Below are 57,671 nucleotides of genomic sequence, written 5' to 3' on the forward strand. Positions count from 1 at the left end.
TTTCAAACAATACATGCAGCATAGCTAGCAGTAACAGCGCGTCACTGCCTGGACGAATAAAGTGATGTTCACAGCTGATATCGGCAGTTTCGCTGCGTTTAGGGTCGATAACGACGACCTTCCCTCCACGTTTTTGAATGCCCTTTAAACGCTTTTTCACGTTTGGCACGGTCATAATGCTGCCATTAGAGGCCAGCGGATTCCCGCCGATGATCATAAAGTGCTGCGTGTGATCAATGTCAGGAATGGGAATTTGGGAGATATGACCAAACAGTCGTCGACTAACAATATGATGGGGCAACTGGTCAACGGAGGTAGCGGAATAGCGGTTGTGCGACTTGAGGGCACGATAGAAATACGGTCCGAATAATATTGAGCCCATATTGTGCGCATTGGGATTTCCTAAATACACACCTACCGCATTATTGCCGTGTGCCTGCTGGATGTGGTGTAAATTGTTTGCGACCAAATCAAAGGCTTCATCCCACGAAATCTCTTCCCAGGTGCAGTCTTCCAATGCACTGTCTTCCGATGCACTCGCCTCGCCGTCAATTCGTACCCTTTTTACCGGGCGCTTCAAGCGGTCAGGATCGTCGTACAAGTCTTTTAACGCACTCGCTTTCGGGCAGATATGACCTTGGCTAAATGGGTTTTCTTTATCCCCTTTTATTGACAGTATTTGACGGCCTTTCGTCGCTACCTCAATACCACACATTGCTTCACAAAGCGTACAAGTAGAATAATGCAATTGTTGTTCAGCGTTGCTCACGGTAATTCCTACACAATTCATTGTTAATGAGTTGTTACGAAATTAGCGATTATTGCTGTAATAGACAAGCATCACTGAAAGTGATGGTAGAGAGAAGGCACCTCGCCACAATTAGACGAGGTGCTATTGGTTAGAAAGAGTAAGTCACACCAAGGGTTGCTGTGGTGCCTAATCCTTTAATATTGTAGCCACCGTAGGTGTATGACTGAGCGCGCGCAGGATAGTAGTCGCTGTTAAACAGGTTTTCGACACCCATAAACGCGTTCCAGTTTTCAGCGAACTGGTACTGTCCACTTAGGTTAACAATATTATAGCTCGATATAGGTCCTTGATCGCCCACATAGTCGCCGTCAGCATTTGGCGAGAAGCGTTTACGATCACCCACATACAGATAGCTAACTGTTAACGATAAAGTGTCTGATGGCTTCCAGTTTACGTTTGCCGTTGCTTTGGGTGGACTAATTTGGCGAGAGCCAAGGTACACATCAGCTTCGGTATTTTTCCCTTCAACGTAACTATATGTGGCTATCACATTGAGCGTTTCAGAGATTCGATAGTCTACTAAGCCTTCATAACCCCAAATTTCCTGTGGTGCGCGTACAGGCTCATACACACCTGTCACTTCGTTGAAACTATTGGTCGTACCAAGTTCAGATGTACTTCTGTAAGCCGCAACTTCAAGGCGTACCTGGTCGAAAAGAGAAGTGAAACCCACTTCGTAGTTATCGATGATAGAAGCTTCCGTTTGAATAAGACCAATATCATCTACCGTTGCAGCGCGCAGTAGGCGGCCAATGTCAGCGATATCTGAACCTTGCGAGTAATTGAAAAACGGGCTAAAGCTGTCGCTCCAGTTATACTTAATTGCAATGTTATAAGTGGTTGCGTCGTAATCTATAGTGTCCCCCTTAACTTGAAGAGGAACAGAGCATTGAGTTTCAGAGCGACACAGCTTCAGTGTTTCGTAGTCATCAACCGATAAATCGATACTCTCCCTTCTCACACCTGCCTTTACAATAACGTCGTCGTGAATTACCCATTTTGTTTGTAAAAAGCCAGCTAAGCTGTCCATTTCCATTTCAGGAACCCACACGCGCCCATCAACCAGCGGTTGTGAGGTAGTGTCTTTCAGTGCGTCGATACCATAGATAAACGTGGCTTCTACGCCATCGAAATCAATGGCAGTATTAAACGTCGCGCGAGCGCCGCGCTTTTCAGAGCGAATAATAGACTGGCCGCCGTCGTAGCCTTCATCGGGGTTAGCTAAGTTAGGCGAAAAGAAGAATACGTTCTCAATATCTTGCGAGTACACATCAAGCGTCATTTCACTGTTTGCAAAGATATTGCTGTCTGTGTATTTCAAGGTGATGTTCTCATTTCCGTCAGGCCCCTGAGGTTTACCGCGTTTTTGCAGAGCTTCAGGTACGTGAATAGCGTAGGTTTTCACGCCTTCGTTGATGTCTCCGGGAACATCTCCCAAATCAGTTTTTTGTTGAGAGCTAAAGTAGTTGTAGCTAAATTGAAGGCGTTTCTCTTGATCGAAATCGTAACCAAATTTGGTAAAGTAGTTCTGTGTTTCAGCGTCTGACAGGCCGTACTGCAAACCTAAGATGTCGCCTTCTGCATCGCGCTGAACGCCGTTTTCCTCGTAACTGGCGGTAACAAGGTAATCGAAATTCTCCACCTTGCCGTTAATCGCAGCTGAAATACGCGCACCGGCTGACTCTTCAAGCTTCACTGCGCTAAAACGTGAAGACAAACTCACTTGGCCCTCATGCGTGTCTTGCGCTGTTGCTTGTTTGGTAATGTAGTTGATAATACCGCCTGACGCTCCATTGCCATAAACAGACGTAGCGCCCTTAATTACCTCAATTCTAGCAAGCGCGCTAGGGTCAATCGTTTTCACACCTAACGAGCCATTTCTAAGCGGCGTGGACTGAGGCACACCGTCAATCATCACAAGCGGAGCTCGTCCGCGCAAAGACTGGCCAGTATTGCTCGAACTACCTGTATCTGGAGCTAAGCCCGGCACCATCTGCGCTAACAAGCTCTGTAACTCGGGATTTACCTTTAGGTGATCTTCAATCTGCTTTCTTGAAATAACGGTGATTGACGCTGGTACTTCATCAATACTTTCAATAACACGACTTCCAGAAACGATAATACGTTCCATATCCTTTTGGGCATCATTAGCAAAAGAAGGCGCACTAACGGCTAAGGCAATGAGCGTAAGCGATGGTCTAAACATGAAAACTCTTTTAAGAAAATAAGGTTACGAAAGGCGCGTTATACTAAAGGTGTAGAAGAACAATGTAAAGATAATGAAAATTATTCTCATTATCTAAAGTGGCGTTTATACCAAAAGTAAAACCCTGTTATCGTAAAAAACGCAGGGAGTAATGCGATTAATAACCAGATAAATTCAAGCAATGGGCCCGCGAAATCACCAATGTGAAACTTGTATTTGAAGTTCCAAACCTGCGTCGCTACATTCGCTTTTGATGCATCGTAATAACCCGTTATTTCTCCATTTTGAGGGTTTGTCCAAACCCAGCTGTAGGCGTGAGACTCGCCGGGGTTTTGCATTCTGAAACCTATGTGTTCGCCTGAATTTTTTGGGAAGTAAATGCGAAATAGTGACGCATTGGGAAACACCGCTATGGCGTTTTGATAAGATGTATCGATAGCCACTGAAGCACTACTAGCATCGTGGGATAACGGTTCAGGTACTGGCCTTTTCTCAACTTTTGAAAAAGTAACGGTTTCCACCACCTGCTGCGTAGCGCTTTTCCAATTAAACGCCATGCCACTAAAAGCGATGAGTATTAGTGGTATAGCCAAATAAACGCCCAGCACTGTATGAAGTTGATACATGAGAATTCGAAACTTGGCGCGGCGTTTAATCGCAAGGCGTTTTATTCTATTTTTTGGCTTTACCCAAAGGTAAAAACCCACAATTACTTCAAGAAGTAGAACTAAGGCACTAACAGACACCCAATTTCTAAGTGGCCTTTCGTTGTCACCATCTTGATACAACAGCCATCGATGGATAGCCATGGTGAACCCATAAAACGTGCTGTAATAATCGTATCTATGAAGTATTTCGGTAGAGTTGGGGTTTACGCTTACGTATTCGCCATTGTTGAGCTTCCCTTGCCAAGCGAGTTCAGGGTCTGACTCGGGCATTAAAAGCTCGACTTTCTGACCCGTCTCGTCTTCCAGCGCATTCACTATGTAAGAAAGGGGTAAGGGCGATTCGTGAGATTCTATGGTCCACTTCTCTGGTTGGACAAAGGTTTGGATATCTTTTGCATAAATTAGCAATGCACCGGTGATGCTAAGGCAAATAATAAATAACCCACATACCAGCGCTAATAGAAGGTGCAGTCGTCGTACCCAAAGTTTCAAAACAGCGCTCACAAATTGCGAAATAAACGCGAATAGTAACGATTCTCGAAAATTGGTCAATGAAAGTTAAACGCTAAAATCGTGCTTACAATCGCATAAGCTAAATGAATCTATCCTACTTTGCAGTAAGATTAACCTTAGTTTTACAATTCAAGAGTACGTATCTTCATGTTAAGTCATGTACTCTGATGTAGACAGAAAATAAATAACAAGCGGTTGGAAACACAATTATGATAACGACAAAGAAAAGTTTACTGGCCATCACGCTAGTAAGCGCCCTGGGCTTGGGCGTCGCACCTACTTTATACGCCCAAAACGACAGTGAAGAAAAAACAGAATCCGAGCTTGAAACGTGGGAAGTCAGCAACCCACCTTATGCATTAAACGAAGTCACTATCAAAACAAACGAAACCACGTGGTCTAGCTTAGACGTTGCACCAAACGGCGAGTGTATGGTTTTTGACATGCTGGGTGACTTGTACAAAGTGAGCATGAGTGGTGGCGATGCGACCCCGCTGACCCAAGACTTCGCATGGAATATTCACCCTTCAATTTCTCCAGACGGTAAACAGATCGCATTTATCTCGGATAAAGATGGGTTAAGTAACGTATGGGTTATGGACATTGACGGTAGTAATCTTCGTCAGGTAACCAAAGAGAAAAGCAATCTTATCCACTCTCCTAAATGGAGCCCAGACGGCGAATACCTAGTGGTAACCAAAGGCATCATGTCTAGCCGTAGTATTCCTGCGGGCGAGATTTGGATGTACCACAAATCAGGTGGTGACGGCCTACAAATTAAAGCTCGTAACAGCGGAAAGCGCGACCAACAAAACATTGCTGACCCTGTATTCTCTCATGACGGCAAGTATATTTACTTTACCGAAAATACGGTTCCGGGCGCCCGCTTTGAATATAACCGCGACCCGTTAGAAGGCATTTTTGCTATCACTCGCTACGACCGCGAAACCGGCGAAGAGAGCCGCTATATTAGCGGTACGGGCGGCGCTGTGGTTCCTACGCCTTCACCTGACGGTAAATACATCGCTTTTGTGCGTCGCGTTAAAGATAGAACCGCGCTTTTCATTAAAGACATCAAGACAGGTGTAGAAACACCACTGACGTTAGAACTAGAGCGAGATATGCAGGAAGGCTTTGGTTCGGAAGGTTACTTTGCCTACTTCGACTGGATGCCAGACAGCAGCGAAATCGTATATTGGACAGGCGGTAAGTTCCACACTATCAACGTGAAAGATAAATCCACCAGCACCATGGACGTGACCGTTGAAGGCACGGTGAAATTTGCCGATGCGTTACGCTTTGACGTAGATGTCGCGCCTGATGAATTTGACGTTCGCATGATCCGCTGGTCTCAAATGTCGCCCAACGGTAAATCCGTACTCTTCCAAGCGTTAGGTAAACTTTATGTGCGCGACGTTAAATCTGGCAAAATTAAGCGTTTAACGAAACAAAACGACCATGACGAATACTATCCGCGCTTTTCTAACGACGGAAAGTCGATTGTTTATACGACATGGAATGACCAAGACCTAGGCACCGTTCGCGTGGTTTCTGCTCGTGGCGGGAAAGGAAAGGTTATTACCCAGCAGCCAGGTCACTACATTGAGCCGTCGTTCTCTGCCGATGGCGAGAAAGTCGTCTTCCGCAAGTTTACGGGCGGCTACTTATTAGACCCCAAATACTCGGTTGAGCCAGGAATTTACGTAGCAGATCTTGAAGAAGACACCGTAGAAAAAGTCTCTGATGGCGGCTACAACGCGCATTTCGCGGGTAACGACGACCGAGTGTATTTCACCGAATCAGCGGGCGGCGAAGCTTACTACGAAACCCAGCTTTCAAGCGTTAACCTTAAGGGTAACGACAAGCGAACTCACCTTTACGGTGCAGATAAAGTAAGTGAGTACAAACTTTCACACGATAAGAAATGGGTTGCGTTTGTTTACCAATTCAAAACATACGTGGCGCCGTTTGTCGAAAATGGCAAGCGCATCACCATAGGCCCGAACATGACCTCACTGCCGGTAACGCAGCTCTCAAGCCGTGCAGGTGAATACTTAACGTGGTCGCCTGACAATAGAACCCTTAGCTGGTTTAACGGCCCTACGCTATTTAGCCGTTCACTCGATGAAGCCTTTGCCTTTGTTGATGGCGCAGCGGAAACGCTGCCTGAGCCGGTAGCTGAAGGTATGGATTTGTCGTTTACCACTAAAGCTGACAAGCCATCTGGTTACAAAGCTTTGGTTGGCGGTAAAGTGGTAACCATGCGCGATGCCGACAACACCCAAGAGGTGATTGAAGATGGCGTTGTGCTGATTAAAGACAACCGCATTGAAGCAGTGGGTAAACGTGGCGATGTGACCATTCCTGATGATGCAATGAAAATAGACACAACGGGTAAAACCATTATCCCAGGGCTTGTTGATGCGCACGCTCACGGCTCGCAGGGCCGCAATGAGATTATTCCTCAGCAAAACTGGAGTCAGTACTCGAATGTGTCGTTCGGCGTAACAACCATTCATGATCCTTCAAACGACACGACAGAAATTTTTGCTGCGGCAGAATTACAGCGTAAAGGCGATATTGTTGCGCCACGTATCTACTCCACCGGCACGATTTTATACGGTGCAGAAGGACTAGGTTACAAAGCGATTATCAACAATTATGAAGATGCCTATTTCCACGTAGAGCGCTTGAAAGAAGCCGGTGCTATTTCAGTGAAAAGCTACAATCAGCCGCGTCGTGACCAGCGTCAGCAAGTGCTGTGGGCAGCAAAAAATCAAGAGATGATGGTAGTGCCTGAAGGAGGCGGTAAGCTTCAGCAGAATCTGACTATGTTGGTAGATGGCCATACGGGTCTTGAGCACAGCATTCCTGTGGAAAAAGGCTACAGCGACGTCACTCAACTATGGAAAGCCACGGAGTTCGGCTATACGCCAACCTTTGTTGTATCGTACGGCGGCATGATGGGTGAAGAGTACTGGTACGACAAAACTGAAGTGTGGAAGAACCCGCGTCTTCTTCGCTATACCCCGTCGACGATTCTAGACAGCCGTGCGATCCGCAGACCTACTGCGCCAGAAAATCAGTACAACCACCAAAACGTAGCAAGCTACGCCAAAGAGCTCCGAGATAATGGGGTCAGTGTACATATTGGTGCTCACGGACAGCGTGAAGGCTTAGCTGCTCACTGGGAGCTGTGGATCATGGAACAAGGCGGCTTCACGCCTTGGGAAGCGCTACGCGGCGGTACTATTGATGGCGCGAAACACCTAGGTATGGGCAAAGATCTTGGCAGTATCGAAAAAGGTAAACTTGCTGACCTAGTGGTGATTGATGGCGACGTATTAAGCGACATTAGAAAGAGTGAATTCGTAGAATACACTGTACTAAATGGACGCGTATACGAGTCGGCCACCATGAACGAAGTGGGCAGTAAGAAAAAACGCAAACCGTTCTTCTTTGAACAAGACAATGCCACCTTTATGCCGCAACAAACAACAGATGATGTGGAAGCGAAAGCGCACCACTATCATTGGGAGCATTAATTCTGCGTCCAAAGGCCTGTAGTAATAAATAGCATAAACTAGTAGGCCTTAATTAACCCAACGCTAAAGCCGACGAAAGCTTCCTGTTTCGTCGGCTTTTTATTTTCTGAATATGAAAACTTACCTGTGCATGTTTAAAACTGAGTTTAGTCTTAAGTAAAAGAGTGGTATAACTGCTTTAAGGATGGAGGGTAATATATGAACCACCCCAAATCAGATTAAAAGGACTTATTCGCCATGCAGTTTTATTTGCCACTAGCATTACTGCTTAACGCACTCATTTTTGCTTCAGCTGGCGCTCAAACGAGCGAAGCCCCTACCTATTATCAAGATTGCGCCGTTCTCGATTTTGGCGAACAAGATCTATCTACGATGACAGAAGCGGAGAAAATACAAGCGTTAGACGACTCCTTATTTGGCGCGCTAAACCAAAGCGAAGAATGCATGAACGCAGCGGCGCAATCGAGCGCACAAAGCGTAGCTAGCGCGGCGGGTCAAGGTACAGGGCAAGGCGCTGGTGCGGGTAATACCTCGAGCACATCATCTTCGGGGGCAGGCGCTGGGCAGTCTAGCTCACAAAGCAGCACTGCGTCTCAAGAATCATCGACGAATACACAAACAACCACTTCAAGTTCTGATCCTTCAAAACAGTCTGTTGGAGGACAAGCGAAAGGTGGAAGTTCAGCGGTATGTGACGCCGTAATTGCCGGCTTGCAAGGAGCAACAACTGAGTCTGAAAAGGCGCATTTCCAAGCATTAAAAGAGCAATACGGTTGTAAATAAAAAATCAGAGGAAGGAAAGGATATGTCTTCATTTAAACCCAAGGCCCTGTTTACCGTGGTCGCAACAGCATCGTTTATACTCTTGAGCGGATGTGGCTCAACGCAGACTAATGTCACCAGTGTAGGACCATCTATGGTAGGCCCAGGGGGCGGTCAGGCGTTAGGCGCGCAAAAAAATACCTACAACTACAACTCCGAAATTTATATGGATGTTGCCATACCTGTGTTTGACCCGGGCTTTCCTACAGAACGTGATGGCACTATCGATTACGATGAAATAGAAGAGGAAGGGATTTGGCCTCAAGTGCGTCGCTTAGAAGCTAACCGCTTTGCGATAGCAACCAAAGAAGCCCTAGGTGAAACCAAATCTTTCGGCAGCATTAACGTAACGCCAGATGCTTCTGCACTTGCCGATGTTTACGTGCTGGGCAAAATTAATTACTCAGATACTGAAACTGTAGAAATTGGCGTGAAAGTGATGGACGCTAAAAACACAGTATGGGGTGAAGAAGAATTTGAATACCGCGTAAGTGAAGGCTGGTATCGCGATGCCATGTCTCGCGGCGAAAACCCTAACGGCCCAGTTTTCGAGCAAATTGCAAAATTCGTTTATGATTTGCTTATAAAGAAATCCGATGCCTACAAGCAAGAAGTGCAAATGGTGTCAGACCTGCGCTACGCACAAATGTATAGCCCTGAGTCGTTTAGCCAATACCTTACTCAAGGCAGAAGAGGTGAGATTGAGCTAGTAAGTGCGCCTTCAGATAGCGATCCAATGCTTCGTCGCGTGCGCGCCATACAGGCAAAAGATGAACAATTTATAGATAGCCTTCAAGAAACCTATGATTCTTTTTGGGTAACCACTGAAGAGCCATACCGTAAGTACCAGAAAGAGACACTTCCTGAAGCCAAGAAAATCAGAGAACTTGAAGCAGAGCGCACCACACAACAAGTCACGGCAGGGTTATTCGCAGTCGCGTCAGTGCTTTTAGGCTCTAACTCTAGCTCAACGGCTGGTCAAGTAGCCGCTGCAGGTGCTGGTATTGCCGCAATTGGTACACTGAGCGAAGCAATCAAAACTAACAAAGAGCTTCACGCCCAACGGGATCTATTCGATGAAATGGGTCAAAACCTTGATATTCAGGTAGCCGATCAAATTGTTGAAATAGACAATCAACGAATTGAGCTTCAAGGCACAGCAAGCGAACAATACTACCAGCTTCGCGCTCGCCTTAAAGATATCTATGACATGGAATCCACACCAATGACTGCGCTATAAGCCCAGTCGTTGGTGTTATCAAAACCATTAAATAAGATATCTATTCTATTGTTAAGTTAGAGAGTAAAGGGTTACGCATGCCAAGCGTTGAGCAACAAATAGAGCAAAGCAGAGCAAAGAAAAAGGCACTCATAAAAAAGTCACTGCTCGGTTTTTCACTGGTCATGTTGATAGGCGTCGCAGGCGTGCTCCTTATCTCATATATGCCTACTGTCACATCGAACGTTACGGACGCCACGGATGACACGACGGCAGTACCCCAAACCGCAAAAGCTACACCCGCTGTGGAAGTTAATGCAGAAGAACGAAAAGCCCTTCAAATGGCGCTTAGCGAGTCAAAACAAAGTGTAAACGACTTGGTTAGTCGCGTTTCACACTCCCAGATGTTCTTAGAAAAAGCGAGTGAAGTTGAGCGCAAGTTGAATACTGCGTTTAATGAATATGGCGCGTCCAACTACAGCGCAGTTATAAATGCACTGGATGATATAAAGAGCTCAGTTGACACAATAAATACTGACTACGAAAACGCCTATACTCAACCTTATGAAGACGCCCTCCTTGCCTTCAATAACGGGAATGTTTCAAGCGCGTTTAACCTAAACAAAACGTCGTTAACGATAAACCCTGATTTCGAAAAAGCTAACATTTTGCAGCAACGCATTGATGTATTTGACGAGGTGCAAGACGCCTACGAGCAGGCACGCATTGGTAAGGTCGAGAACAACATCAGCAAACAGCGCGAAGCGTACGCAAAAATAGTACAGTTAGATCCTGCCCGTAAAGACGCACAGCAAGCACTTGATGCTATTAACCGGCAATTGCAAGACAGCCGATTTGATACGCTGCTAGCTCAGGCAAATCGAGCTATCGAGCAAGGTGACTACCCTGCTGCCGCAGAATTCCTCAATGACGCCAAAAGTCTAAAAGCTTCAAGCAGTGAGCTTGCCACCATTAGTAAAAAGCTCGCGTCTTTAATTGCTTCACAAGAGCAGCAGAAAATTGAAAATCAAGTCGCCTTGTTTGTCAGCGCAGATGAATGGCAAACCGTAAAGCTGCTAGCTAATAAAGGCCTCGCTAGCTTTCCAGCCAGCCCTGCTTTACTTGAGGCAAAACAAAATGCCGAAGCCATACTCGATGCAGAAAAAAGCTTGAGCGCTTACCAAAGGCGGCCAGAACGTTTATCGGATAACAACGTCAGAAATCTAGCCCTGCAAGACATTGCGCGAGCAGGTTCACATGCAGAAAAGAGCGCAAAACTGCGTGCCCAAATATCTTCACTTGAGCAAGTGATCGACAATATCAATCAGCCCCGTTCCGTAACAATAACGTCGGATAACGATACCTATATTAAGGTACTTGGAGTAGGCCTCGTGGGGGAAGTAAAAACAAAAACCATTCAGCTGAAACCTGGTACATATCGCATTGAAGGGAGCCGCGAAGGTTATCGCTCAACCATTCAAGAGATTGTTGTTTCACCGTCAGACACCAACCTATCAGTACATGTTGTATGTACTGAAAAAGTATAAGGACCTATCTAGTGAGCAGTATTGATGACGCCATTGCCAAAGGAAAGAAGCGAAGAAAGGGCGTTGCTATAGCTTCATTAATAGGACTGGCCGCCGTTCTCGTTGTTTATTTTGGCTGGCTGTTTCTAACCAAAGGTTATGCCTTTGCGGTTTCTCCAGAACGTGCAGCACAAAATCCGCAATTTGCTGTTTTAAGTGGTAGTGCGATGTTCATCAGTGACAAGCTTTACGTGTTTGGTAGCCATGCCAAAGTCCAGGTTTCGGCCCCAAAATATCAAGACGCCACGGTTGTTATTAACAACAACTCGCCAAGCACTATTAATGTTACGCTCGTTCCTTTACCGGCAAAAGTCACCCTATCAACCTCCCCTTCGTTGAGTGAAATAACCTGGCATTTAAACGCTGAAAAAGTAGCGGTATCGAGAACCTACGTAACGGAATTAAAAAAGGGCAGCTACAGAGCGAGCGCCAGTCATCCGCATTATGAAACGGGTGAGATCCAATTTGATGCAGATATCGCGCAGGAAATTGAACAAGTTATTTCACTTTCTCCAGTTAAGGGCGCAATTAGCATAAACTCAAGCCCTTCTGGTGCCAATGTTTCCCTTGACGGTAAAGATATGGGTGTCACGCCACTTTCTATTAATATGAATGGCGGTAAGTACGAAATTGTCGTGACGAAGTCAGGGCTAGAGCCATTGGAAGACACCATTGTAGTCACTAGCCAACGCCCTAACCCGACAAGAAACTATAACCTTCAACCCCTTCAAGCACAGATAACAGTTTCGACAGACCCTCAAGGCGGCGTACTTACAGTAAATAATAAACCGACTGATACAAAATCTCGTGTGGATGCGAATACGCCACATATCGTCAAGTATGAAAAAACCGGATTCATTTCACAAAGCCAGCGGATCACGCTAGCTCCCGGCGAGAACAAAGCGCTTACCTTCAACCTTCAAGAAGAGCGAGGACAAGTGAATATAAGCGCGTCGTTAAGTGCAAAAGTTTTCATCGACGGTTCACCTAAAGGTCAAACGCCGCTTAATTTAACGCTTCAAGCTTTACCGCACACAGTAACATTCGAACGTGAAGGATATCGCAGTGTTACCAAGACTATTACACCTAGCGCAAACAAGCCGGTGAAAGTGCACGCTGATATGCTTACAGAGTTTGAAGCAAGACGGCGTGAAGGTAAGCCGCTTTTTGCAAATACACTGGGTATTCAACTTTCGCTTGTTACACCCAAAGCCTTCACTATGGGCTCTCCTGCAAACGAAAAGGATCGCCAGCGCAATGAAACGCAAAGAGACGTATCTTTTTCGCGTAAATTCTGGATGTCTAATCACGAGGTTACTCAGGCGCAGTTCGCCGCGTTCGCAGGGAAAGGGCCTAGCAGCAAGCTACCGATCACGAATGTTTCGTGGAGTGATGCGGTTGCGTTTACAAATTGGCTAAGCGAGAAGGAAGGACTAACACCGTTTTATGTTGTTCAAAATGGCAGAGTAACGGGTATTGATAAAACCTCGAAAGGCTATCGTTTACCTACGGAAGCCGAGTGGGAATTCGTTGCAAAAATGAATCGCCGAGCATCACCAACAATCTTTGTTTGGGGTAATCAGTTTAGGCTTCGCGATAAACAAGGTAACTTCGCTGATGCATCGCTAAGTGGGAAACAGACCTTCATTTTAAAAGACTACGATGACGGATTTGTCGACAAAGCCCCTGTTGGTTCGTTCAAAGCTGAACGCGGTGGATTCTACGATTTAGATGGCAATGTGCGTGAGTGGGTCCACGATGTTTACCAGAATTCACCATCAAACCAGTCTGGTACTTTTGACGACTACCTAGGCCCTGTTGGACAAGGTAAACACGTAGTAAAAGGCGCGTCGTTTCAAACGGGTCGGCTTAAAAATATTCGCGCAAGCGCGCGCAGCGGTGAGACTGAACCTGCTGACGATATAGGCTTTCGCATAGCGAGATACGAGAATTAATATGAAAAAGAAACTGATCATTGCTGCAGTATTGTTGGCCATTGCGGGCACCGCAAGTGCGTACTTTGTATCGTTAGATTCGCCGCAAGACTTTCCAACTAACATTTAACTATCAAGGAATGATGATGAATAAAGAGAATACGTTGTCAATGAACCCCAGCTTTCTTGTAAGTGGCGGGGTCTTTCTATTTATATTTGCCTTGGTACATTTCCTATTTGCCGGTGTCATTCGCCCCGCGGCCGAAAAAGTCATGGCAACGGCTGGCACAGCGTCCCTATCCTCTTTCTGGGTTATTCTTAAAGATATCGAGCAACAGGTTTGTATCTCGCTGATGCTGTTTTGCATTTTCCTAATGGTTTACAAACTTTGGAAGCTGCTGGATGAAGAAGAGATTTACTCACGAGACTTACTGCCTGAGCACAACAAAGATACGCCACTAAATGTAGATAAAGCGTTAGATGAGCTTTCGTCTTCATCTTATAGCGACACCCCCGCATACAGCACGTGGATAAACTGCATTAGACGCTTTAAAAACACACAGAACGTGCAGCATGCTGCCGATGCAATCCACGCTTCGGTAGAAAATATTGCTGCCCAGCTTGAAAGTGGTAATAACGTGATTCGCTACATAATCTGGGCTATTCCTTCGATTGGTTTCGTTGGCACTGTTCGCGGTATTGGCGCAGCCCTTGCGCAAGCAGACGCAGCCCTAGATGGTGATATCGCGGGAATGACGGCTTCGCTGGGCGTTGCGTTCAACTCTACGCTCGTCGCGCTTTTTATATCGCTTATATTAATGTTGTTAATGCACCTGTTAAATGGTCGCCAAGACACTATGGTAATTCGCACACAAGAGTCTTGTGAACACCACCTTCTGTCACACCTTCACAACTAATTAGGCGAGACAGTAATGCCTAAAGTGCGTAAAGCCGAAGACGGATTTAACCTGGCGTTTTTAGACGTTATGGCCTGTGGCCTTGGCGCGGTTATTCTTATTTTCATTCTGGTCGACTTTAAAGCGTTTACACCTACACCAACTGAAGAGAAAGAAAAATTAGAGCAGGAACTCGCCGCCGCAGAGCAAGAACAACAAAAACTCAAAAAGTCGATTGACGAATTAAACGATAAAATTGCCCTTGAGTCAGCGAAGCAAGACGATGCTCAGCAAGCGCAAGCAGATACAACGCAAGACCAGTCAAAACTACTGCAAGATATCTCTACAGAAATGGCAGTAGTGGCTGATCTTGAAAACCAGCTAGCCGCATTGTCTAAAGAAGTAGAAAAGTCAGCCAACATTCAAATGCAAGGTACCGGCGAACAGAACTACATCACTGGCATGAAAATAGAGGGCCCGGAAATAGGTCTGCTAATTGACAAAAGTGCGTCAATGATGGGCGACAACTTGGTGGATATTTTAGGCAAGTTAGCGTTGAGTGATAGCCAGAAGGTCTCTACGCCGAAGTGGATACGCACCAAACGGGTAGCCCAATGGATGCTCGCGCGAGTCCCTTTAGAATCAAGAGTCACCGTAGTGACTTTTTCAGACACCGCTACCACACTAGGCCTTCGTGATGTAAATAGTGCCAAAGTCAGCGGTTCGATGAACGCAATAGTTAAAGACCTCGGTGCTGTCGTCCCCAATGGAGGAACAAATCTTCAAGAAGGTTTAAGCATTTTATTTAAAGCTAACCCAAACATCACCGATGTGTATATTGTCACCGATGGCCTTCCTACCTTGGGTGACGGACTACCTATGAGCTGCAAAAGCTTCATTAGTAGTAAAAAGTCAATTTCATCAGATTGCCGTAAGACCTTATTTGTTGAAACCGTTAAGCGCGCTAAGAAAGGCGTGCATTACAATGTGATTTTGCTGCCCATTGAGGGCGATCCTTTTGCTTCACCTATGTACTGGGAATGGACCCGCGCAACAAGCGGCACTTTCCTATCACCTGCTCCGGAGTGGCCTTAATGCGCAAAATTCAACGAGCCCCCGTTGAGGTATTCAACATTGCCTTTCTCGACATAATTTCCTGTGCTTTCGGCGCCGTAGTTATGCTGGTGCTTCTGGCCAAAAACGGTACTGAAGACACCGAGCGCGGCCCTAGTAACGTAAGCGTTCTTATTGACCAGGTATTACAGGCTCAAGTTGATGTGGAAACGCTCAAAGGCGCACTGTCAGATAAGCAACAAGAACTGAAAGCAGCACAAAGCAAAACGGCTTCCGTCACGGAACAGAAAGACAATTTAGACTCATCGATACCACGCGCACAACAAACCATTAATCAACTGAAAGACAAAGCTTCGTCGCTGCGTAACGAAATACGCCAAGCAACCGCTATGTTAAATACGCCGAATCCGACAGATACCCCTGACGATGATGTTGGTGGAATTCCCACCGATGCTGAGTACGTTATTTTTGCTATCGATAACTCGGGTTCCATGTCCTCTGGCAGTGGTTGGAATCGCGTGATCACCATCGTAAACGACATTTTAAAAAACCATCCTAAAATGAAAGGTTTTCAGATTATGTCTGCTGACGGAAGCTTTATGTTTTCCAGTAGAGCTGGGCAATGGCTAGATGACAGACAAACAATGAGAGATACCGCAATGAGCCAAATGAAGAGCTTTAAAGGAGGGGCGAGTCAGCCTGAAGCGGGGATCCTTAAAGCCATCAAGCTGTATAAAAACACCAAGGGGCGCGTGAGTCTTTACGTGTTTGGTGATGATTATCAAAGGCCGAATTTAGATCAGATTGTAAGTCAGATTACCCAAGCTAACCAAGGTGCCAATGGACAGCCTGTTATTCGTATACACGGCGTAGGCTTTAGCCGAAGTAATGGAAACGCACAGCGCTTTAGTGCATTTATGCAGGCGGTAGCGAAGCGAAACCGAGGCGCTTTCATCGGCCAATATTTTTAGTCTCTGTTGGCCGATGAATCGCCTCGTTGGCCAAGGTTTTATCTGTTTCGGCCATACTGTTCGTGTGACGACACCCAGTCTGACGAACTAATGGCTGATGCTAGTGATATCTCTCCAGCCAACACCACGGACGCCACAATTTCTGCAAATTTATACACGCGATCTCGCCCGTAGCAATCCAGCAACTCTAAGCACTCGCGCTGTGTACCTATTCCTGTACCACCGCCATACGTCGCTACGATGAGCGATGGAATGGTAATAGACACGTACAGGTCACCGTCGCCTGTTAATTCTGAATACATCATTGCCGCCGACGATTCAGATACGTTTGCAACATCCTGCCCTGTGGCGATAAACATAGCAGTAATACCGTTTGGTGAATGCAGACCCGTGTTATTCACACCAGATAAGAAAGATCCTACGCCAGCTACACGGCCGTGATAATCTATCTGTTTGGGGTCTACGCGCATTACTTCTAATAAATGTTCGCGTTTAATAGTGGCTTCAGCTGTCACCCGTTTACCACGGGTACGCATAATATTTATTTGAGAGGCCTTTTTGTCTGTAGCAAAGTTAGACTCAAGGTAGAAATTCTCTATCCCCTCATAATGATCAAGTATCCACCCGCATGCTGCGAAGGTAGCACGGCCAACCATGTTTTGACCCGCTGCGTCACCGGTCTTAAAGTTAAAACGCAAAAACGCAAATTTGTTCGATAGGAAATGGTCGATATACGTCAGCTTAGCAATACTTGAGGTCGCTTCTGCTTCTTCCTTAATCTTTTCAAAGTTTGCTTTAATCCATTTAACGAAATCTCTGGCACCTCGTGCATTTTCAAAAATAAATACAGGGGCTCGCTGCATAGCATCGTCGACGACCGTTGCCGTTACGCCACCGCTCATGTTAAGCAGCTTCATGCCTCGGTTGTACGATGCCACCAGCGTACCTTCGGTAGTCGCTAACGGCACGACAAACTCCCCTTGTGCATGCTCTCCGTTTATCTTCAACGGCCCTGCAATACCAATAGGAACCTGCGCCACGCCAATAAAATGCTCAATATTCCCCTTAAGCGCTTGTGGGTCGATTGAGTACTTACCTACGTGATCAATTTTCTTTCCGGTGGCGCTTTCGAAATATTCTTGGCGTGTTTTTATAATACTTTCGCCGTAGTCATCCATGTCGTCACGAGGAATAAAAGCGCTGCGTTGTCCTGGCGCAGTAATATTGTCTTCCACTTCAAATTTAAGCTTTCCAAAAGGCGAAGCAGAAAAGCAAATACCCAGTTTTCGCTTTTCTGGGCACGGCGCTTCATCAATATCTAAATGCACGGTAATGGTTTGACGCAAGCCAAAGGGCTCTCCGTCTGATTTATTTAATGCTTCTATGGAAATACTGGAGTCGGGAGTTAACTGGAGTGAAATTTTATGCTCTGGAATTTTTTCGCCATCAAGAGATATCCACTTTACTTCTTTAATGGTTGCGTCTTTCAATCTGTTTTTCAGAGAAAAAGATAAGCCTTTATCTGTCTTCGTAAGACTTGCGCGTGTATAGAGTTGCTTTAAAAGTATGCTGGGCACAAACATGAGGCTTCCTTCTGTGTGTTTTTACCGTGTTATTTTCATATTCCTTTGTTTTTTATAGCACATTCTTTATACAGCTCTATGACTTCTTTGTATTTTACTGGCAATTATTTGTGTCTGAATCACTTCTAAATTTGAGCCAGCCGCTTTCAAAAATGCGCCAACACCAGTGAAACCGTGTGCTACTGAAATATAGACCTTAGCAGTAATTCATCAAGTTCCCAACCCACCTAAAGTGAACACCGTCACCGCAGTAATGTTGACCACAAGGTATCTGGTAGTAACAAAACGGAGGCGTCAAGGACTGTGATGCCAAGGAGAAAAAGCCTAAACGGAAGTGGCGGCCAGATACCTTTAACGTGACCCAAACAAAGTTAGATAAGCACTGCAACGCAAATGCATAAACAAAAAAGGAATGGAGATGAGAACAGGACTGTTTAGAAAGGAAGTCATTGATGAGCAATCAAATGCTGTTGATGGACGTTTTTTAATGACCCCAAAACCTGTTTATTCTGCAATAGCTGGCCTGCTTGTGGTCTGGATTTTGGCAGTGATTATTTATCTAAATACGGGAAGCTACGCACGAAAGGCATCAGTGAGTGGATGGCTGGAACCCAGTCATGGCGTTTTTAAGCTCTATGCGGATGCAAGGCGCGGCAAAGTGCTTGATGTATTGGTCAGTGAAGGTCAATTAGTGAGTAAGGGCGCGCCGCTAATTAAGATCAACTACAGTAGCGATGATGCATCAGGTAATAAAGTTAGCACGCAGTTGCTCGCTGAGCTTGAAGCAAAGCAGCATCGAACACGTCAAAGTATTCAACGTCTTGATGTGTTGCATAGAGCGCAGCGACAAGGCTTAGAAGAACAACTAAGCCAAGCCAAACGGGCATTAACGGCTTTAGACGCCATCGTTGAATTGTCGCAAACCCAGTGGGCACTAGCACTAAAGCAGTGGGAGAAAGCGCAAACCTTACTTAATCAAGGGCACATTAGCCAAGCAGACTATGAAAACCATACGCTACAAAGATTGACCGCCGAACAACAGCTTACGTTGGCCCAAAAAGACCAAAATGACGAAAAGGCGAATATCGCTGCTCTCCACCATGAACTTGCCACTTTGCCTCAACAGCAGGCCAATGAAATGGCAAACGTGGAGAACACCTTGAGCGATCTCACGCAGCAAATAGTAAGTCACAAGAGTAACGCAGAAGAAACGATTTATGCGCCTCACAATGGCGTGATATCCGGCCTTCAAGTAAAGGCGGGATATACCATCGATAGCTCTCGCCCGCTTCTTACCTTACTGCCTAAAAATGCTGACATTCAAGCGCGTATTGCAGTTCCCGTGCGGTCTGCTGGATTTTTACGCAAAGGCCAAGCCCTGCATATTCGATACGACGCATTTCCTTATCAAAAATTTGGTGTGCAGTCAGGCGAGATAGTGAACATTTCACCTTCGTTGGTGCTACCTGGTGAGCTTACCGACATCCCTATTTCTATTAGTGAACCCGCTTATCTTGTTACTGCAACGCTAAATACAAAAGAAATATTGGCTTATGGAAACAATATTTCACTGAAAGCTGGGATGACATTTTCTGCAGACGTAGATTTAAGTCAACGTACGTTGATGGAGTGGTTAATGGAACCACTGTATAGCATTACTGGGAAGCTGTAATCATGATGAACATTACACACCCACTTTCAACGCAAATCCTTTATACAAAAAAGCGTGTGCCCGTTGTACTGCAAAGCGAAGCAGCTGAGTGTGGACTTGCTTGTATGACTATGATTGCGCAGTACTATTCTGATAAACGTGATCTAAATGCTCTACGTCAGACTGTGTCTGTGTCGCTACGAGGCACTACGTTAAAAGACGTAATGCGCATTGCAAGTGATTTGGGTTTCCAAACCCGCGCCATCAAGATAGAAATGGAGCACTTAGCGCAATTATCTTGCCCTGCAATTCTACATTGGAACATGAATCACTTTGTTGTGTTAACTAAAGTGAAAGGAAAAACCCTTACCATTCACGACCCCGCGCTTGGAGAAAGAAAACTCACTTATTCTGAGGCGTCGAAGTACATTACCGGTATTGCACTTGAAGTCACGCCTAGCGACACATTTAGTCCCAAGAAGTCCGCGCCACGTTTGGGTCTTAGTCAATTCTTCACTCGAACAACAGGGTTTAAGCGCAATCTTCTAACCCTTTTTGCGTTATCGATTGTGTTGCAGTTATTTGCACTTGCTTCACCCTATTACATGCAAACAGTCGTAGATGATGTATTGATTTACAACAACGATGCATTACTGAAAGCGCTGGCAATAGGGTTTGCCCTGCTACTAATAATAGAAACTTTTACTAGCGGGATAAGAAAGTTCGTTATTCTGTCGGTGTCGTCTCGCCTTCAGCTTCAAATGTCGGCGTCGGTATTTAAGCACTTATTATCGCTTCCCTTGGACTACTTCGACAAGCGACATATTGGCGATGTGGTATCCCGCTTTGGCTCACTGGCGAGTATTCGTGAGTTCCTAACCACCGGCCTGGTTACTGCGCTGTTAGACGGGCTCATGGCAGTGATCACACTAGCAGTAATGATTTTATATTCGCCCAAACTCACTCTGGTTGTAGTGGCGATCATGCTTGCCTACCTCGCCGTTCGTCTTGGACTGCTGCCGTTTATTAAACGTCTTACAACTGAACGCATTGCGCTTGCAGCATTAGAACAAAGTCACTTTATGGAAAGCGTACGCGCTATCCTACCTATTCGCGTATACAGCCAAGAAGTACAGCGCCACGGGCAGTGGCAAAACAAGCTTGTCGCCACGCTAAACAAAGACATCACTCTTGGAAAAATCAACATAGGCAGCGCACTGACCAATCAGCTATTGTTTGGCGCTGAAAATTTGGTCGTTGTGTATATTGGTGCCAGCCTGGTTATGGAAGGAACCCTTTCGATAGGGATGCTGCTGGCATTTATGGCGTACAAAGCTCGCTTTGTCAGCGCATTAGATGGCGTAGTTAACAAGCTGATTGAGCTTAGTATGTTAGGTGTTCACTTCAACCGCTTAAGCGACATTTTACTTACACCATCACAGCAGAAGCCTCTGTCGTTAAAAACTAAGGACGATACATTTGAAAAACAAAACGTTCATTTTAGCAATGCAGACGTCCCCAACTCATCCACGTCCAACTCACTTGCACCTAACGTTTTAACACCTGATGGCGCAAGTACGCCCTCGCTTCTTGATGCCAAAACTCGCCCTGTAGCGCTTAAAGCGACGGCGCTCAGTTATCGCTACAGTGAAACCAATGCGTGGGTGTTTAAAAATCTAATGTTCTCGGTACATAGCGGAGAGATCGTCGCAATCACAGGCGATAGCGGCTGTGGAAAAAGCACAATGCTTAAGTGCCTGATGGGACTGTACCCTGTTTCAGAAGGCAATATCGAACACCCAAGCTCTACAAACCCAGTCATCGCGTCAGTGCTTCAGGAGGATACCTGTTTAAGCGGCACCATCGCGCAAAATATCTGTTGTTTTGAAGAAGCTCCCGATCTCAAGAAAATGGTTTACGTCGCTCAGCTTGCCTGTATCCATGAAGAAATCATGCAAATGCCTATGCAATACCACTCCTTGGTCGGTGATATGGGTAGCAGCTTAAGTGGTGGTCAAAAACAGCGCCTGCTTCTAGCAAGAGCGCTTTACCAAGAGCCAGACATTTTATTTTTAGACGAAGCAAGCAGTCACCTAGATATGGAAAACGAGGCTCAGATAAATCATCACCTTAAGTCTCTAAATATGACGCGAATTATTGTGGCACATCGGCCTCAATCAATTGCCATGGCAGACAAGGTTTATCGTCTGGAAAACGGCAACTTACATCTATGCCCTCCCACTGAAGTAACAGGAAGCGCAACATCAGGTAAACACGGAGAAACACTATGAAAACACATGAAATCAGAGAACCCGCAGTATTGATGACAGCAGCTGAACGCATGCAAATAGATGCGAACGGCATTACCGCCCGGAACAGCGTTATCCCCATTGACTGTTTATCAAAACGCGAACTACAAGTTGCACACAAAATAATGGAAGGACGCTCAAATAAGGTTATTGCCTCAGAGCTATTCATCAGTGAAAGGACCGTCAAATTTCACTGCGCCAACATTTACAAAAAGCTCAACATTAGCAACCGTTCTGTGCTTATTGCCTGCTGTTTTAGAACCCTTTACCAAGAAGTGGCTTCGCTGTAAGCGTGTCCACTTCATTACTCACCACGCCACTACAAGGAGCGTACATTATGAAAAACCATCCATTAACTCAGAACCAACCAGCGAATACTAAGCTTGCTACCGTTGCTGAATCTCAGCTATTTGAGGTATCCGGCGGCCTACGAGCTCGCCTAAGTGAAAGTGTGCCGGTAGTCGCTCCAACACCTAAAGAGCCCGTTTACATAACCCTGGCTATTGGTGAAGGCGGCGGCAAACTACCTGATATTTTGTCGTAACCTACCGCCTATCAAAGTCAACACATGGATACGGTTTAGGCAGTATCCCATGTGTTGATTTAAGGGCTACTAGATTCTTTGAACACTTACAACGCTAGCAAGGAATGCAAATGCACGTCGCACTACTAGGCAGTGAACAAGACCCACAGATCCAACATATAGCCAAAGCACTTCACCAAAATAACACGCCCTTTTATTTTGCCAATACACAACATTTTGGTTCTACGTGGAAGATCAGCTACGACCCTGACTTCGATGACGGGCTAATTCATTTCAATTCGCCTTCACTTTGCGACCAACCTAGAGTCACGTTCTCGAATACCCAGGCCGCTTATTGGCATGAGTACCTACCTGGCATACCGCTAAAAGCCCCTAGTGATAATGCTAAAAACGATGCCAGTGCAGATGCTCAAACACAAGGTGATAGACCTCATGATAGTGAATCTACTTTGCTAGAAAACGCAGGGTGGGTTGAGCAAGAGCGAGCAAGTACGCTACTTTGCTGGTTCAGCTATAGCGATATTAAATGGGTGAACTCTATCGACGCTGTTCGAAGCCACCAGTGTAAACCTTATCAATCGCGTATTGCTGGTAAACTAGGAGCACATATTCCCTACACCTTTGTTGGCAATGCACCCGAGGTTGCTTCGCAGTTTTGTAACAATATGCGAGACGTTATTTACAAGCCCGTACGCGGCGGTCGAACTGCGCAGTTTGTGAATAAACAACCAAACATGCGCCCGTTACTCAATGCGCTTTTAGGTGAACGCCCTGTTACCTTTCAAAAATATATTGCAGGCGTGAATGTACGAAGCTATGTGCTTGGCAATGACGTACTCAGCGTACAAATCGACTCAAGTGAATTAGATTACAGGAATGACGACAATGCGAGCGTATCGGTAACCCTAGTCCCCAGCGACGTTAAGCAGTTAGCTATCAAAATATGCAAAGCATTAGGTATGCACTGGTGTGCTATCGACTGGCGTAAAAGTGCGAAGGGAAAATACTTTTTTTTAGAGGCCAACCCCAGCCCTAATTTTTTGAAAATAGAAAACGATACCGGTCTAGATATAACAGAAAAATTGGTAGCACTGCTGGTAAAGACTTCGTAGTAGCAAGCAGGACGTTTAGAGGCTAATTGGGTTTCCAAAACAAATTTGCGATTGTTTAGAAGCCTTTACGCAATCATTGACAATACCCCAACAACCTATCAATATGATAGGATGAATTTCAAAAGGCATTCATGGTTAATCACAATCCCCAAGGAATTAATGAATTCCCTCTTACAGAGGAAACTGCCAGAAAAATAATGAATGACCTCGCAGAAAACTATACTCACCGGATTCGGTGGACTAAACATGTTAAACAGCGCATGCATGAGCGAGGAATCACTACAGGTCAGGTAATCACTTTATTAAAAAGTAAGCACTCAGTATTTAGAGAGGGGCCATATCTTGATATTTCTGGAGACTGGAAATTTAATTTGAAAGGTTTAGCTGCGGGCAAAGTTATCGAACTCACTGTTGCACTTAAAAATCATCATGATAGTCCAATGTCATTTCTAATTACTGTATGGATAAGTTGAGAGGGTAAAATGTACCATTACACTGAAAGCGGGTTATCAAATGTATACCTGAAAAACGGTGTTACCGTTGAAGTTGTAGACGGTGAAGAATATACAAGCATTGACGATATGAACGGTCTTCATAGTGCGATAGCACAGACAATTGTTAATACCAACAAGCCTCTTGCTCATGATGAGTTTAAATTCTTACGTGTAGAACTAAATGTTTCTCAAAAAATGCTGGCGAATCGTTTTGGTGTTGATGAACAGACCATTGCGCGTTATGAGAAAGGTCAAACAAAAATTCCACGGACAACAGATGCTGCCTTAAGAGCCTTATACATGGAAAGCCAAGAGAAGAATAATCCCGTAAGTTACTTTCTTGATTTACTAGCAAATACCCAAGCGGAAGAAGCTGCAAAAATAATTCGTCTTGAAGAAGTCGAAGACCATTGGGAAAAAGTAGAATGGTAAAAAAGCCGACTTAACGTCGGCTTTTTAATTCTTGTTCATGTAGAAGGGTTAGTTGAACATATCAACTAACGGGGAAACTTCTACTTAGCGCTAAATTACAAGATAAAGCGCGACAGATCTTCGTTATCTACCAAGGTTTCTAGGTGGCTGTTAACGTAATCAGCATCAATCACGAATGACTCACCGCTCTTTTCAGAGGCGTCAAACGAGATGTCTTCCATAAGGCGCTCTAGCACGGTGTGCAAACGGCGGGCACCAATGTTTTCAGTGCGCTCATTCACCTGCCATGCCGCTTCGGCTATACGCTGAATACCAGAATCGTCGAAACTAATATCCACGCCTTCTGTCTTCATTAGCGCAATGTACTGGTGCGTTAATGACGCATTCGGCTCGGTAAGAATGCGCTTGAAGTCACCGACTTTAAGGGCAGATAGCTCAACGCGAATTGGAAGACGACCCTGAAGCTCTGGAATAAGGTCAGACGGCTTGCTCATTTGGAATGCGCCCGAAGCGATAAACAAGATATGGTCAGTTTTAATCATGCCGTGTTTTGTCGATACCGTTGAACCTTCCACAAGTGGAAGCAAGTCACGCTGAACACCTTCGCGAGACACATCGGCCGACGAGTTGCCCTCACGCTTACAGATTTTGTCAATTTCGTCGATAAACACAATACCGTGCTGCTCTACCGACTCAATGGCTTTTTCTTTCAAATCTTCTTGATTCACAAGGCGTGCAGCCTCTTCTTCAATAAGTAGTTTGAACGCTTCTTTAATTTTCAGCTTCTTCTTTTTCTTTTGCGAACCCGACAAATTCTGGAACATGCCCTGAAGCTGATTGGTCATTTCTTCCATACCTGGAGGCGCCATAATTTCTACGCCCACCTGCGGAAGTGCCACATCAATTTCAATTTCTTTGTCGTCTAAGTCGCCCTGACGAAGCTTTTTACGAAATGCTTGGCGCGTACCGCGATCTTCAACATTTTCCTTATTACCCCATGCATCTTCTGGTGGAGGCAGCAAAACGTCTAAAATGCGCTCTTCCGCAGCTTCTTCTGCGCGGAATTTCACCTTTTTCATTTCATTTTCTTTCGTCATCTTCACCGCAATATCAGCAAGATCACGAATGATGGTCTCAACTTCTTTACCTACATAGCCCACTTCAGTGAACTTAGTCGCTTCAACTTTAATGAACGGCGCGTTAGCAAGTTTTGCTAAACGGCGGGCTATTTCAGTTTTACCCACACCCGTAGGGCCAATCATCAAAATATTTTTTGGCGTAACTTCTTGGCGCAGCTCAGGTTCAAGCTGCATACGACGCCAGCGATTTCGAAGTGCAATAGATACAGCGCGCTTGGCATCTTGTTGACCAATAATATGTCGGTCTAACTCGTGAACAATTTCTCTTGGTGTCATTTCAGACATGAATAAACCCTTTTCTAACAGCGCTTGCTGTACTCAAATTCATACGAGCGACAGCAAGCCGATAACAGCACTCAGCTATTACTTAGTAATCTAGTACATCAACCGTTTGGCTATGGTTAGTGAATACGCAAATATCACCCGCTATGGTCAGTGCTTTTTCAGCAATTTCTTTCGCGCTTAGCTCTGTATTTTCAAGTAGTGCAGTAGCTGCAGCTTGCGCGTAGTTACCACCAGAGCCAATCGCAATAAGATCTTGTTCTGGCTGCACCACATCACCGTTACCGGTAATGATAAACGATGCGGTTTCGTCTGCTACGGCAAGCAATGCCTCTAGTTTGCGAAGCGCCCTGTCAGTCCGCCAGTCTTTGGCAAGCTCTACCGCCGCTTTGGTCAAATGGCCTTGGTGGGCTTCAAGCTTTGCTTCAAAGCGCTCAAACAGCGTAAATGCGTCGGCCGTGCCACCAGCAAAGCCCGCTAAAATCTTGTCGTGGTATAAACGGCGCACTTTGCGCGCATTACCTTTCATTACGGTATTGCCCAGTGATACCTGTCCGTCACCGGCCATTACCACTTGATTCCCACGTCGTACAGATACAATCGTTGTCACGTTAATTCCCCGTTTGGCTGGGCGCTGCTGCGTTTTTCGTCTAGCAAAGGCAGCAGCGTTCAAATTCAATAACAAATAAGTGGGGGAAGGCTTTTTAATTTCAAGGGTAAGACAAAAGAATGTGCGCTCAGAGCTGCCTACTATATGGGCTTAGCGCATACGGTGCTTATTGAATACATCATTTATTGAGTGCATACTCTCGCCAACACACTCTATGGCCAAGTGAAATAATGCCTAGGTGATAGAGCACAGATAAAGTAGCAACAATGAAGACGCTACATAATGGTTTTAAAGGAGTGGTAGTGAAGTATCAGGGAAGAATTCAACAGTGGGACGATGCTAAAGGTTATGGTTTTGTAGAGCCTAACGGTGGAGGCACGCGCGCGTTTACTCATATCGAAGCGTTTAAACAACGCTCTAGGCGCCCGGTTAATGGCGACATTATTGTTTATGAAGTTGAGCAGGATAGAAATGGTAATCACCGCGCCTGCAACATCAGCTTACTCAAGGATCACAAAGCAAAACGTTTACGCGCCAATAAGCCAACCTCGCGAAGAAAACGTAATGTTATCGTACTGAGTATTTTCTCCGGTGCACTTGCGTTATTTACATTGTCAGGTCGGCTACCGTTTATAGTACCTATCGTTTATGGCGCGGTAAGTTTGCTTACCATACTGTTTTACGGCATAGACAAATCGGCTGCAAAAAAGGAAAAACGGCGAGTTTCAGAAGCAAAACTGCATATATTAAGCCTATTGGGAGGTTGGCCTGGTGCATTGCTAGCCCAACAGATGTCAATACCAATCCGCATAGATAATTGCCCACTCAGAAGGCGCTGGCAAGTTTCCTAGCAAAGCGTGGGAATGCAGGAATGGCTGTTCCCTTTCAAATTCCCAGAATGAAGCTAGGAAGCTTGCCAGACCTTCCCGAAGGGACTGGTATGAGCATAAGCGTAGTAAATCGGCATTCATGAGGGTTTATTGGGTAACGGTTTTGGTTAATCTCATTTTGCTTGGGCTAATTGCATTTGAAGTGATTAATACGCAGGCATTCATGGTTGAAATTTAGCGAAATCGATACCCTTCAATGTCAAAACCAAAACCACTTTCGTAGCCCTTAACATACACCCATCCTTTATTCGGTAGGCGTTTGTGCTCACTTTCCCTTAAGCATAAGCGCCCATCAGACAGGGGACCGTTCTCTTTTAGCAAAAGTGGATGTCGACAGTGCTTAGAGCCGCTTCCTTTTTCATAAGCAAATTTTCTTTCTGTTTCTTGTTTATCGGACGCTAAGTGAAGCGTGTAGGGCAATGCCGTATCAACAAAACTAAACCACAAGAAAAAGGCTAATAGCGGCATGCCAAATAACGTCATTTTTCCACGCAAATCTTTAGTTACATACTGCGCGTATCGTTTATCAACAAAAATAGTGAGGTAATAAAAGGCGCTATAAACAACAGTGAGAAGTACGATGGCCCAATTCGAATTGTCTAGCCAAGAATTGATCACAATAAAATCGGTTAAAACAATTACGAACATTGCGCCAATGAGTACTAAAAAAGCGCCGTTACTGATACGTGTTATTGGATGAAGCTCAGACCACTTAGGTCGAGTAAAATGCTCATCTTGATGGGCGCTATCCGTATCATTCTCAGGTGGCAGCGTTGCCCGCTTAGCAGCGAGCTCATTTTTTGCTGCCTGATAGCGTTCTGGAAAGGCCTGCTTATCAATATTTTCCAGAACGTCCTCAAGCTCTTCTATGCTATAAGCGGCGTAATTTGGTTGTTCGGTGATGGCAATACATTGATACTTCCTTGTAAACGCATCCTTTCTCTACGCGCTATTTCAGCGCCGTATGCACCGCATTAAGTGTTACCTACAATAATCTGCTACAAATTCCAGTACCAAATTTGGCATGTCGCAATGTTCACTTTACGCAGACTGTGCTTGGCTTTTTCTGCATCACGCTTAGACTCGTAAGGGCCCAGAATAACGCGGAACCAATCGCCGTTGCTGCCAGTGCTGTGTCTGATAAGCGCCTCTAAACCTTGGAATGCAATTTTGGCTTTCATCTCTTCAGCCTGCGCGCGGGTTCTAAACGAGGCGCACTGCATTAAATAGCGTTTGTCAGATTTTTCTTGCTCTTTGACCTCAACTTCTACTTCATATCCTGGAAGGGTCTTAATGTACTCCCATTCTTCTTCAGGAAGCTCAGGTAACGTCTCTTCTGTAGGAGCCACAGGTCGTGAAGCTTGTGTATCCACGTCGTCTTCTACATTGTCTTTTATTGACCACAAAAATGCACCAAAGCCAATCACCAATGCGAATACGCCAACAAGGCGCACAATAGGAAGTTTTCCAGAAACCGGGGCGTTAGATTGCGCATTTGATTGCGCGCTTCTGGCCGGTTTTCTACCTTTACCAGCAGGCTTCTTTTTTTGAGGAGAGCGTCCACGAGAGACATAATCGCGTTGAGCCATAGTCGGCAATATTCCTACTTGTTATCGTTGTTTGTATGCGTAAGAAAACGTCATATACCAAATCTTTATGAAGCAGCAGCTTTCCTGCACTTCAATCCTGCAGAAATTTTAACGTATTGCAACCCAACAAGCTAACTGAAATCGGTAGGATCAATATCTATCGACCACCTTACCTTCATTGCCTGTGGCAACGCCTGTAAAAATGGCAGCGCCAAACGCAGCGCATTGTGAAGCGGCGCACGCTTTTCATGGCTGCATACCAGCATAAACCGAAACCTGCCTTGCCGCTTTTCAATCAAACAAGGAAACGGGCCATTTAGCTCAATGGCATGCTGCTGGAGAAATACTTGCTTACTGTCTTGTAAAAAGCGGTAGGCCAAACTGCTGTCGGTCGCTTCTGCGCGAATGACAAACTGGCTAATAAATGGGGGAAGCCCTGCCGCTTTTCGCTCCATTAAAGCGTGTCTGGCGAAATGCCCATAGCCATTGTGCACTAAATCTTGTAGCAAAGGGTGATGGGGGTTGTGAGTTTGCAGCCACATCTCACCAGGTTTACTGGCGCGCCCTGCTCTTCCAGCAAGCTGAGTTACAAGCTGAGCGAGCTTTTCTGGTGCTCTAAAATCGGCACTAAAAAGTGCACCATCACAATCTAGCACCGCCACTAAGGTTACATGCGGAAAATGGTGACCTTTTGATAGTATTTGGGTACCTACCAGCAGCTGGTACTCTTGGCGGTTTATTGCATCTAGCGTCTGATGCAGTTTGTCTTTGCCCCGCACGGTATCGCTGTCTATTCGTACCTGCTTAACACCGGGAAATAAACTTGCAAGCCCTTGCTCGACTTGCTCGGTGCCCGTACCCGCCGTAACTAATTCATTGTGATGGCACGCTTCGCAGTTTGATGGCATTGAGCGCATGCCGCCGCAGTGATGACACTGTAAACGGTTCTGCGCTTTATGCACAGTATAAGGGCGGTCACAACGCTTACACATGACGGTTTCGCCGCAGTGATGGCAAAGCAGCGCTGGCGCATAGCCTCTGCGATTCACAAACACCAATACCTGATTTCCCGCGTTGATATGCTGGCGCATTATCGTTAGCAAGCCTTGCGAAATACCGTAGTGAATGGGTTGGTCACGCGCGTCCAACACATGCTGATGCGTGCTTTTCGCCCCTCCCGCTCGCTTAGTTAACTGCAAATGGGCATAGCGACCGCTTAGCGCATTATTAAGTGTTTCGAGTGCGGGCGTGGCGCTGCCTAATAAAAGAGGAATATTGTGCTGCTTAGCCCGCATAGCTGCCAAGTCACGGGCGTGGTAGCGAAGTCCATCTTGTTGTTTAAAAGACTCGTCGTGCTCTTCATCCACAATCAGCATGCCGGGGTTGTGCAGCGGGGTGAAAATAGCCGAGCGAGTACCGATGATTATCCCGAGTTCACCTGCTTTTGCTCGCTGCCATACATGTAACCGTTCTTTATCAGAAAGCTGAGAGTGTAAAACGCCCACTGCAATACCAAAGCGCTTTTCAAAGCGTGACACCGTTTGCGGCGTCAGCCCAATTTCTGGCACAAGTATAAGCACTTGCTTCCCTTCACGCAGCAAGGGTTCGATAGCTTGAAGATACACTTCCGTTTTACCGCTACCGGTAATCCCTTCAAGCAAACTTACAGCGAAATTGCCCTGCTGACGATTAAGTGCGGCAATGGCAACCGATTGCTCAGTATCTGGAATTGGCTTTTCAGACACCGATAACGAGGCAAGCCAACTGCCTGACTTAAATTCAGGCGCAACTTCTTCAATGCTTATCAATGACTTTTCGACAAGTGCTTTGACCGCAGGTGCGCCATACTGCTTGCGCGCTTGGGACGCTAATAAGGCACCACCGGCCAGTGCAGTAAAACAGGCTTGTTGTTTAGGCGCCCGCGATAACGTGTCTGCAGTCGTTTGCTTACCTTCTTCGGTAAGCATCAACATGTCTTGGGGTGTTGGCGCTGCTGACTCGCCTTTGCGCAATAAAACAGGCAGCATGGCGTGTAGCACTTCACCCGGCGCATGATGATAGTACTGCCACAGCCATTGGGCCATTTTCAATAACACCCCATCTATAATAGGGCTATCGTCCAGTACCGACTCAATGGCTTTTAGCTTGTTGGAGTTTTCAATGTCGCTTTCAGTTTTGTGTAGGGTTTCAACAACTACGCCCACAAGTTTGCGCGGACCGAAAGGCACAACTACTCTTACACCCGCACTTAGTGCGTTATCGTGGGTATACGTGAAAAGTTGGCGCAGTGGCACTGGCACGGCAACTTGGATAAAGGCCATTGCGAAGGTTCTACCTTATTTGACGATTGTTAAAGCGCGTAATGCGCTTACTAAGCTTCTTATGTTGAAACTAATTATACTGAGGCTTCTTGCAGACCTATACGTTACAGCAGTTTGCGCTGCTAACAGCTAGCTACACATTTTGCTATTAGCGCATGATTTTGCCACTTGAGCATCTGACCGAGCCTTGAAAGACAAATATTTAAACATACTTTACTGTTAAGCATAAAAAGAATGTTTTTTGTTTGGCCTTTTTATACGGCTACCTTTTTATACGGCTACCTTGCCTAGCTCTCTTGTTTAGCATTTGGCCAAAAACCGCTTGATCAAGGCCCTGCCATCCTTTATTATGCGCCGCTCTTTTGCGATAGGCTGTTCTTTGAACAACTTATCATTTGAATTAAGTAACGTATGGTGTGCGACTTCGGGTTGTATAGCGATACGGCCTTATTATGTGAGGTAACCCAATGAAACAAGATATCCACCCAAAATACGAAGCAATCACAGCAACTTGCTCATGTGGTAACGTAATGAACATTCGCTCTACGCTTGGTAAAGACATCAACCTAGACGTATGTTCTTCATGTCACCCATTCTACACTGGTAAGCAACGTAACGTTGACACTGGTGGTCGTGTTGATCGCTTCAAGAAGCGTTTCGGTGCATTGGGCAAAAAGTAAGCCTGATATCGAGTTCGAAAAAAAGCGCCTTTATGGCGCTTTTTTATTGCTTAAAATTCACGCTTCACACAAACAAGGTGTGCCAAACAGCGCTTTACCGCCGTTGTCCTACGTCAGGCCAGTACCTAGCCAGTTTAACAAGCCCTGCAACTCGCCTTTCTGAAAACGTTTTTAGCTTAATTTACAATATTCAGCGTAACCTGAACTCAGTGAAGGTTTTTAACATTAGATAAATGCCTGTCCCAATTGCCGCCACTCACTTTCTTACACTCTTCTTCGCTATCAAAATAAATACCAACGGGTGCTGACTTAATTGACGCCAAAGCAATATTCACTTGGTTTATGAAGTCTATATCCCAACCATTAGTTAACGCCCGCTGCTTCTCCTGCTCAGTATTAAACACGGCAATCACTTGCGGCGCTCTCCAATGCCCTACGTGAGTTAGCCAAACAAATCCATTATTGGTAGATTTTACGCTTTCGCACACATCGGTTAGCACGGTTATTAGTTTTCTTTCTGTCATATCCTCGCCTTCAGCGCGAATTTTGAGTGGGCTTTCACAGGATTTTATCAGAAATATTAGATGGAGAATTAACGAGGTATATCCCTTCGTTCCATTTTCCTGATTTGGGTTTCTGTCCAATGCATTTATGAGAACGTAGACCCCTTTGATAGCTTTGTTTTCATCCTCCACACAATAGACCTACAGAATGTTACAACAAGTAAAAATAAATAGCATGAATGGTAATTATAGCCCCATTTTACTGGTCTAATTAGTATGCCTAACCTACATTGGTATATGAGAATTCTGATCAGATATGTACACAGTGATTGGCTGTGTTAGAGTTGCGATCGGCACTTTGATAGTGAGCATTAATTCTGTGAATAATGCATTGCTTTCAAGACTTATGGCGCTTTTGGGTACATAAACCAGAGGCTTGTATCCATTAAGGTATGTGAACAAAATCAGTAAAGGTTAACGCCTAGTCTGCTTTTCCACATGCCACCTTGGGGCCTATTGATGATTGCTGTAAAACAAAGATCAACAAGCCCTAGTGCTAACAACTATTTATAATCACTTTTGTCATTACTTGGTTGTAACGCGCTTACGTTTATCTACCTATAACTATAACGACAATAAAATAGCTACAGAGCGTGAACGAAAACACCGATGAACCCTACATCTAAGGATACCTTTTTACATGTCAGATTTTAGACAACGCGCACTCGACTATCACGCCAAACCCACACCCGGAAAAATCCGCGTAGAGTTATCTAAGCCAGCAGATAGCGTCGATGACCTTGCTCTTGCCTACAGCCCAGGCGTTGCCGAGCCGGTCAGAGAAATTGCTGAAGATGCAGATAACGCCTATAAGTACACGGGTAAAGGAAACCTGGTTGCCGTTATCAGTAACGGAACCGCGATTTTAGGGTTGGGTAACCTAGGCCCACTGGCATCGAAACCTGTTATGGAAGGTAAAGCCCTTCTGTTTAAACGCTTTGCTGGCCTGGATGCCATTGACATTGAAGTGAAGCATCGTACAACCGAAGAGTTCATTAATACAGTAGCGAATATCGCTGACACATTTGGCGGCATTAACTTAGAAGACATTAAAGCGCCTGAATGCTTTGAGATTGAACAAGAGCTAATTAAGCGCTGTAAAATTCCGGTATTTCATGATGATCAGCACGGTACCGCTATTGTTACTGCAGCGGGCATGCTTAATGCTCTGGAAATTCAGGGTAAAAGCATAGAGAGCGCTAAAATTGTGTGTATGGGTGCCGGTGCAGCAGCGGTCGCTTGTATGGAACTGCTTATAAAGTGTGGTGCCCAGCGTGAGCGTATTTATATGCTAGACAGAAAAGGCGTTATCCATACTCGTCGCGAAGACTTAACTGAGCACAAAAAGCTATTTGCTAACAATACTGACAAGCGTACGCTTGAAGATGTAATGGAAGGCGCGGATATTTTTGTTGGTGTGTCAGGACCGGATGTTTTACCACCAGAAACACTGGCCTTGATGGCTGAAAACCCAATTGTATTTGCATGTTCTAACCCAGACCCTGAGATAAAGCCTGAACTTGCTCACGAAGTACGTAAAGATCTTATTATGGCTACCGGACGCTCGGACTACCCTAACCAGGTTAACAACGTACTGTGTTTCCCGTTTATTTTCCGTGGAGCACTAGATGTTCGTGCAACGGCCATTAACGATGAAATGAAAGTAGCGGCAGTAGAAGCCCTTCGTGCTATCACGAAGGAGCCTGTACCAGAAGAAGTACTAGCTGCCAGTAAGAGTACTAGTCTGACATTTGGTAAGGAGTACATTATTCCTAAACCTATGGACCCGCGTTTATGCGAGCGTATTGCTACCGCCGTATCTAAGGCTGCGATTGAATCTGGCGTTGCACGCGTGCCTGAAAGCCCAGAAGAATAAAATTCTGGCGCATAAAGCAAAAAAATGGAGGGGCTAGTGCCCAACCTTTATTTGCTAAAAGGTGCGCTTAGAGAATACAAGTACATAAAAAACGGCGCCGTGTTGTAGGTTATCAACTAGCAATAACTTACAACAAAGCGCCGTTTCTCTTTAATACCAAATATCAGTCGTCTTCCGACACATCGTTTTCGAAGCTTGGATCAATACCCATTTCTTCCATAATACGTCTTACTTCAGCCGGTACGCGATTAGGATTGTCTTTGCGCAGGTCATCATCGTTAGGCAATGGTTGACCGGTAAACGCATGCAAAAATGCTTCGCACAACAGTTCTGAATTAGTGGCGTGACGCAGATTATTGATTTGGCGGCGAGTACGCTCATCAGTAAGCGCCTTAAGCACATTAATAGGTATAGAGACAGTGACTTTCTTTACCTGTTCGCTCTTCTTGCCATGCTCTGCGTAGGGGTGAATATATTTACCGTTCCATTCTGCCATTGTACTAACTCGGTCTACTCTTTTTTATGTTATGAAGAGAAATTCTAAACAAGTTCACGAAAAGGTCAATTGAGCAGTGTAAACCTCTTGACGTCTAGACATATATTCTTTAATTTAGACGTCTAAACGTCTATAAGAATACATTTTTGAGAGAAAAAGCCATGGTTTCTTACGCACAAGGTATCGATGCATTAAACCAGTCCCTGTCGGAACTGCGTGATATTGATGTATCTTTTGAATTCTTTCCGCCTAAAACGGAAGCCATGGAACAGACCCTGTGGAAGTCAGTTGAACGTCTCGCGCCACTAAAGCCAAGCTACATGTCGGTAACCTACGGCGCGAATAGCGGTGAGCGTGACAGAACCCACGACGTTGTAAAACGCATTCAGCAGCAAACCGGTGTCGCGGCGGTTCCTCACTTGACCTGTGTTGATGCTAGCCGAGATGAACTTAAACAAATTGCTAAAGACTACTGGGATTCAGGCATTCGCCGTATTGTTGCGCTTCGTGGCGATTTACCGCCAGGAGTAGAAAAGACAGAGATGTATGCCTCTGATCTTGTTGCCTTGCTAAAAGACGTTGCCGATTTTGATATTTCTGTTGCTGCCTATCCAGAGAAGCACCCTGAAGCACCAAATGCGCAGTTTGATTTACTAAACCTTAAGCGCAAAGCAGAAGCAGGTGCCACAGAAGCGATAACCCAGTTCTTTTTCGATACGAGTGTGTACCTTCGATTTAGAGACCGTGCAGCCGCAGCGGGTGTCGACTTAGATATCGTTCCGGGTATTTTGCCGGTAACCAACTACCAAACACTGGTGAAATTTGCGGGGTTCACAAATGTTCATGTGCCGGGATGGTTGCACAAGATGTTTGACGGCCTTGATGCCGACGACCAAGCTACCCGTAATCTTATAGGCGCTAACATTGCTATGGACCAAGTTAAAGTACTCGCTAAAGAAGGGGTAAAACACTTCCATTTCTATACTTTGAACCGTAGTGAATTGAGCTACGCCATCTGCCACATGCTCGGCGTGCGTTCAGGCGCTTAATAAATAACGACAATCAGGACCGTGCTTACGTTGTTTAATGAAGTACTCCACAAAAGGCGCAGTCAATGCGCCTTTGTTGTATAAAGCCTGCATTAAACTTTGCCACCAAGGCCGCCCGCAGTTACCATCTGATATAACATGTAATGAACTATCGATGCTTTATAACAGTACGCATAGATAAAACCGCGCTGTTTACCATTTACACGGTATCGTCAGGAGAAATTGAGTGGATTTAGACAAGGTTAAAGCCTTATATAACAATGTTACTCCTCAGGTTAGAGATCTCTTTAACATCTTCATAAAGCGCTGTAGAGAAGACAATATTACTATCTCTGCTGGGCACTTAGCCTATGTAACTTTATTATCTTTAGTACCATTTATCATGGTGACCTTTACCATTATGTCGGCTTTTCCTGCCTTCGCATCTGTGAGAAGCAAGCTCGAACATTTTGTTTTTAGCAACTTTGTTCCCACCGCCAGTGATGTGGTGCATAAATACATGACCGATTTTGTAGGCAATGCCTCACAAATGAGTGCTATTGGTATTTTGTCGCTGCTGCTCGTTGCGTTAATGCTTATATCAAACGTAGATAAAACCCTGAATAGAATTTGGCGTACGCAAAGTGACAGACCTATTGTGTATACCTTTGCTATTTACTGGATGGTGATCACTCTTGGTCCAATGTTAATCGGGTCCAGTGTGGTGGTCAGTTCTTATTTAACTGGATTAGCGGCATTCACCGAAGAATACACACCAGGTCTTGGTACCTTCTTACTCAGTCTTGTACCAAGCGGCGCAGCCATGCTTGCTTTCACCATTTTATACATGGTGGTTCCTAATAGAAGAGTCTTTGCTCGTCACGCACTGGTTGGCGCTATCGTGGCTACTATCGCTTTTGAAATTACCAAGTCAGGCTTTGCGCTTTATGTTACGAACTTTCCTTCGTACGAACTTATTTACGGCGCGCTTGCGGTGGTACCTATTCTGTTTTTGTGGGTGTATTTGTCGTGGGTAATTGTGCTGTTTGGTGCTGAATTTACCTGCAGCCTAGGTGAAGCGTTTGAAAACAGAAAAGCAGAAAACGAACCCCGCAAGGTACCTCAAGAATAATCAGCCCTACAGGTTTAAAATAAAGAAGGGAGCTTCTCGCTCCCTTTCTATTTATTACTGCTTAAAAGCTAGTTTTTCATTGAAGAAATAAACGCATCAGACTCGGCAATAGCAGAATTCATTTGTCTGATAAGCTGAGCGACGTTGTTCTCAATGGTAGAGAGCTCGCCCTGCAGCGCGCCTATCGCGCTGGCATTTAAGTTATGTTTCAAGTACAGCACATTATCTTGAAGCGCGCTTAATACCGGCGGCATTTTACTTTCCGCTTTGCGCATAGCCGTCATTAGTGAAGAGTAACGACGCTTAGTTTCGCGAAGCTTCGCCGCACTATCCCGCTTCAGCGATGCGTTCTCATACTTCTCTAACTCTTCAGACCATTCATCGAATAAAGCCTCAGCTACACTTTCCACCTTGTCTATACGTGAACTCACTTCTTCCGAGGCGGCAACACTATCTTCGTACTGACCGTTTAATCGATTGTAAACATCTTCAAGCTCACCGCCATCAAATGCAACGGCCGCGCTGAATGCCTCAAGCGCCGAATTAAACTGCTCTTGAGCGTCCTCTTGTGATTCTTTCGCGTTTTCAACGCGGTCTACTAAGATATCACGCTTTTCAACGCCCACTTTTTCCCATGCTGCGTAATATGCAGACTGACACCCACTAAGGGCAAGGATAGCAACAAATGCTGATGCAAGTAGCTTCATGCGGTTACTCCACCTCTAAAGCGCGCTGCGCTTATAATACTGATTAAATGCAAAATAGCACCTAATGGCCAGAATACGATAGCAAGAACGACGGTCGCAGCCAGGGCATAACAGACGCCTACGGTAATGAAATAGAACAGCGCGCCCAGTATTCTGCCTTGAACCAAATGACCTAAACCAGGAATAAAGAAGTTACAAATTGCGGCGATTACATTACCGCCCGATCCTTGACCTGCCATATAAACCTCCTCGCATTTATGACTATAATATGATTAGCTAGCACGTAATGACACTTGTTCTATAGTATACACTTAAGATTTATCGCTTATTTTACAAGCATAAACAGCGTTAAAGCAGTCAGCACGCAACCGTTTGTATAACAATAAACTAAACTAAAACAGGCACTCACACAACGCGCAGAAACAAAATGAAACGACTTTACCCCGATGTTACCTACTATGAAAATGGATTTATCGAAGTGGGAAGTGGGCATTCGCTTTACTTCGAGCAAAGTGGTAATCCAAACGGCATCCCTGTGCTCTTTATTCACGGAGGCCCAGGTGCAGGCTTACCCCCTAATTACAAATGCTTTTTTGACAGCAATAAGTATCGCATTATCGGCTATGAGCAACGTGGTTGCGGCCGCTCTACGCCTATCGCTGACACGCTAAACAACGACACATGGTCGAATGTTGAAGATATCGAAGCATTGCGTACACACCTTTCAATTCCAAAATTTCTCTTGTTTGGCGGTTCGTGGGGTTCGACACTCGCCCTGCTCTACGCGTTAAAGTACACGCCGCGAGTGACAGGACTCATTGTACGTGGCGTATTTTTAGCTCGACAGGAAGACAGGGATTGGTTTTTATCGCCAAATGGCTGTGCAGCTCAATTATTTCCCGAGTATTACCGGAAATTTACAAAAGATGTGCCTAAGCCTGTGACCTCTAATTCAGTGTGTGATTTCTATAGTGCAATGGTGCGTTCTAGCAATGATGTACTAAGACATTCAGCGCTTAAAAGATGGTACCAATGGGAAGAGAGACTTTCTCGTATAACTCTACCACCTGGTGTGGGTGACTCGACAACTAATTACCCTATGCAGCTGGTCACCTGTTTAGCCACATTGGAATGCCATTTCCTATCTAACCAATGCTTCCTAGACGAAAACTATATTCTTGAAAACATTAGCAAAATAAGTCATATTCCTGGAACAATTGTACATGGTCGTTACGACATGATCTGCAAAACAGAAGCGGCGGAGGCACTTCACAAAGCGTGGCCTCAAAGTCAGCTACAAATTATCCCCGACGCGGGGCACAGTACTACCGAGCCTAGTATAGGTTACGCACTCTGCCGTGCTACCCGCGACATGTCTCGCTTTATTCAGGAGTCGTCAAAGTGATAGGACTAATTCAACGCGTATCGGAAGCCAATGTCACCGTTGCCGGTAATGTTATCGGCGAAATTGGTAAAGGCATGCTGGTGCTCTTGGGTGTAGAGAAAGAAGACGGTGACGCGGAGATTGAGAAACTAGCAAATAAGCTCTGTCGATATCGCATGTTCAGTGACGAAGACGGAAAAATGAATCTAAATGTTGAGCAAGTGGGAGGCGAAATACTGGTGGTCTCTCAGTTCACACTCGTAGCCGATACGCAGAAAGGTAATCGTCCTGGTTTTTCACGCGGCGCATCGCCAGAACACGGCCAAGCCATTTATGAAAAGTTCGTTCAGTCTCTAAAAAATAAAGGTATGGTGGTGGCCACTGGCGAGTTCGGCGCTGATATGCAAGTAGGCCTAATTAATGACGGCCCCGTCACCTTTCAATTTAGCGTTTAGCGGGTAAAATCGTACGCTTCGTCAGCATCCCAAACTTGCTTACATAATTAAGCTTGTACCGCATGTATTCTTACGTTTAAATACTCGTTCATTCATTTAAGAAGGCCGGTTTATTGTGTACAAGGTAGTCACACCAAAAAGCGATGCCGAGTTTGAAGCCTATTTTCATTTTCGGTGGGAACACTTACGCCAGCCATGGAATTTCCCTCCAGGCTCTGAAAAAGACGAATATGAACAAGTCGCAGAGCACCGTATTATTACTAACCGAAATGGCGAAATTGTAGCTTGCGGCCGTGTGCATTTGAACACAGCCGAAGAGGCACAAATTCGTCATATTGCGGTTCACCCAGGCCATCAACGCAAGGGCTTAGGCCAAATGATCATGGCCGCACTCGAAAACGTTGCGAAAGACTTGGGCGCCGAGCGCGCTGTAACGAACAGCCGCGAAATATCTATCGACTTTTTTAGCGCATGTGGCTTTGAAGTTGAGCGTGAAGCGCCTAACGAACTAGGCATGCTGAAACGTCAACAAATGGTCAAGAAGTTCACTGAAAACAACACATTAGTACTTCACCCTAAGTGGTGTAAATCGCTGCAAGAGACATGGTCTGAGACCATTCCTATTACCGAGCACATGGGAATTAAGCTTTACCAGTACACTGGCCGCACGCTTGAAACCCGTGCATCATTAAACAAAAACATCAATATTCACGGCACTATGTTTGCTGGCAGTATTTTTTCTTTAGCTACACTAACTGGCTGGGGCATGATTTACTTGCAGCTTAAAGAGCGTGGATTAGACGGTGACATTGTATTGGGCGATGGTGATATTCATTACCATAAACCCATCACGATGAAGCCAAGGGCAATCTGTAATATTGAAACCTTGTCTGGAAAGTTCAAGCCGCTAGAGAACGACAACAAGGCAAGGTTTGAGCTGAGTGTGGCAATTTTAGATGGCGACACCCCTGTGGCGGAATTTGAAGGGGTATTCTACGTACTTCCTCCCTCTAAAAATGAAGAAGAGTAGCGTTACGGATTAGCGATCATCACTAATTCGTACGAGCCGTCATTAAGAACAAAAATCCACTCATAAAAAAAGCGCCGTTAAGGCGCTTTTTTCGTCGTTAAGCTATTTGTAAGCTATGCACTGCGTGTACTACGCGACCATAGCTGCTTGAAGCTTTTTCATCGCGTTCTTTTCAATTTGACGAACACGCTCTGCAGAAACCTGATATTTATCAGCTAAGTCTTGCAGAGTAATCTTGTTGTCTGCTAACCAACGAGTTTCGATGATATCTTGGCTACGCTCGTCTAGCGTTTTAATCGCTGAGTACAAGCGCTTGCTCGCCGCTGTATCCCAGTCGTTGTTGATTACGTCAGTTTCAACATCTGAAGATTTGTCTTCTAAATACTGAACTGGCGCAAAATTGCCTGTTTCATCTTCGTCCGCAGTTAAATCGAACGCTTGGTCTTGAGAACTCATACGCGCTTCCATTTGAAGCACTTCTTTTGTACTCACGCCTAATTCGTTCGCTACTGTTTGCACTTCGTCATGAGTAAACCAACCAAGACGCTTCTTCGCCTTACGAAGGTTAAAGAATAGTTTGCGCTGCGCTTTGGTTGTCGCAACTTTCACTATTCGCCAGTTTTTAAGTACAAACTCATGAATTTCTGCTTTGATCCAATGTACCGCGAAAGAAACCAAACGTACGCCCACCGTTGGGTCGAAACGCTTAACGGCTTTCATCAGACCGATGTTACCTTCTTGAATTAAGTCGGCTTGTGGTAAGCCATAACCTGAGTAAGATTTTGCAATGTGCACTACAAAACGAAGATGTGACATTACTAGCTTACGAGCGGCTTGTAAGTCTTCGTCTTCGCGAAGGCGCACTGCCAACTCGCGCTCTTCCTCAGCGCTAAGCATATCAATGCTGCTTACAGCTTGGATGTAGCCTTCAATGCTACCGCTGTGTGGCACTGACAGGGCCATAGATTGCAAATTGTTGCTCATTGTTCACCTCATTTATTGCCGCTTCATATTAGCAAAGTAACCGAAGCTGCGCGAGACCTAATTAAGATATGAAGTCTAACCAATATGTAGTTATAGTGACAGTTTCTACAATATCAAGACCTAAATAAAGAAAAAAAGTTCAACTCTACAGCTTGCGGTCCATTTACGAATGCATTCACCGCAAACACTAAGCCTAGACTATCGACTTCACATCAAATGACACGCTGCACTTTCTGGCGTCGTGCCTTTGGGTCGGTCATTTAACCACTACATCATTATACTTTAATTACACATACCAAAGTGAAGGCTAATCTCACTGGTATGAAATCCAACGCTTATTTATTACACGCTAGTTACCCGAAACATAAGATTTCCATTATCTCTAAGATAAGTCAGCAAGGTGCCTACGCGTCAATACAGTATGTAAACCTTGTATATGTCATCTTATACCTTGCTTTTCTGGCTGGAAACTGAAAATAATAGATTGAATTAATCGATTTTGCACTACAACCGCTGTACAGCATTTTCCAGACAACAATTATAAGAGACTGGAAGGGAAATACTTAAGGAAAGGAGTAAGGCAAGTGAAGCAAAGAGGATCTTGATGTTTGCTTACGTCGCTAGACAGCCAATATTTAATGTAAACAGAGAAGTTTACGCCTACGAACTACTTTTTCGTGTTGGAGAAGATAACTGCTTTCCCGATATACCTCCTGACGAGGCTACCTCGAAAATTCTTACCTCTACCCATTTAAGCTTAGGTATTGAAGAGATAACCGGAGATAAGAAAGCCTTCATTAACTTTCACCGCGACACACTTATGTTTCGTTTTCCGACCTCTCTGGATGCAAGCAAAGTGGTCATTGAGATTGTAGAAACCGTTGACGTTGATGATGCGCTGGTAGCCGCTTGCAAACATATTCGAGGTCTTGGCTATCCTATTGCTCTTGACGACTACGACATGAAAGGGAAGTGGGAAGCATTCATTCCATTTACCAGCATAGTCAAAATTGACATTACAGAGATCCCCCACGACAAAATTCCCGCCCTTGTCGAACGCTTCAAATCGAACAAAATACAGTTGGTTGCAGAAAAAATTGAGACCTATGAAGAATTCAATAAATTCAAAGATATGGGTTTCGACTATTTCCAAGGATACTTTCTAGCTAAACCCGAAATCGTAAGGCACAGAAAGTTAGGGCCCAGCAGCCTAACCATGATGGAGTTACTTACGCTAAGTAGCCAGGCAAAGCTTAATTTCGATGAAGTAAACAAAATCATTGAACGAGATCCCTCGCTTACCTACTTGCTGCTGCGGTTTATCAACAATCCTCTGGTCAACAAGCGATATAAAATAACGTCACTTAAACACGCGTTAACCTTTATGGGCGAAGTAGAAGTGAAGAAGTTCATATCATTGCTGGCTCTTGCAAACCTAAGCGATGGTCAACCTACTGAGCTAATGCAAATGGCGCTTGTTCGCGCTAAGTTCTGTGAACTGGTCTACACCCAGCTTAAAGATGCCGATGACCCGTTAAAAGGTTTTCTTACTGGCCTGCTTTCTTTGCTTGATGCCATGATGGAACAGCGAATTGACGATTTGGTCAGCAAGGTTCCAATTAGTGACGACGTTAAAGATGCCCTGTGCGGTAGCCCTGGTATGCTTCGCAACTGTCTGACACTGTCACAATTCTTTGAAAGAGCTAAATGGACGGGCATTCAGCAATTCGCAACAAAGTATGGTGTTAAACAGAGTCTTCTGCATAGTTATTACAACGAAGCGATAAAGTGGGCTAAATACATTCATAAGGCCGCTTTGAACGACAACTAAGCCTACGATTACGCCAGTTGATGTGAAATTAATCGTTGAATAGTTGTTAGATTGCGCTTACATATCATAGACTAGGGTCAGTTCTTTTGGATGACACATTAAAGAACACCTAACCTTAGCGTGTGACGTAGCGCTAGCTAAGCCTCTAAATATAACAATAAAAATAACCTTAACCGTGTTGTATCAGGAATAGATTATGTTCGCGTTTATAGCTCGCCAGCCTATTTTAGATAAAAGCAAAAGTGTTTTCGCCTATGAGCTTCTGTTCAGAGATGGCAAGTCTGGTGCTTATCCGGAACATAACGAAGAGAAAGCTAAGTATATTTCTGAGCACTTCCATCCACTTGGGCTTGATGATATCAGCGGCGAAAAAACGTCTTTTATCACGTTCTCGTCAGATACAATTATTTCCCGCTTTCCTACATCGCTGAACCCTGAGTCGGTAGTGGTTGAACTGGCTGAACCAACCGACAACACCAGCGGCCTATTCGAAGCATGCCAGCACATAAAGCAACTTGGCTTTAAGCTAGCTATCGATGACCCTATGATGGTGGGTTCAAAACACGACATATTTCCTCTTATCGATATTGTGAAAGTCGATGTGACAAAAACCCGCTTTGAAACCATTGAAAAGCACATTCCGCGCTATCACGATGCGAACGTGCAATTAGTGGCGGAACAGGTTGATACACAAGATAATTTTTCAACGTGCGTAGATTTGGGTTTCGACTTCTTCCAGGGTTATTTTTTCTCGCAACCGGAAGCACGTATTCTACGACAGCTTCCAGCGTCTAAAATGAACATTGTTGATTTGATGGGCGAAAGCTCTAGCAGCGACTTTGACATAGACCGTATCAGCCAAATTATAGAACGAGACGCCACCTTAAGCTTCTTATTGCTGAAGTTTATCAATAACCCCACTATTAATAAGCGTTACAAAATTACATCACTAAAGCACGCGCTTAATTACATGGGTGAAGTAGAGATTAAGAAATTCATCGCTTTGTTAAGTTTAACGAACTTAGGCGATGAAAAGCCCCTTGAAATCATTCATATGTCTTTAGTTCGCGCTAAGTTTTTCGACTTACTTGCTGAGCGTAGAGGTCTTAGAAATAATCCGCCCATCTCCTTTTTGGTTGGTTTATTTTCGCTTCTTGAAGGGTTACTTGATCAGTCTATGACAGACATTGTAAAGCAGCTGCCGCTTTCCGATGAGGTTAACGATGCACTACTTGGCAAGAACTTAGAAATGAACAGCTATATGACTTTGGTTCGCGCCTTTGAAAGCGCCCTTTGGATGAATGTCATAAAACAAGCTAAAGTGCTTAATATTGACCAGAAGCAGCTGCATATGCTGTATAACCAAGCCATCATTTGGGGCAATGGAGTGCGCAGCGCTATCTCCTCACACTATCCCCGTGCGGTAGCTTAAGTACAAAACTAAGAACACGCCTACTTACCGCCAATAACGTCATACAGTGACTTATATATTTCGCACTGTAGGCGTGTAAGTATACTCACGTCTACGACTACTTGGGCTCTATTTCCCTTACATGACGCTGCACAGAGATAAGTGAGCCCAGTAAACCGAGCAGCACCGATAGTCCCAGCATAGTCAGCAATGCAGAACCGGTTAATCCGGTAATGTTGAAATCCTTCTGATACATAGCGGCAAACGTAGTGATGCTGCTATCCATCCACCATAGTATGATAATAACGGCAAACCACGCCATTAGTCCGCCCAATAGGCCATACCAGAAGCCTGTATATAAAAACGGGCGATGGATAAACGCATCGGTTGCGCCAACCAGCTTCATCACTACGATTTCGTCATACTTGTTCAAAATATTCAGACGAATGGTGTTACCAATAATTAGTACAACGGCGATGAAAAGTAGTAATCCTATTAGCGTAACCAAGTCTCTGGCAATATCGATAACGGCATATAAACGCTCTAACCATTCGATATCCAGTTTACCTATATCAACTTCACGCTGCTGTCGCAGTTTATCTAGCAGTGCTTTCGCTGCCGTCGGCGACGCGTGTTTTTCGTTTGGCGTTACTAGCACTACATCAGGCAGTGGGTTTTTCTCTAGATAGGCGATGGCATCGCCCAACCCTGACAAGTGCTGAAATTCTTTAAGCGCATCATCCGCTGGAATATAAACAACGCTGTCTATTTCAGACCAGCTGTTTAATCGTGCCACCAGCTGTTGCGAACTTGCCGCGTTGATATCTGGCTTTAAAAACAGAGATATTTCTGACGCCTGATCCCAGCCTGCTGTAATTTTCTCAGTATTTTTCACCATGATATAAAGCGTACTAGGTAGCGTAATACTCAGGCCTAGTACCCCAATAGTCATTAAAGATGCCAGCGGCTGACGCCACAGCTCTCCAAGACTCGCCAGCGCTTGGCGCACATGGCTGACAAAGAACATCACAATAGATTGGACAAAGCCCACTTTGGCAGAAGACGCCCCTTTTGCACGTCCTTTAAACAAAATACTCATGACCAGGCTCCTTCACTGCTGGCTGAACTTGTGCCATCAAGATCATCAGTAAGGCCATCGGTGATCATTTGACCATTTTTGAGGGTCAGCGTGCGATAACGCATGCGAGCAATCAGCCCTAAATCATGGGTTGCAATAAGTACTGACACGCCCGCTTGATTGAAGTCTTCGAAAAGACGAATAATTTCCATAGAAAGCTTGGGGTCGAGGTTACCGGTCGGTTCGTCTGCCAGCAGTAACGGGGGTTTATTTACTACTGCTCGCGCGATCCCCACTCGCTGCTGCTCACCACCAGACAATGTAATAGGCAGGCAACGCGCTTTATCTCTTAGCCCTACCATTTCAAGCGCAGCTTCTACGCGCTTGCGAATTTCTTTGTGGGTGTAACCCTCAATGACTAGCGGTAACGCCACGTTGTCAAAAACCGACTTGTCCATCAGCAGCTGGTGACTTTGGAAGATCATGCCGATATCGCGGCGTATATAGGCAATATCTCGACGGGTAATGGCGTTAAGGTCGTGGCCATTAATAAGAACGCGCCCTACTGTTGGGCGCTCCATTAGGCTGATAAGTTTAAGTAGCGTGCTTTTTCCTGCGCCAGAATGCCCTGTTAAAAAGGCCATTTCACCCGGCGCAATATGAAAATTCACCTTGCTTAGCGCACGTTGTCCGCCCGGATAAGTTTTGCTTACCTGCTCAAACTTTATCATTATTTTTCCCTACCGCTTTGCTGGTTTTAGCTTTCAGGTGTGTCCATTTCGCTAAACAACGCATCAATAAATTCTTGTCCATCAAACTGGCGTAAATCATCAATACTTTCGCCAACACCTATATACCTTATAGGAATTTTAAACTTATCGGCAATAGAGAATATAACGCCGCCTTTCGCTGTACCGTCTAACTTGGTAAGCGTGATGCCTGTTAAGCCCACGGCTTCATTAAACAACTTGGCTTGGCTAATGGCGTTTTGCCCTGTACCTGCATCCAATGTAAGCATAACTTCGTGAGGCGCATTCGGATTAATTTTCTTCATTACGCGAACCACTTTCTTAAGCTCTTCCATCAAGTTGTTCTTATTCTGCAGGCGCCCTGCCGTGTCGGCAATAAGGATATCTGTGCCGCGCGATTTTGCTGCTTCTAGTGCATCGTAAAGTACCGATGCACTGTCAGCGCCAGTGTGCTGTGCGATAACCGGAATATCGTTGCGTTCGCCCCATACTTGAAGCTGTTCAACCGCCGCCGCTCTAAAGGTATCACCCGCAGCAAGCATCACTTTCTTACCTTCTTGCTGGAACTGCTTAGCTAGCTTACCAATAGTTGTGGTTTTACCTACGCCATTTACGCCAACCATTAAGATAACGAATGGACCTTCACTGGAATCATGGGCCTGCATCACTTCTGACAGAGGCTGATTCACTTGAGACAGCATGCCTGACATTTGTTGCTTCATGATGTCTAGCAAGGCTTCGGCATCTTTTAAATCTTTTCGAGAAGCACTGTCGGTGAGGTGATCGATGATTTTTTGCGTAGTGTCCATACCCACGTCAGCGACTAACAGCTGCGTTTCAAGATCTTCGTACAGCTCGTCATCGATGGTTTTGCCTTTAAACAGGCTAACAATACCACTGCCTAGGTTTTCTTTTGTACGAGATAGGCTTTCTTTTAAACGTGCAAATAACGACTTTTTCTCTTTCGGCTTTTCTTCGGCTTTGGCTTTAGCCTGTGCTTCTGCTTTAGCGCGAGCCTCTTCTTCCGCTTGTGCCTTCGCCTGTGCTTCAGCTTCTGCCTTTGCGCGAGCTTCTTCTTCCGCTTGGGCTTTCGCCTGTGCTTCAGCTTCTGCCTTTGCGCGCGCTTCTTCTTCCGCTTTAGCCTTCGCCTGTGCTTCAGCCTCTGCCTTTGCGCGGGCTTCTTCTTCCGCTTTAGCCTTCGCCTGTGCTTCAGCTTCTGCCTTTGCGCGAGCCTCTTCTTCCGCTTGCGCCTTCGCCTGCGCTTCAGCTTCTGCCTTTGCACGCGCTTCTTCTTCGGCTTTAGCCTTCGCCTGTGCTTCAGCTTCTGCCTTTGCGCGGGCCTCTTCTTCCGCTTGGGCCTTCGCCTGTGCTTCAGCCTCTGCCTTTGCGCGGGCCTCTTCTTCCGCTTGGGCCTTCGCCTGTGCTTCAGCTTCTGCTTTAGCGCGAGCCTCTTCTTCCGCTTGTGCCTTCGCCTGTGCTTCAGCTTCTGCCTTTGCGCGAGCTTCTTCTTCCGCTTGCGCCTTAGCCTGTGCTTCAGCCTCTGCCTTTGCGCGAGCTTCTTCTTCCGCTTTAGCCTTCGCCTGAGCTTCAGCCTCTGCCTTTGCGCGGGCCTCTTCTTCCGCTTTGGCTTTCGCCTGCGCTTCAGCTTCTGCCTTTAAGCGAGCTTCTTCTTCCGCTTGGGCTTTTTGTTTCTCTGCTTTTTTGTTCTTACTGAACCAGCCAAAAAGTTTCGACATCGTTAGGACAAATCCTTATAAATTCTTAGCAATTTCGGCTACACTTGCCGCCTAATGTATGAACGCATGATACCATTGTCAGCCACTATGAAGCGAGTTTCTCGCCCTACTCGGGCACCATCTTCTGCAAAAAAACCTTATTCATCCCAAAAAGGGAAACAATCAGGGAAAACCCAAAGCACAAATAGTCCTGGGCAAATACGCATTATCGGTGGCCAATGGCGTGGTAGAAAGTTACCCGTACTCAATGCAGAAGGGTTAAGGCCAACTACAGACAGAAACAAAGAAACCTTGTTTAACTGGTTAATGCCGTACATAAACGATGCACGCTGCTTGGATGTATTTGCGGGTTCTGGTGGACTAGGTTTAGAAGCTCTGTCTCGCTATGCAGCACATTGTGATTTTATAGAGCTGGATAAACAGGCAGCAAGCCAGCTTAAAAGTAATCTTACCTTATTAAAAGCAAATGAACTGGCGTCAGCAACCGTTCATCAAGGGGACGCACTAGGTATTTTAAAAGGCATCAGCCAAGCGCCTTACGATATTGTTTTTGTCGATCCGCCTTTTGCGAAATCATTGGTAGCACCTACGCTGGCTGCGCTAGAAGATAACAAACTTGTTCATAGTGGTAGCGTGGTGTATTTAGAGCACGAAAGTGCGCTAACAACGCCCGCTCTCCCCGCCCATTGGCAAATTATTAAAGACAAACAAACTAGCGCGCTGCGCTATATGCTAATTGAGATATGTTGATTGATAACGATTGAAGTGCCTCAATTGAGTAGAGATAAGCCGTGACCTTTAACTAAGTACACGGCTTTTATTGAGCATAAGAGCTAAGGATCTGTTGCTCGTTTTACCTAAGCAAGATCAAGTTGCGTTGTCATTGAAGCTCAAGACCAATATTGGAGATTCCAGCTTCCAAGGCAAGTGCTTTCATTTCATCTGCCGCTTTCGCTGGGTATTTGGCTTGCTCTACATAATCAAGCAATTCGTTTTGTACCTCAACTTCAAACTCCATCAGCGGATGCCCTTTTACAGTCTCATCATCGGCTTCTTCACTTTCTAGCAAATAGGCTTCTACGCTGCCTTGCGATAACTTGCTGATGACCACTGCGCCTTGCGGATCGTCGCCTGCCATCAAATTTAGCAAACCAGCTAGACCAATAGCTGCATCAATTGCTGGATAAACGCCATAGTTGTCATGCTCACTGGTATCAGGTGTAGCCACTTCAACTTTCTCAAGCTGTACCGCAATGTTGAATTTGCTCTTGGGTGATTTCAACGTTTCCCACACCAAATTCAAACAGTTGCGCAATGCGCTTGCATCACCACTTTCCGTTAATTCACAGAAAAGCGTGTAGTTGGGTAGCATACGCTCAAGTAATGCAGCACCGAATGCAACGGCTTTCCAGCCTTCCAAGGCGCGAACGCGCCCAAAGGTATTAAGTTTTTGCTTTGCCATTTAAAGGGCTCCAGTGGCATGCATGAAATATTGGGTAACGCCATCCAGCAACATTTGGATAGCAATCATAACTAGGATCATACCCATTAATCGCTCCATCGCAACTAGACCGCGCTCCCCCAGAATTTTATGGAACACATTTGAAAATAGTAAGATCACTGCGCTTATCGACCATGAAGCCGCAAGCGCAATCGACCAGTCAGCCATTCTGTCTGGCGCTTGGTTGGCAAGAAGAATAAGCGCAGCCAGCGTTGAAGGGCCCGCTATCATAGGAATAGCTAGAGGTACTAGAAAAGGTTCTTCACCTACAGCTAATCCACTGGGGTTACCAGATGATGGAAAAATCATTTTAAGCGCAATAAGGAACAGAATAATTCCCCCAGCGATACTTACTGTCTCTTGTTCCACGTTCAGAAAATTGAGAACCGATTGGCCACTGAACAAAAAGAGAAACAGGATGCCAAGAGCAAATAATAATTCTCGAATTAGGATGACTTGACGACGCTTTGGTTCTATCGATTTGAGTACCGACATGAACACAGGGAGGTTACCTAAGGGATCCATGATCAAAAAGAGCATGATGGCAGCAGACCAAGTATCCATTTTTTTACTGTCTCCGGTTGTGAGGCTAAGCCCGTTTGCGCGTAAACCATTGAGTATAACTCAAAGTTCTTACAGATGGTCGTTTTAGGCGCGCAATGGTAAACCAAGCTGACTTAGTTAAAAACACCTTTTAAGGCATGATTGTTTTTCATTTATCTAGAGCCTGCAAAAAATACTCGAAAAATAACGAAAGTGCGCTTTACTAAAGCGTAGGGAGAAGTGTTTGTCATTTCTAAGCGGTGTTTTCGCCTTATTCACGGTCAGAATTCAAACAGCCCAATTGGCTTTTTCTACACCTTTTGGATAATGTCTTATCTCCAGAGCTTTTGATGTAATAGTGGGTAACATCATTTTGTTTAACGTTTTGTTCTGCGCATTGTTCGGCGTTGGAACCTGTTAATCCTCAATAAGAACAACCAAAAATAGGAAATATTGCAATGAGTTTGATGACTGTTAAAGAAGTGGCTGCTTTTCTTGGCGTACAAGAAGTGCGCGTAGAGCGCCTTGAGCGTGAAAGCCTTTTGGTTTCGAAAGATAAAGACACCGACGGTAACCCACTTTTCGACAGTGGCGACGTTGAACGCTATAAAACGCTAGCCGAGCGTTTAGGCGGGATCTAATTTACAGAAAAAGGGCGTGATTTTTTGCAAAGTCACGCCCTTTTTATTTTTTTGCGCGAAGCGACGTTAGTTCAAGTAACTTTATTCGCTTTGCTTCTACTCATCCACGTGGCACAACGTGCGACGTTTAAAAATAGAGTAGAGTAGCGTTCGACAGCCATTGGAGGCGTCGAACGCTATTTTATTTATGCACTGAAGTCTCTCAGCATTCTCGCAATTGAGCGAATACCTTTCGCTGTTGCCCCTACCGGCATTTCAGATGTTGCCCCGCCATGGTAAGCAGCGGCTAAATCCAAATGTACCCAGCCTTCTGGCTTAACAAAGCGTGATAAGAAGCCCGCAGCGTTTGATGCACCGCCACCACCGCCACCTTTCATCGGGCGACTGTTTGCTGTATCTGCGAACGCCGATGGACAGCGCTCTGCGTGGAAATCTTCAAGTGGTAGCGGCCAAAAACGTTCGTTTTCTGCCTTTGCTGCTTTAAGCATTTGTTCGCGGGCATTATCATCTAACGAGAATACGCCATGGTAGTCAGAACCCAGTGCAACCACAGCAGCACCGGTTAGTGTTGCTGCATCAATAATTAGCGGTGCGCCCGTCTCTGTTGCCGCCATAAGGCCATCAGCCAACACTAAACGTCCTTCAGCATCGGTATTAACCACTTCAACGGTTACCCCATTTTTATAGGTAAGCACATCACCTAACTTATAAGCGTGACCGCTAATAAGGTTTTCTGCACAGCACAAAATAAGCTGAATACGCTTTTCACTGCCTTGAGAAATAGATAGCCCTAATGCCCCTGTTACCGTCGCTGCGCCGCCCATGTCACATTTCATATCTAACATGCCTTCGCTTGATTTAATGCTGTAGCCACCGCTGTCGAAGGTGATGCCTTTTCCAACTAGCACGGCATCAACTGGCGCATCCGTATTACCTGTTGGGTTGTAATCAAGTACCAGCATTGCAGGCGGACGTTCACTACCGCGGCCCACATTATAAATGCCAATCCAGCCCTGCTCTTTAAGATCTTCACCTACCGTCATTGAGTAGGTTACCTTGTCACCACCCAGTGACTTAAGCCACTGTGCTGCTCGGGTTGCTAAGGTTTCAGGGCTTAGATCTTCAGGTGTTTCGTTTACCAGCTGACGGGTAAATAGTAACGCCGCATATTCTTGCTCTAGCGCTTCTTTGTCAGCCGTTTCGGCCCATTTTATTGACGCTGGTTTGCGGGCACGCGTGAAGCTAAGTGCAAAAGCCCACTGCTGCTCTTTGTGCCAATCGCCGCTTAGCGTAACTGCTGGCAGGCTTAAGCCATCTAGCTTTCTTGCCGCTTGCTGAATTAAACGCTCATTAAGCTTGTCGTCAGGCAGGTGAATAACTGCACCTGATTCAGTGAAAGAAAGCTTAGCACTCTCGCCCCACACTGCTTCAGCACTGTTTCTAGAAAGGCTAACGGTAAATTCTGCCATCGCGTTTTATTCCTTATTACATCGTTATATTATTGCAAAGCGCTTTTTGCGCTTGCACAAATGTTTGTTACTCTTTGGCGCCTTGTTTACTGCGCTTGTTGTTCGCTAACCACATACGCTTTGTTCGCTAAGCGCATACGCTATACGTGCTCGTTCAAAAGCACACATATCAATTAGCGAATCACACTAACGTGTTTTCACCTACATTCTAAAAAAGGCGACACATGAAGTTTTCACCTTCCTTATTACGCGGCACCCTTATAAAAAGGTACAAGCGATTTCTTGCCGATGTTGAGTTAGACGACGGCACTATTGTAACTGCACATTGCCCAAATACTGGCGCTATGACTGGCTGTGCTGTTCCTGGATACACTGTCTTTTTAAGTGAATCCACCAACCCAAATCGAAAACTCAAGTATACATGGGAGCTAGCCCAAACATTTGATGGTCACTTCATCGGCATTAATACGCACAATGCTAATAAACTGGTGGCGGAAGCGCTAGATAACAAGGTGCTAAGCGAATTTTCAGACATCACAGATTGGAAAGCAGAAGTAACACCGCCAACCGCCAATAGCCGGTTCGACTTTGCATTAACCCGAAAAAATTTTGAACATCAGAGTGTTACTGAGTATATGGAAGTTAAATCCGTCACCTTAGCGGATGAAAACAAAGGGTTCTTCCCCGACGCAGTCACGCAACGCGGCGCGAAGCACTGTTTAGAACTTGCGCGTTTATCTGACAGTGGTATAAAAACCAATCTATTATTCTGCGTACAACACACCGCCATCGAAAGTGTACAAGTGGCCGAGCATATTGGTCCAACTTATGCAGAAAGCGTAAAGATTGCCGCAAACGCTGGCGTAACGGTTTTGGCGGCAAGCTGTATAATAGACGAACAAAAAATCCTATTAAATCAAACACTCCCTTTGATTTTATAAAAAATAGGTTGATTTTTTTCATTTCGCCTTCATATTTGCGCCTTGTTTTAGTGGGAGAACGCACTAATGCGTTTGCTGGTAGCCAGCGGGCTAAATGAAAAAACACCTGGCTAATTTATGAAAGCAATACACCAGCATAATAATTACATAGACACGATTGATTGCCTGAAGTTGTCGAGTCTGATATAGATATCGGTCCAATCAGGACAAGATGGATGTCGTAGTGTAGGAGATGTGGCAGATGCCAACAGGAAAAGAAACAAAATCCCTAGGACTATTAGCGCTGGCAGGTTTACAGCCGTACGAGCCAAAAGCTGACGAAGAGTACATGGGCGAGCCCCAAATGGAGCACTTCCGTCTATTGCTTAAAGCATGGCGCAACCAACTTCGTGAAGAAGTTGACCGTACAGTAACGCACATGAAGGATGAAGCAGCAAACTTCCCTGATCCTGTAGACCGTGCAGCTCAAGAAGAAGAGTTCAGCCTTGAGTTACGTACACGTGACCGTGAGCGTAAGCTAATAAAGAAAATTGAAAAAACGCTTAAGCGAATTGAAGAAGACGATTTCGGCTTCTGTGACCAGTGTGGTATCGAAATTGGTATTCGTCGCTTAGAAGCTCGTCCTACAGCAGATTTATGTATCGACTGTAAGACCATGGCTGAAATTAAAGAAAAACAACTTCAAGGTTAAGTTACTAGCCTCGATTACGTTGATATAGAAAGCCTCATCCCGAAAAGATGGGGCTTTTTGTTAAGCCTTTATTATGCATAACCACTATGTAGGGCGCTTTGCTCCCTCTCCATCCGGCCAACTTCACTTCGGTTCGTTAGTTACCGCTGTTGCCAGCTACCTAGATGCCAAAAGCCATAACGGAAAATGGCTGCTACGTATGGAAGATATAGACGAGCCGCGCTGTATTAAAGGTGTAGATAAAGACATACTCACTACCCTAGAAGCCCACGGCCTGTATTGGGACGGCGACGTCATCTATCAAAGCCAACAACATGCCCGTTATCAAGCGGTTCTCGATGACTTACTTACACAACAAAAAGCCTATTTTTGTACCTGCACACGTAAGCAAATTAAAGCCATGGGCGGTGTTTATAACGGCTACTGTCGGACTGAGCCAGTACACTCCAACACACAGGACTGTGCAGTTCGTTTAAAAGTAGATACTCAACTTGAAGCCTTTGATGACGTGCTTATGGGCAAAGTTATGCCCTCTAATTCAAGCTCTGATTTAATAGCCGAAGACGTAGTGCTGAAACGTCGAGACGGCTTATTTTCGTATAACCTTGTCGTGATTTTAGATGACGTATTTCAGCAAGTTAACCATGTCATTAGAGGGTGTGATTTAATTGATGTCACGCCTTTACAGCGCGCCGTATATCACACGCTGGGCTATTCTACTCCTGAATACGGTCACGTGCCGGTCGCTGCCGTGGCACCAGGCAGAAAACTAAGTAAACAAAACCGTGCAGCGCCAGTTAAAAACGAATCAGCTTTAGATAATCTCGTGCGTGTGATGCACTTTTTAGGCTTTTCCTTTCCAAATGCCTCAGAATTTGGTGATATTGATTCAGCGCTTAAGACGGCTATTTCAATGTGGGATAGGAAAAAAGTAGTGAAAACACCCGAAATTATTGTTCCACAGCATGAATCCACTTATTATAGCGAACCTTTATAGTCTGCGGAGATACCATCATCATTCATCGTGTTTTTAAATCTGTTAAGCGCGCTTTTTCAAAAGAGAGTTCGTCTCCTAACGCTTTAAAGCCAAGGACTATGACCCGTGGAGAACACGGTATATCTCGCGAAGACGTAAGCGCAAATGCATTGAAAGTAATGTATCGCCTTAATGGAGCTGGCTTCGAATCCTATTTGGTAGGAGGCTGTGTACGCGACATTTTGATGGGTCACGAACCAAAAGATTTCGACGTGGTGACGAACGCCACACCTGAACAAATTAAAGGCTTGTTCAGAAATTGCCGCCTTATCGGCAGGCGCTTTCGTTTGGCCCACATTGTGTTTGGCCGTGAAATCATTGAAGTAGCCACGTTCCGCGGGCATCACCAAGAGTCAGACGAAGACGAAAACCTTCCCAAGGGCAAGGCTGTCGCAAAGCGCGACGCTCACGGTCAATTAGTACGCGATAACGTATTCGGCACCATTGAAGAAGATGCTGAACGCCGTGACTTTACCTTTAACGCCATGTATTACAGTGTAGCCGACTTTACGGTAAAAGACTTCGCTAATGGCTTAGCCGCCATAGAAAAACGAGAAGTTGAGCTTATTGGCGACCCGGAAACACGCTACCGTGAAGATCCGGTACGCATGCTACGTGCGGTACGCTTTGCCGTTAAGCTTGGTATGCGCATTGAAGCAAAAACCGCTGCACCGATTAAATCTCTGGCCAACCTTTTACAGAACATTCCACCAGCGCGCTTGTTTGAAGAAACCCTTAAACTGTTTTTATCGGGTAAGGGAGAAGAAACCTTCTTAATGCTGCACGAATACGGCTTAATCGAGCCTTTGTTCCCTCAGCTAACGCCGTTTTTGAAAGATGAAAACAGCCGTGAAATGCAGTTTGTACGTCGTGTACTTGCCAATACCGACGAGCGCATTAATAGCGACCAGCGTGTTACGCCAGCGTTCCTTTATGCCGCACTACTCTGGTATCCAGTTGAAGAAGAGTCACAACGCTTACAAAGCGAGTCTGGCTTAAATGCTCATGATGCATTTAATATTGCGTCAGGCGAGGTCATCGCACGTCAAACACAACGTATTATGATCCCTAAACGCTTCTCTACCGTGGTTCGGGACATCTGGATTTTACAGCAACGTCTACCTAAGCGCTTTGGCCGTCGCGCTTTCCAATTGCTCACGCACCCAAAATTTAGAGCAGGCTATGACTTTTTGCTTGCCCGAGGCCAAATTGAAGGTGGCGATCTATTAGAGCTAGCTCAGTGGTGGACGCACTTCCAGCACGCTGACAACGGTAAGCAGAAAGGCATGCTTAACGCCCTTCGCAAAAGCGAAGGCGGCGCAAAAGGTGCCCCGCGTAAGCGCAAGCGTAAACCAGCGAAGCGAGGTCCTGATGCATAAAGAGCACGTGTACATTGGTGTAGGTAGCAACCTCGGCGATAGCCAAGGAAAAGCCCTGCGCGCGTTTGATGCGATAGGTCAAATAGAAGACACCCGCGTACTTAAAACCTCTTCACTTTATTCCAGTAAACCGATGGGGCCGCAAGACCAACCTGACTATATTAACGCGGTGTGCTTAATTGAGACCTCGTTAAAGCCGCACGGCTTATTGAAGCAGCTGCAACGCATAGAGCTGGAAGAAGGCCGTGAGCGCAAAGGTGAGCGCTGGGGACCACGCACGTTGGATTTGGATATTTTGTTGTACGGCAGCGAAACTATCGACACCGCAGACTTAATCATTCCCCATTACGGCATGGCAGAACGCGAGTTCGTTATGGTGCCGCTGTTTGAAATTGCGCCCAATATGGTTATGCACGATGGCAAACCCATCTCGGCATGGGTCGCTAACTGCTCGCTGGATGGACTTCGTCGCCTGCGCTCTTCCAATTAGCGGCAAAATCCGTATAGTTCGCCACACGATACCAACAATATCAATCTGAGACATGTCATGAAGAAAGTAACTGTATCGGGCTTGCTTAAGAAAAAGCAGGCCGGGGAAAAGATCACCTCTTTAACCGCTTACGACGCCAGCTTCGCCAAAATGTTCGACGAACAAGGCGTTGACGCCCTTCTTATTGGCGACTCTTTAGGCATGGTCCTTCAAGGTGAAGACGACACCCTACCGGTAACCATCGATGACATTGCCTACCACACGAAAAGTGTGCGTCGCGGCACTGAACGCGCCTTCGTATTAGCCGATATGCCGTTCATGTCTTACGCCACTCCTGAGCAAACCTACGCCAATGCAGCAAAGCTTATGGCTGCAGGTGCAAGTATGGTTAAGATGGAAGGTGGAAGCTGGTTGTGCGACACCATCAAAGGCTTAAACCTGCGTGGCGTACCTGTGTGTGGCCATTTAGGCTTAACGCCTCAGTCAGTGCACGTTTTCGGTGGTTTTAAAGTACAAGGCCGCGAAGCGAGCCAAGCTGAAAAACTGCTTAGCGAAGCGAAAGCGTTGGAAGAAGCCGGTATTCAGTTATTAGTGCTTGAATGCGTGCCTTCATCGCTAGGCAAAGCGGTTAGCGAAGCC

Annotated in this window: 53 protein-coding genes (2 of these 53 cut by a window edge); 33 read left to right on the forward strand and 20 right to left on the reverse strand. The window is 45.5% G+C overall.

From position 1 onward, the window contains the following. The 3 genes from MHM99_RS10745 to MHM99_RS10755 all read right to left on the reverse strand — a co-directional run. Positions 1-769: the 5' portion of a molybdopterin oxidoreductase family protein gene (locus tag MHM99_RS10745; RefSeq protein ID WP_239219291.1), read on the reverse strand. Its footprint begins 1,478 nt before the window's first position; only the first 769 of its 2,247 coding nucleotides appear in the window; the start codon lies at positions 767-769; its stop codon lies beyond the left edge, outside the window. Between the two features lie 130 nt (positions 770-899). Beyond that, positions 900-3,017: a TonB-dependent receptor gene (locus MHM99_RS10750; protein ID WP_171337414.1), complete on the reverse strand. Its 2,118-nt coding sequence runs from the start codon at positions 3,015-3,017 to the stop codon at positions 900-902. An 89-nt stretch (positions 3,018-3,106) separates the two neighbouring features. After that, positions 3,107-4,237, reverse strand: a complete 1,131-nt coding sequence (locus tag MHM99_RS10755) for a PepSY-associated TM helix domain-containing protein (protein WP_171337415.1) — start codon at positions 4,235-4,237, stop codon at positions 3,107-3,109. A gap of 170 nt (positions 4,238-4,407) precedes the next feature. On the opposite strand from MHM99_RS10755, the gene MHM99_RS10760 reads away from it, so the two are divergent. The 8 genes from MHM99_RS10760 (at position 4,408) to MHM99_RS10795 (ending at position 16,245) form a co-directional block, all read left to right on the forward strand. Next, positions 4,408-7,743, forward strand: coding sequence for an amidohydrolase family protein (locus tag MHM99_RS10760; RefSeq protein WP_239219293.1), 3,336 nt, complete (start codon positions 4,408-4,410; stop codon positions 7,741-7,743). 237 nt (positions 7,744-7,980) lie between these two features. Beyond that, the gene (locus MHM99_RS10765) at positions 7,981-8,526 is read left to right on the forward strand and encodes a hypothetical protein (RefSeq protein WP_239219295.1); all 546 of its coding nucleotides are present in this window, start codon (positions 7,981-7,983) and stop codon (positions 8,524-8,526) included. Between the two features lie 22 nt (positions 8,527-8,548). Beyond that, on the forward strand, positions 8,549-9,805 hold the full coding sequence (locus MHM99_RS10770) for a hypothetical protein (RefSeq protein ID WP_014950954.1): 1,257 nt from the start codon (positions 8,549-8,551) through the stop codon (positions 9,803-9,805). Positions 9,806-9,882: 77 nt separating this feature from the next. Beyond that, entirely contained in the window at positions 9,883-11,331 is a 1,449-nt protein-coding gene (locus MHM99_RS10775) for a hypothetical protein (protein ID WP_069945062.1), read from the forward strand. A gap of 11 nt (positions 11,332-11,342) precedes the next feature. Further along, the gene (locus MHM99_RS10780) at positions 11,343-13,325 is read left to right on the forward strand and encodes an SUMF1/EgtB/PvdO family nonheme iron enzyme (RefSeq protein WP_239219305.1); all 1,983 of its coding nucleotides are present in this window, start codon (positions 11,343-11,345) and stop codon (positions 13,323-13,325) included. A 125-nt stretch (positions 13,326-13,450) separates the two neighbouring features. Further along, on the forward strand, positions 13,451-14,221 hold the full coding sequence (locus MHM99_RS10785) for a MotA/TolQ/ExbB proton channel family protein (RefSeq protein WP_014977564.1): 771 nt from the start codon (positions 13,451-13,453) through the stop codon (positions 14,219-14,221). A gap of 15 nt (positions 14,222-14,236) precedes the next feature. Then, the gene (locus tag MHM99_RS10790; protein WP_014977565.1) at positions 14,237-15,295 is read left to right on the forward strand and encodes a vWA domain-containing protein; all 1,059 of its coding nucleotides are present in this window, start codon (positions 14,237-14,239) and stop codon (positions 15,293-15,295) included. Next, the gene (locus MHM99_RS10795) at positions 15,295-16,245 is read left to right on the forward strand and encodes a VWA domain-containing protein (RefSeq protein WP_014977566.1); all 951 of its coding nucleotides are present in this window, start codon (positions 15,295-15,297) and stop codon (positions 16,243-16,245) included. Before MHM99_RS10790 ends, MHM99_RS10795 begins: the two co-directional genes overlap by 1 nt. A 38-nt stretch (positions 16,246-16,283) precedes the next feature. Here MHM99_RS10795 and MHM99_RS10800 read toward each other — a convergent pair whose 3' ends face one another. Further along, positions 16,284-17,828, reverse strand: coding sequence for a hydroxymethylglutaryl-CoA reductase (locus tag MHM99_RS10800; RefSeq protein ID WP_239219307.1), 1,545 nt, complete (start codon positions 17,826-17,828; stop codon positions 16,284-16,286). 418 nt (positions 17,829-18,246) lie between these two features. Between MHM99_RS10800 and MHM99_RS10805 the strand changes: the two genes are divergently transcribed. From MHM99_RS10805 to MHM99_RS10835, 7 genes are all read left to right on the forward strand, one after another. After that, a complete protein-coding gene (locus MHM99_RS10805) occupies positions 18,247-19,500 on the forward strand; it encodes an HlyD family efflux transporter periplasmic adaptor subunit (RefSeq protein WP_014977568.1) in 1,254 nt (417 codons plus the stop codon). 2 nt (positions 19,501-19,502) lie between these two features. Next, complete coding sequence (locus MHM99_RS10810) at positions 19,503-21,770, forward strand: peptidase domain-containing ABC transporter (protein ID WP_014977569.1); 2,268 nt, start codon at positions 19,503-19,505, stop codon at positions 21,768-21,770. Then, positions 21,767-22,078, forward strand: coding sequence for a helix-turn-helix transcriptional regulator (locus MHM99_RS10815; protein WP_014950963.1), 312 nt, complete (start codon positions 21,767-21,769; stop codon positions 22,076-22,078). Before MHM99_RS10810 ends, MHM99_RS10815 begins: the two co-directional genes overlap by 4 nt. Positions 22,079-22,125: 47 nt before the next feature. After that, entirely contained in the window at positions 22,126-22,332 is a 207-nt protein-coding gene (locus MHM99_RS10820) for a hypothetical protein (RefSeq protein ID WP_171337422.1), read from the forward strand. Between the two features lie 110 nt (positions 22,333-22,442). Then, positions 22,443-23,444: a hypothetical protein gene (locus MHM99_RS10825; protein ID WP_239219308.1), complete on the forward strand. Its 1,002-nt coding sequence runs from the start codon at positions 22,443-22,445 to the stop codon at positions 23,442-23,444. A 131-nt stretch (positions 23,445-23,575) separates the two neighbouring features. Beyond that, positions 23,576-23,917 (forward strand): DUF4258 domain-containing protein, encoded by a 342-nt coding sequence (locus MHM99_RS10830; RefSeq protein WP_239219310.1) that lies wholly within the window; start codon positions 23,576-23,578, stop codon positions 23,915-23,917. A gap of 9 nt (positions 23,918-23,926) precedes the next feature. Continuing rightward, the gene (locus tag MHM99_RS10835; RefSeq protein ID WP_014950967.1) at positions 23,927-24,370 is read left to right on the forward strand and encodes a helix-turn-helix domain-containing protein; all 444 of its coding nucleotides are present in this window, start codon (positions 23,927-23,929) and stop codon (positions 24,368-24,370) included. Positions 24,371-24,465: 95 nt separating this feature from the next. Here the strand turns inward: MHM99_RS10835 and hslU are convergent, their stop codons facing one another. After that, positions 24,466-25,794, reverse strand: coding sequence for an HslU--HslV peptidase ATPase subunit (gene hslU, locus MHM99_RS10840; RefSeq protein WP_239219312.1), 1,329 nt, complete (start codon positions 25,792-25,794; stop codon positions 24,466-24,468). Positions 25,795-25,876: 82 nt separating this feature from the next. Next, on the reverse strand, positions 25,877-26,401 hold the full coding sequence (gene hslV, locus MHM99_RS10845; protein WP_014950969.1) for an ATP-dependent protease subunit HslV: 525 nt from the start codon (positions 26,399-26,401) through the stop codon (positions 25,877-25,879). A gap of 302 nt (positions 26,402-26,703) precedes the next feature. On the opposite strand from hslV, the gene MHM99_RS10850 reads away from it, so the two are divergent. Beyond that, the gene (locus tag MHM99_RS10850; RefSeq protein WP_239219314.1) at positions 26,704-27,252 is read left to right on the forward strand and encodes a DUF1294 domain-containing protein; all 549 of its coding nucleotides are present in this window, start codon (positions 26,704-26,706) and stop codon (positions 27,250-27,252) included. Positions 27,253-27,465: 213 nt separating this feature from the next. Here MHM99_RS10850 and MHM99_RS10855 read toward each other — a convergent pair whose 3' ends face one another. The 3 genes from MHM99_RS10855 to priA form a co-directional block, all read right to left on the reverse strand. Next, positions 27,466-27,939: a hypothetical protein gene (locus tag MHM99_RS10855; protein ID WP_239219316.1), complete on the reverse strand. Its 474-nt coding sequence runs from the start codon at positions 27,937-27,939 to the stop codon at positions 27,466-27,468. A gap of 350 nt (positions 27,940-28,289) precedes the next feature. Next, positions 28,290-28,880 carry a cbb3-type cytochrome oxidase assembly protein gene (locus MHM99_RS10860; RefSeq protein ID WP_014977575.1) on the reverse strand — a complete coding sequence of 197 codons (591 nt, stop codon included), beginning with the start codon at positions 28,878-28,880 and terminating at the stop codon, positions 28,290-28,292. 131 nt (positions 28,881-29,011) lie between these two features. Beyond that, positions 29,012-31,201, reverse strand: coding sequence for a primosomal protein N' (gene priA / locus MHM99_RS10865; protein ID WP_187447013.1), 2,190 nt, complete (start codon positions 31,199-31,201; stop codon positions 29,012-29,014). 467 nt (positions 31,202-31,668) lie between these two features. Here priA and rpmE point away from each other — a divergent pair, with 467 nt between their 5' ends. Continuing rightward, complete coding sequence (gene rpmE, locus MHM99_RS10870) at positions 31,669-31,881, forward strand: 50S ribosomal protein L31 (protein ID WP_014977577.1); 213 nt, start codon at positions 31,669-31,671, stop codon at positions 31,879-31,881. 206 nt (positions 31,882-32,087) lie between these two features. Here the strand turns inward: rpmE and MHM99_RS10875 are convergent, their stop codons facing one another. Next, the gene (locus tag MHM99_RS10875; RefSeq protein WP_039226843.1) at positions 32,088-32,405 is read right to left on the reverse strand and encodes a hypothetical protein; all 318 of its coding nucleotides are present in this window, start codon (positions 32,403-32,405) and stop codon (positions 32,088-32,090) included. 679 nt (positions 32,406-33,084) lie between these two features. On the opposite strand from MHM99_RS10875, the gene MHM99_RS10880 reads away from it, so the two are divergent. Continuing rightward, entirely contained in the window at positions 33,085-34,320 is a 1,236-nt protein-coding gene (locus MHM99_RS10880) for a malic enzyme-like NAD(P)-binding protein (RefSeq protein ID WP_014950978.1), read from the forward strand. A 163-nt stretch (positions 34,321-34,483) separates the two neighbouring features. Here MHM99_RS10880 and metJ read toward each other — a convergent pair whose 3' ends face one another. Next, on the reverse strand, positions 34,484-34,816 hold the full coding sequence (gene metJ / locus MHM99_RS10885; RefSeq protein ID WP_187447014.1) for a met regulon transcriptional regulator MetJ: 333 nt from the start codon (positions 34,814-34,816) through the stop codon (positions 34,484-34,486). A 161-nt stretch (positions 34,817-34,977) separates the two neighbouring features. Between metJ and metF the strand changes: the two genes are divergently transcribed. Together metF and MHM99_RS10895 are read left to right on the forward strand one after the other, a co-directional pair. Continuing rightward, complete coding sequence (metF, locus tag MHM99_RS10890; RefSeq protein ID WP_014950980.1) at positions 34,978-35,865, forward strand: methylenetetrahydrofolate reductase; 888 nt, start codon at positions 34,978-34,980, stop codon at positions 35,863-35,865. Positions 35,866-36,091: 226 nt separating this feature from the next. Then, the gene (locus MHM99_RS10895) at positions 36,092-36,976 is read left to right on the forward strand and encodes a virulence factor BrkB family protein (protein WP_168463670.1); all 885 of its coding nucleotides are present in this window, start codon (positions 36,092-36,094) and stop codon (positions 36,974-36,976) included. A gap of 68 nt (positions 36,977-37,044) precedes the next feature. Here the strand turns inward: MHM99_RS10895 and MHM99_RS10900 are convergent, their stop codons facing one another. Both MHM99_RS10900 and MHM99_RS10905 read right to left on the reverse strand, forming a co-directional pair. Beyond that, complete coding sequence (locus tag MHM99_RS10900; protein ID WP_061096009.1) at positions 37,045-37,683, reverse strand: DUF2959 domain-containing protein; 639 nt, start codon at positions 37,681-37,683, stop codon at positions 37,045-37,047. Further along, the gene (locus tag MHM99_RS10905; RefSeq protein WP_014950983.1) at positions 37,680-37,922 is read right to left on the reverse strand and encodes a hypothetical protein; all 243 of its coding nucleotides are present in this window, start codon (positions 37,920-37,922) and stop codon (positions 37,680-37,682) included. Before MHM99_RS10905 ends, MHM99_RS10900 begins: the two co-directional genes overlap by 4 nt. A gap of 188 nt (positions 37,923-38,110) precedes the next feature. On the opposite strand from MHM99_RS10905, the gene pip reads away from it, so the two are divergent. The 3 genes from pip (at position 38,111) to MHM99_RS10920 (ending at position 40,552) form a co-directional block, all read left to right on the forward strand. Next, positions 38,111-39,088, forward strand: coding sequence for a prolyl aminopeptidase (gene pip, locus MHM99_RS10910; protein ID WP_239219318.1), 978 nt, complete (start codon positions 38,111-38,113; stop codon positions 39,086-39,088). Then, positions 39,085-39,522: a D-aminoacyl-tRNA deacylase gene (dtd, locus tag MHM99_RS10915; protein WP_039226792.1), complete on the forward strand. Its 438-nt coding sequence runs from the start codon at positions 39,085-39,087 to the stop codon at positions 39,520-39,522. Before pip ends, dtd begins: the two co-directional genes overlap by 4 nt. Before the next feature lie 115 nt (positions 39,523-39,637). Continuing rightward, on the forward strand, positions 39,638-40,552 hold the full coding sequence (locus MHM99_RS10920; protein ID WP_014950986.1) for a bifunctional GNAT family N-acetyltransferase/hotdog fold thioesterase: 915 nt from the start codon (positions 39,638-39,640) through the stop codon (positions 40,550-40,552). Between the two features lie 129 nt (positions 40,553-40,681). Here MHM99_RS10920 and rpoH read toward each other — a convergent pair whose 3' ends face one another. After that, positions 40,682-41,536, reverse strand: coding sequence for an RNA polymerase sigma factor RpoH (rpoH, locus tag MHM99_RS10925; RefSeq protein ID WP_014950987.1), 855 nt, complete (start codon positions 41,534-41,536; stop codon positions 40,682-40,684). Between the two features lie 604 nt (positions 41,537-42,140). On the opposite strand from rpoH, the gene MHM99_RS10930 reads away from it, so the two are divergent. Next, positions 42,141-43,367 (forward strand): EAL domain-containing protein, encoded by a 1,227-nt coding sequence (locus MHM99_RS10930; RefSeq protein ID WP_061096012.1) that lies wholly within the window; start codon positions 42,141-42,143, stop codon positions 43,365-43,367. A gap of 196 nt (positions 43,368-43,563) precedes the next feature. Next, positions 43,564-44,799, forward strand: coding sequence for an EAL domain-containing protein (locus tag MHM99_RS10935; protein WP_187447015.1), 1,236 nt, complete (start codon positions 43,564-43,566; stop codon positions 44,797-44,799). A gap of 97 nt (positions 44,800-44,896) precedes the next feature. Here the strand turns inward: MHM99_RS10935 and ftsX are convergent, their stop codons facing one another. From ftsX to ftsY, 3 genes are read right to left on the reverse strand one after another with little or no spacing between them, the layout of a single operon-like run. After that, positions 44,897-45,877 carry a permease-like cell division protein FtsX gene (ftsX, locus tag MHM99_RS10940; RefSeq protein ID WP_061096014.1) on the reverse strand — a complete coding sequence of 327 codons (981 nt, stop codon included), beginning with the start codon at positions 45,875-45,877 and terminating at the stop codon, positions 44,897-44,899. Then, on the reverse strand, positions 45,874-46,587 hold the full coding sequence (ftsE, locus tag MHM99_RS10945) for a cell division ATP-binding protein FtsE (protein ID WP_014950991.1): 714 nt from the start codon (positions 46,585-46,587) through the stop codon (positions 45,874-45,876). The genes ftsX and ftsE overlap by 4 nt, the downstream gene beginning before the upstream one ends. A 26-nt stretch (positions 46,588-46,613) precedes the next feature. Further along, positions 46,614-48,341, reverse strand: a complete 1,728-nt coding sequence (ftsY, locus tag MHM99_RS10950) for a signal recognition particle-docking protein FtsY (protein ID WP_187447016.1) — start codon at positions 48,339-48,341, stop codon at positions 46,614-46,616. Between the two features lie 66 nt (positions 48,342-48,407). Here ftsY and rsmD point away from each other — a divergent pair, with 66 nt between their 5' ends. After that, complete coding sequence (rsmD, locus tag MHM99_RS10955) at positions 48,408-49,091, forward strand: 16S rRNA (guanine(966)-N(2))-methyltransferase RsmD (protein WP_187447017.1); 684 nt, start codon at positions 48,408-48,410, stop codon at positions 49,089-49,091. Positions 49,092-49,221: 130 nt separating this feature from the next. Here the strand turns inward: rsmD and MHM99_RS10960 are convergent, their stop codons facing one another. Together MHM99_RS10960 and MHM99_RS10965 are read right to left on the reverse strand one after the other, a co-directional pair. Continuing rightward, a complete protein-coding gene (locus tag MHM99_RS10960) occupies positions 49,222-49,803 on the reverse strand; it encodes a YjaG family protein (protein WP_187447018.1) in 582 nt (193 codons plus the stop codon). Beyond that, positions 49,804-50,406 (reverse strand): YhgN family NAAT transporter, encoded by a 603-nt coding sequence (locus MHM99_RS10965; protein WP_014977587.1) that lies wholly within the window; start codon positions 50,404-50,406, stop codon positions 49,804-49,806. A 437-nt stretch (positions 50,407-50,843) separates the two neighbouring features. On the opposite strand from MHM99_RS10965, the gene MHM99_RS10970 reads away from it, so the two are divergent. Then, positions 50,844-51,026 (forward strand): hypothetical protein, encoded by a 183-nt coding sequence (locus MHM99_RS10970; protein ID WP_014950994.1) that lies wholly within the window; start codon positions 50,844-50,846, stop codon positions 51,024-51,026. 185 nt (positions 51,027-51,211) lie between these two features. Here the strand turns inward: MHM99_RS10970 and pepB are convergent, their stop codons facing one another. Then, positions 51,212-52,495 carry an aminopeptidase PepB gene (pepB, locus tag MHM99_RS10975; RefSeq protein ID WP_187447019.1) on the reverse strand — a complete coding sequence of 428 codons (1,284 nt, stop codon included), beginning with the start codon at positions 52,493-52,495 and terminating at the stop codon, positions 51,212-51,214. A 224-nt stretch (positions 52,496-52,719) separates the two neighbouring features. Between pepB and sfsA the strand changes: the two genes are divergently transcribed. The 6 genes from sfsA to panB all read left to right on the forward strand — a co-directional run. Then, entirely contained in the window at positions 52,720-53,436 is a 717-nt protein-coding gene (sfsA, locus tag MHM99_RS10980; RefSeq protein WP_239219320.1) for a DNA/RNA nuclease SfsA, read from the forward strand. Positions 53,437-53,677: 241 nt separating this feature from the next. Next, positions 53,678-54,127, forward strand: a complete 450-nt coding sequence (dksA, locus tag MHM99_RS10985) for an RNA polymerase-binding protein DksA (protein ID WP_014950997.1) — start codon at positions 53,678-53,680, stop codon at positions 54,125-54,127. A gap of 73 nt (positions 54,128-54,200) precedes the next feature. Continuing rightward, complete coding sequence (gene gluQRS, locus MHM99_RS10990; RefSeq protein WP_187447021.1) at positions 54,201-55,124, forward strand: tRNA glutamyl-Q(34) synthetase GluQRS; 924 nt, start codon at positions 54,201-54,203, stop codon at positions 55,122-55,124. 98 nt (positions 55,125-55,222) lie between these two features. Next, the gene (gene pcnB, locus MHM99_RS10995) at positions 55,223-56,542 is read left to right on the forward strand and encodes a polynucleotide adenylyltransferase PcnB (protein WP_014977591.1); all 1,320 of its coding nucleotides are present in this window, start codon (positions 55,223-55,225) and stop codon (positions 56,540-56,542) included. After that, positions 56,535-57,032, forward strand: a complete 498-nt coding sequence (gene folK / locus MHM99_RS11000) for a 2-amino-4-hydroxy-6-hydroxymethyldihydropteridine diphosphokinase (protein ID WP_110289377.1) — start codon at positions 56,535-56,537, stop codon at positions 57,030-57,032. The genes pcnB and folK overlap by 8 nt, the downstream gene beginning before the upstream one ends. Before the next feature lie 57 nt (positions 57,033-57,089). Then, a protein-coding gene (panB, locus tag MHM99_RS11005; RefSeq protein WP_014977593.1) for a 3-methyl-2-oxobutanoate hydroxymethyltransferase crosses the window boundary here: on the forward strand, positions 57,090-57,671 show its 5' portion. The gene runs 213 nt beyond the window's last position; the window shows 582 of its 795 coding nt (coding positions 1-582); its start codon is at positions 57,090-57,092; its stop codon lies off the right edge, out of view.

This window comes from Alteromonas sp. MmMcT2-2, from assembly GCF_022348305.1.
Lineage (GTDB): Bacteria > Pseudomonadota > Gammaproteobacteria > Enterobacterales > Alteromonadaceae > Alteromonas > Alteromonas macleodii.

Excerpts from the sequence above, each read along its gene's own strand:
- MHM99_RS10750 (WP_171337414.1), bottom strand. The coding sequence starts at position 3,017 with ATGTTTAGACCATCGCTTACGCTCATTGCCTTAGCCGTTAGTGCGCCT.
- MHM99_RS10760 (WP_239219293.1), top strand. The coding sequence starts at position 4,408 with ATGATAACGACAAAGAAAAGTTTACTGGCCATCACGCTAGTAAGCGCC.
- MHM99_RS10765 (WP_239219295.1), top strand. The coding sequence starts at position 7,981 with ATGCAGTTTTATTTGCCACTAGCATTACTGCTTAACGCACTCATTTTT.
- MHM99_RS10770 (WP_014950954.1), top strand. The coding sequence starts at position 8,549 with ATGTCTTCATTTAAACCCAAGGCCCTGTTTACCGTGGTCGCAACAGCA.
- MHM99_RS10775 (WP_069945062.1), top strand. The coding sequence starts at position 9,883 with ATGCCAAGCGTTGAGCAACAAATAGAGCAAAGCAGAGCAAAGAAAAAG.
- MHM99_RS10785 (WP_014977564.1), top strand. The coding sequence starts at position 13,451 with ATGAATAAAGAGAATACGTTGTCAATGAACCCCAGCTTTCTTGTAAGT.
- MHM99_RS10790 (WP_014977565.1), top strand. The coding sequence starts at position 14,237 with ATGCCTAAAGTGCGTAAAGCCGAAGACGGATTTAACCTGGCGTTTTTA.
- MHM99_RS10795 (WP_014977566.1), top strand. The coding sequence starts at position 15,295 with ATGCGCAAAATTCAACGAGCCCCCGTTGAGGTATTCAACATTGCCTTT.
- MHM99_RS10800 (WP_239219307.1), bottom strand. The coding sequence starts at position 17,828 with ATGTTTGTGCCCAGCATACTTTTAAAGCAACTCTATACACGCGCAAGT.
- MHM99_RS10805 (WP_014977568.1), top strand. The coding sequence starts at position 18,247 with ATGAGAACAGGACTGTTTAGAAAGGAAGTCATTGATGAGCAATCAAAT.
- MHM99_RS10810 (WP_014977569.1), top strand. The coding sequence starts at position 19,503 with ATGATGAACATTACACACCCACTTTCAACGCAAATCCTTTATACAAAA.
- MHM99_RS10815 (WP_014950963.1), top strand. The coding sequence starts at position 21,767 with ATGAAAACACATGAAATCAGAGAACCCGCAGTATTGATGACAGCAGCT.
- MHM99_RS10820 (WP_171337422.1), top strand. The coding sequence starts at position 22,126 with ATGAAAAACCATCCATTAACTCAGAACCAACCAGCGAATACTAAGCTT.
- MHM99_RS10825 (WP_239219308.1), top strand. The coding sequence starts at position 22,443 with ATGCACGTCGCACTACTAGGCAGTGAACAAGACCCACAGATCCAACAT.
- MHM99_RS10830 (WP_239219310.1), top strand. The coding sequence starts at position 23,576 with ATGGTTAATCACAATCCCCAAGGAATTAATGAATTCCCTCTTACAGAG.
- MHM99_RS10835 (WP_014950967.1), top strand. The coding sequence starts at position 23,927 with ATGTACCATTACACTGAAAGCGGGTTATCAAATGTATACCTGAAAAAC.
- hslU (WP_239219312.1), bottom strand. The coding sequence starts at position 25,794 with ATGTCTGAAATGACACCAAGAGAAATTGTTCACGAGTTAGACCGACAT.
- MHM99_RS10855 (WP_239219316.1), bottom strand. The coding sequence starts at position 27,939 with ATGTTCGTAATTGTTTTAACCGATTTTATTGTGATCAATTCTTGGCTA.
- MHM99_RS10860 (WP_014977575.1), bottom strand. The coding sequence starts at position 28,880 with ATGGCTCAACGCGATTATGTCTCTCGTGGACGCTCTCCTCAAAAAAAG.
- priA (WP_187447013.1), bottom strand. The coding sequence starts at position 31,201 with ATGGCCTTTATCCAAGTTGCCGTGCCAGTGCCACTGCGCCAACTTTTC.
- rpmE (WP_014977577.1), top strand. The coding sequence starts at position 31,669 with ATGAAACAAGATATCCACCCAAAATACGAAGCAATCACAGCAACTTGC.
- MHM99_RS10875 (WP_039226843.1), bottom strand. The coding sequence starts at position 32,405 with ATGACAGAAAGAAAACTAATAACCGTGCTAACCGATGTGTGCGAAAGC.
- MHM99_RS10880 (WP_014950978.1), top strand. The coding sequence starts at position 33,085 with ATGTCAGATTTTAGACAACGCGCACTCGACTATCACGCCAAACCCACA.
- metJ (WP_187447014.1), bottom strand. The coding sequence starts at position 34,816 with ATGGCAGAATGGAACGGTAAATATATTCACCCCTACGCAGAGCATGGC.
- metF (WP_014950980.1), top strand. The coding sequence starts at position 34,978 with ATGGTTTCTTACGCACAAGGTATCGATGCATTAAACCAGTCCCTGTCG.
- MHM99_RS10900 (WP_061096009.1), bottom strand. The coding sequence starts at position 37,683 with ATGAAGCTACTTGCATCAGCATTTGTTGCTATCCTTGCCCTTAGTGGG.
- MHM99_RS10905 (WP_014950983.1), bottom strand. The coding sequence starts at position 37,922 with ATGGCAGGTCAAGGATCGGGCGGTAATGTAATCGCCGCAATTTGTAAC.
- pip (WP_239219318.1), top strand. The coding sequence starts at position 38,111 with ATGAAACGACTTTACCCCGATGTTACCTACTATGAAAATGGATTTATC.
- rpoH (WP_014950987.1), bottom strand. The coding sequence starts at position 41,536 with ATGAGCAACAATTTGCAATCTATGGCCCTGTCAGTGCCACACAGCGGT.
- MHM99_RS10930 (WP_061096012.1), top strand. The coding sequence starts at position 42,141 with ATGTTTGCTTACGTCGCTAGACAGCCAATATTTAATGTAAACAGAGAA.
- MHM99_RS10935 (WP_187447015.1), top strand. The coding sequence starts at position 43,564 with ATGTTCGCGTTTATAGCTCGCCAGCCTATTTTAGATAAAAGCAAAAGT.
- ftsX (WP_061096014.1), bottom strand. The coding sequence starts at position 45,877 with ATGAGTATTTTGTTTAAAGGACGTGCAAAAGGGGCGTCTTCTGCCAAA.
- ftsE (WP_014950991.1), bottom strand. The coding sequence starts at position 46,587 with ATGATAAAGTTTGAGCAGGTAAGCAAAACTTATCCGGGCGGACAACGT.
- ftsY (WP_187447016.1), bottom strand. The coding sequence starts at position 48,341 with ATGTCGAAACTTTTTGGCTGGTTCAGTAAGAACAAAAAAGCAGAGAAA.
- rsmD (WP_187447017.1), top strand. The coding sequence starts at position 48,408 with ATGATACCATTGTCAGCCACTATGAAGCGAGTTTCTCGCCCTACTCGG.
- MHM99_RS10960 (WP_187447018.1), bottom strand. The coding sequence starts at position 49,803 with ATGGCAAAGCAAAAACTTAATACCTTTGGGCGCGTTCGCGCCTTGGAA.
- MHM99_RS10965 (WP_014977587.1), bottom strand. The coding sequence starts at position 50,406 with ATGGATACTTGGTCTGCTGCCATCATGCTCTTTTTGATCATGGATCCC.
- MHM99_RS10970 (WP_014950994.1), top strand. The coding sequence starts at position 50,844 with ATGAGTTTGATGACTGTTAAAGAAGTGGCTGCTTTTCTTGGCGTACAA.
- pepB (WP_187447019.1), bottom strand. The coding sequence starts at position 52,495 with ATGGCAGAATTTACCGTTAGCCTTTCTAGAAACAGTGCTGAAGCAGTG.
- sfsA (WP_239219320.1), top strand. The coding sequence starts at position 52,720 with ATGAAGTTTTCACCTTCCTTATTACGCGGCACCCTTATAAAAAGGTAC.
- dksA (WP_014950997.1), top strand. The coding sequence starts at position 53,678 with ATGCCAACAGGAAAAGAAACAAAATCCCTAGGACTATTAGCGCTGGCA.
- gluQRS (WP_187447021.1), top strand. The coding sequence starts at position 54,201 with ATGCATAACCACTATGTAGGGCGCTTTGCTCCCTCTCCATCCGGCCAA.
- pcnB (WP_014977591.1), top strand. The coding sequence starts at position 55,223 with ATGACCCGTGGAGAACACGGTATATCTCGCGAAGACGTAAGCGCAAAT.
- folK (WP_110289377.1), top strand. The coding sequence starts at position 56,535 with ATGCATAAAGAGCACGTGTACATTGGTGTAGGTAGCAACCTCGGCGAT.